Annotated in this window: 51 protein-coding genes, 5 tRNA genes and 1 pseudogene (1 of these 57 running past the window's edge); 19 read left to right on the plus strand and 38 right to left on the minus strand. The window is 41.8% G+C overall.

Annotation, left to right across the window (positions count from 1 at the left end; translation table 11 throughout):
* The 24 genes from GGQ84_RS00590 to GGQ84_RS00705 form a co-directional block, all read right to left on the minus strand.
* A protein-coding gene (locus tag GGQ84_RS00590) for a peptidoglycan DD-metalloendopeptidase family protein (RefSeq protein WP_429157808.1) crosses the window boundary here: on the minus strand, nucleotides 1–1165 show its 5' portion. It extends 209 nt beyond the left edge of the window; only the first 1165 of its 1374 coding nucleotides appear in the window; it begins with the start codon at nucleotides 1163–1165; its stop codon lies off the left edge, out of view.
* Between the two features lie 213 nt (nucleotides 1166–1378).
* Nucleotides 1379–2917 (minus strand): hypothetical protein, encoded by a 1539-nt coding sequence (locus tag GGQ84_RS00595; RefSeq protein WP_429157810.1) that lies wholly within the window; start codon nucleotides 2915–2917, stop codon nucleotides 1379–1381.
* Between the two features lie 88 nt (nucleotides 2918–3005).
* Nucleotides 3006–5021 carry a molybdopterin-containing oxidoreductase family protein gene (locus tag GGQ84_RS00600; protein WP_429157812.1) on the minus strand — a complete coding sequence of 672 codons (2016 nt, stop codon included), beginning with the start codon at nucleotides 5019–5021 and terminating at the stop codon, nucleotides 3006–3008.
* 2 nt (nucleotides 5022–5023) lie between these two features.
* A complete protein-coding gene (scfB, locus tag GGQ84_RS00605; RefSeq protein WP_429157814.1) occupies nucleotides 5024–6391 on the minus strand; it encodes a thioether cross-link-forming SCIFF peptide maturase in 1368 nt (455 codons plus the stop codon).
* A 75-nt stretch (nucleotides 6392–6466) separates the two neighbouring features.
* Nucleotides 6467–6610, minus strand: a complete 144-nt coding sequence (scfA, locus tag GGQ84_RS00610) for a six-cysteine ranthipeptide SCIFF (protein ID WP_429157816.1) — start codon at nucleotides 6608–6610, stop codon at nucleotides 6467–6469.
* A gap of 83 nt (nucleotides 6611–6693) precedes the next feature.
* Complete coding sequence (locus GGQ84_RS00615) at nucleotides 6694–7137, minus strand: universal stress protein (protein WP_429157818.1); 444 nt, start codon at nucleotides 7135–7137, stop codon at nucleotides 6694–6696.
* Nucleotides 7138–7259: 122 nt separating this feature from the next.
* Nucleotides 7260–7335: transfer RNA gene (locus GGQ84_RS00620), tRNA-Phe, on the minus strand.
* Nucleotides 7336–7346: 11 nt separating this feature from the next.
* A tRNA-Asp gene (locus tag GGQ84_RS00625) sits at nucleotides 7347–7422 on the minus strand.
* Nucleotides 7423–7437: 15 nt separating this feature from the next.
* Nucleotides 7438–7513 (minus strand) — tRNA-Val (locus tag GGQ84_RS00630).
* Nucleotide 7514: 1 nt separating this feature from the next.
* Nucleotides 7515–7590 (minus strand) — tRNA-Glu (locus tag GGQ84_RS00635).
* A 5-nt stretch (nucleotides 7591–7595) separates the two neighbouring features.
* Nucleotides 7596–7671 (minus strand) — tRNA-Lys (locus GGQ84_RS00640).
* Nucleotides 7672–7824: 153 nt separating this feature from the next.
* On the minus strand, nucleotides 7825–9108 hold the full coding sequence (locus tag GGQ84_RS00645; protein WP_429157820.1) for an adenylosuccinate synthase: 1284 nt from the start codon (nucleotides 9106–9108) through the stop codon (nucleotides 7825–7827).
* A 31-nt stretch (nucleotides 9109–9139) separates the two neighbouring features.
* Nucleotides 9140–10537 (minus strand): NAD(P)/FAD-dependent oxidoreductase, encoded by a 1398-nt coding sequence (locus GGQ84_RS00650; protein ID WP_429157822.1) that lies wholly within the window; start codon nucleotides 10535–10537, stop codon nucleotides 9140–9142.
* 143 nt (nucleotides 10538–10680) lie between these two features.
* Nucleotides 10681–12033, minus strand: coding sequence for a replicative DNA helicase (dnaB, locus tag GGQ84_RS00655; RefSeq protein WP_429157824.1), 1353 nt, complete (start codon nucleotides 12031–12033; stop codon nucleotides 10681–10683).
* Between the two features lie 8 nt (nucleotides 12034–12041).
* Entirely contained in the window at nucleotides 12042–12488 is a 447-nt protein-coding gene (gene rplI, locus GGQ84_RS00660; protein ID WP_429157826.1) for a 50S ribosomal protein L9, read from the minus strand.
* 26 nt (nucleotides 12489–12514) lie between these two features.
* Entirely contained in the window at nucleotides 12515–13504 is a 990-nt protein-coding gene (locus tag GGQ84_RS00665; RefSeq protein ID WP_429157828.1) for a YybS family protein, read from the minus strand.
* 183 nt (nucleotides 13505–13687) lie between these two features.
* Complete coding sequence (rpsR, locus tag GGQ84_RS00670) at nucleotides 13688–13921, minus strand: 30S ribosomal protein S18 (protein WP_429157830.1); 234 nt, start codon at nucleotides 13919–13921, stop codon at nucleotides 13688–13690.
* A 24-nt stretch (nucleotides 13922–13945) separates the two neighbouring features.
* A complete protein-coding gene (locus GGQ84_RS00675) occupies nucleotides 13946–14356 on the minus strand; it encodes a single-stranded DNA-binding protein (protein WP_429157831.1) in 411 nt (136 codons plus the stop codon).
* A gap of 27 nt (nucleotides 14357–14383) precedes the next feature.
* Nucleotides 14384–14671, minus strand: a complete 288-nt coding sequence (gene rpsF, locus GGQ84_RS00680) for a 30S ribosomal protein S6 (protein WP_429157833.1) — start codon at nucleotides 14669–14671, stop codon at nucleotides 14384–14386.
* Between the two features lie 119 nt (nucleotides 14672–14790).
* Nucleotides 14791–15885 (minus strand): redox-regulated ATPase YchF, encoded by a 1095-nt coding sequence (ychF, locus tag GGQ84_RS00685; RefSeq protein ID WP_429157835.1) that lies wholly within the window; start codon nucleotides 15883–15885, stop codon nucleotides 14791–14793.
* A gap of 76 nt (nucleotides 15886–15961) precedes the next feature.
* Nucleotides 15962–17197 carry an acetoin utilization protein AcuC gene (locus GGQ84_RS00690; protein WP_429157837.1) on the minus strand — a complete coding sequence of 412 codons (1236 nt, stop codon included), beginning with the start codon at nucleotides 17195–17197 and terminating at the stop codon, nucleotides 15962–15964.
* A gap of 1 nt (nucleotide 17198) precedes the next feature.
* On the minus strand, nucleotides 17199–17837 hold the full coding sequence (locus GGQ84_RS00695) for a CBS domain-containing protein (protein WP_429157839.1): 639 nt from the start codon (nucleotides 17835–17837) through the stop codon (nucleotides 17199–17201).
* Nucleotides 17838–17859: 22 nt separating this feature from the next.
* Nucleotides 17860–18045: a DUF951 domain-containing protein gene (locus GGQ84_RS00700; protein WP_429157841.1), complete on the minus strand. Its 186-nt coding sequence runs from the start codon at nucleotides 18043–18045 to the stop codon at nucleotides 17860–17862.
* A 47-nt stretch (nucleotides 18046–18092) separates the two neighbouring features.
* Nucleotides 18093–18971 carry a HEAT repeat domain-containing protein gene (locus GGQ84_RS00705; RefSeq protein ID WP_429157843.1) on the minus strand — a complete coding sequence of 293 codons (879 nt, stop codon included), beginning with the start codon at nucleotides 18969–18971 and terminating at the stop codon, nucleotides 18093–18095.
* A gap of 190 nt (nucleotides 18972–19161) precedes the next feature.
* Between GGQ84_RS00705 and GGQ84_RS00710 the strand changes: the two genes are divergently transcribed.
* The 5 genes and pseudogenes from GGQ84_RS00710 (at nucleotide 19162) to GGQ84_RS00730 (ending at nucleotide 22115) form a co-directional block, all read left to right on the plus strand.
* Nucleotides 19162–20319 (plus strand): iron-containing alcohol dehydrogenase, encoded by a 1158-nt coding sequence (locus tag GGQ84_RS00710; protein ID WP_429157844.1) that lies wholly within the window; start codon nucleotides 19162–19164, stop codon nucleotides 20317–20319.
* 219 nt (nucleotides 20320–20538) lie between these two features.
* Nucleotides 20539–20856 (plus strand): annotated as a pseudogene (locus GGQ84_RS00715) (P-loop NTPase); the annotation flags it as partial.
* 32 nt (nucleotides 20857–20888) lie between these two features.
* Entirely contained in the window at nucleotides 20889–21227 is a 339-nt protein-coding gene (locus GGQ84_RS00720; protein ID WP_429157846.1) for a NifB/NifX family molybdenum-iron cluster-binding protein, read from the plus strand.
* A gap of 17 nt (nucleotides 21228–21244) precedes the next feature.
* Complete coding sequence (locus GGQ84_RS00725; protein ID WP_429157848.1) at nucleotides 21245–21703, plus strand: Fur family transcriptional regulator; 459 nt, start codon at nucleotides 21245–21247, stop codon at nucleotides 21701–21703.
* Nucleotides 21704–21734: 31 nt separating this feature from the next.
* Nucleotides 21735–22115, plus strand: a complete 381-nt coding sequence (locus tag GGQ84_RS00730) for a DUF134 domain-containing protein (RefSeq protein WP_429157850.1) — start codon at nucleotides 21735–21737, stop codon at nucleotides 22113–22115.
* A gap of 32 nt (nucleotides 22116–22147) precedes the next feature.
* On the opposite strand, the gene GGQ84_RS00735 is transcribed toward GGQ84_RS00730, so the two are convergent.
* From GGQ84_RS00735 to panB, 3 genes are all read right to left on the minus strand, one after another.
* A complete protein-coding gene (locus GGQ84_RS00735) occupies nucleotides 22148–23548 on the minus strand; it encodes an aminopeptidase (RefSeq protein WP_429157851.1) in 1401 nt (466 codons plus the stop codon).
* Between the two features lie 25 nt (nucleotides 23549–23573).
* Entirely contained in the window at nucleotides 23574–24329 is a 756-nt protein-coding gene (locus tag GGQ84_RS00740; protein ID WP_429157853.1) for a CvpA family protein, read from the minus strand.
* Nucleotides 24330–24398: 69 nt separating this feature from the next.
* On the minus strand, nucleotides 24399–25202 hold the full coding sequence (gene panB / locus GGQ84_RS00745) for a 3-methyl-2-oxobutanoate hydroxymethyltransferase (RefSeq protein ID WP_429157854.1): 804 nt from the start codon (nucleotides 25200–25202) through the stop codon (nucleotides 24399–24401).
* A gap of 221 nt (nucleotides 25203–25423) precedes the next feature.
* Here panB and GGQ84_RS00750 point away from each other — a divergent pair, with 221 nt between their 5' ends.
* The 4 genes from GGQ84_RS00750 (at nucleotide 25424) to GGQ84_RS00765 (ending at nucleotide 29210) form a co-directional block, all read left to right on the plus strand.
* Nucleotides 25424–25588 (plus strand): hypothetical protein, encoded by a 165-nt coding sequence (locus GGQ84_RS00750; RefSeq protein ID WP_429157856.1) that lies wholly within the window; start codon nucleotides 25424–25426, stop codon nucleotides 25586–25588.
* 142 nt (nucleotides 25589–25730) lie between these two features.
* Nucleotides 25731–26426 (plus strand): response regulator, encoded by a 696-nt coding sequence (locus GGQ84_RS00755; RefSeq protein WP_429157858.1) that lies wholly within the window; start codon nucleotides 25731–25733, stop codon nucleotides 26424–26426.
* A 535-nt stretch (nucleotides 26427–26961) separates the two neighbouring features.
* Nucleotides 26962–28212, plus strand: a complete 1251-nt coding sequence (gene pnpS / locus GGQ84_RS00760; protein ID WP_488168086.1) for a two-component system histidine kinase PnpS — start codon at nucleotides 26962–26964, stop codon at nucleotides 28210–28212.
* A gap of 83 nt (nucleotides 28213–28295) precedes the next feature.
* Complete coding sequence (locus tag GGQ84_RS00765) at nucleotides 28296–29210, plus strand: ATP-dependent DNA ligase (RefSeq protein ID WP_429157860.1); 915 nt, start codon at nucleotides 28296–28298, stop codon at nucleotides 29208–29210.
* On the opposite strand, the gene GGQ84_RS00770 is transcribed toward GGQ84_RS00765, so the two are convergent.
* From GGQ84_RS00770 to modA, 3 genes are read right to left on the minus strand one after another with little or no spacing between them, the layout of a single operon-like run.
* Nucleotides 29194–30297: a sulfate/molybdate ABC transporter ATP-binding protein gene (locus tag GGQ84_RS00770; protein WP_429157862.1), complete on the minus strand. Its 1104-nt coding sequence runs from the start codon at nucleotides 30295–30297 to the stop codon at nucleotides 29194–29196. The genes GGQ84_RS00765 and GGQ84_RS00770 overlap by 17 nt on opposite strands.
* On the minus strand, nucleotides 30298–30981 hold the full coding sequence (gene modB / locus GGQ84_RS00775) for a molybdate ABC transporter permease subunit (RefSeq protein ID WP_429157864.1): 684 nt from the start codon (nucleotides 30979–30981) through the stop codon (nucleotides 30298–30300).
* 5 nt (nucleotides 30982–30986) lie between these two features.
* Nucleotides 30987–31757, minus strand: a complete 771-nt coding sequence (gene modA / locus GGQ84_RS00780) for a molybdate ABC transporter substrate-binding protein (RefSeq protein WP_429157866.1) — start codon at nucleotides 31755–31757, stop codon at nucleotides 30987–30989.
* 114 nt (nucleotides 31758–31871) lie between these two features.
* On the opposite strand from modA, the gene crcB (GGQ84_RS00785) reads away from it, so the two are divergent.
* Nucleotides 31872–32288: a fluoride efflux transporter CrcB gene (gene crcB / locus GGQ84_RS00785; protein WP_429157868.1), complete on the plus strand. Its 417-nt coding sequence runs from the start codon at nucleotides 31872–31874 to the stop codon at nucleotides 32286–32288.
* Complete coding sequence (gene crcB, locus GGQ84_RS00790) at nucleotides 32282–32659, plus strand: fluoride efflux transporter CrcB (protein ID WP_429157870.1); 378 nt, start codon at nucleotides 32282–32284, stop codon at nucleotides 32657–32659. Before crcB (GGQ84_RS00785) ends, crcB (GGQ84_RS00790) begins: the two co-directional genes overlap by 7 nt.
* A 63-nt stretch (nucleotides 32660–32722) precedes the next feature.
* Here the strand turns inward: crcB (GGQ84_RS00790) and GGQ84_RS00795 are convergent, their stop codons facing one another.
* Nucleotides 32723–34141, minus strand: coding sequence for an aspartate aminotransferase family protein (locus GGQ84_RS00795; protein WP_429157872.1), 1419 nt, complete (start codon nucleotides 34139–34141; stop codon nucleotides 32723–32725).
* A 96-nt stretch (nucleotides 34142–34237) separates the two neighbouring features.
* Here GGQ84_RS00795 and ligD point away from each other — a divergent pair, with 96 nt between their 5' ends.
* Nucleotides 34238–35122: a non-homologous end-joining DNA ligase gene (gene ligD, locus GGQ84_RS00800; RefSeq protein WP_429157901.1), complete on the plus strand. Its 885-nt coding sequence runs from the start codon at nucleotides 34238–34240 to the stop codon at nucleotides 35120–35122.
* Here ligD and ku read toward each other — a convergent pair.
* Genes ku through GGQ84_RS00825 form a run of 5 tightly spaced genes read right to left on the minus strand, consistent with a single transcriptional unit; the run spans nucleotide 35119 to nucleotide 40067 of the window.
* Nucleotides 35119–35910, minus strand: a complete 792-nt coding sequence (gene ku / locus GGQ84_RS00805) for a non-homologous end joining protein Ku (RefSeq protein WP_429157874.1) — start codon at nucleotides 35908–35910, stop codon at nucleotides 35119–35121. The two genes, ligD and ku, sit on opposite strands and share 4 nt — an antisense overlap.
* Before the next feature lie 36 nt (nucleotides 35911–35946).
* Nucleotides 35947–36186, minus strand: a complete 240-nt coding sequence (locus GGQ84_RS00810; protein ID WP_429157876.1) for a hypothetical protein — start codon at nucleotides 36184–36186, stop codon at nucleotides 35947–35949.
* An 11-nt stretch (nucleotides 36187–36197) separates the two neighbouring features.
* Complete coding sequence (locus GGQ84_RS00815; RefSeq protein WP_429157878.1) at nucleotides 36198–37379, minus strand: Ger(x)C family spore germination protein; 1182 nt, start codon at nucleotides 37377–37379, stop codon at nucleotides 36198–36200.
* Entirely contained in the window at nucleotides 37369–38460 is a 1092-nt protein-coding gene (locus GGQ84_RS00820; protein WP_429157880.1) for a GerAB/ArcD/ProY family transporter, read from the minus strand. Before GGQ84_RS00820 ends, GGQ84_RS00815 begins: the two co-directional genes overlap by 11 nt.
* Nucleotides 38457–40067: a spore germination protein gene (locus GGQ84_RS00825; RefSeq protein ID WP_429157882.1), complete on the minus strand. Its 1611-nt coding sequence runs from the start codon at nucleotides 40065–40067 to the stop codon at nucleotides 38457–38459. The genes GGQ84_RS00820 and GGQ84_RS00825 overlap by 4 nt, the downstream gene beginning before the upstream one ends.
* A gap of 258 nt (nucleotides 40068–40325) precedes the next feature.
* Here GGQ84_RS00825 and GGQ84_RS00830 point away from each other — a divergent pair, with 258 nt between their 5' ends.
* From GGQ84_RS00830 to GGQ84_RS00860, 7 genes are all read left to right on the plus strand, one after another.
* Nucleotides 40326–40658, plus strand: coding sequence for a DUF3870 domain-containing protein (locus tag GGQ84_RS00830; protein WP_429157884.1), 333 nt, complete (start codon nucleotides 40326–40328; stop codon nucleotides 40656–40658).
* Between the two features lie 284 nt (nucleotides 40659–40942).
* A complete protein-coding gene (locus GGQ84_RS00835) occupies nucleotides 40943–41563 on the plus strand; it encodes a succinate dehydrogenase/fumarate reductase transmembrane subunit (RefSeq protein WP_429157886.1) in 621 nt (206 codons plus the stop codon).
* An 11-nt stretch (nucleotides 41564–41574) separates the two neighbouring features.
* Nucleotides 41575–43350, plus strand: a complete 1776-nt coding sequence (gene sdhA / locus GGQ84_RS00840; RefSeq protein WP_429157887.1) for a succinate dehydrogenase flavoprotein subunit — start codon at nucleotides 41575–41577, stop codon at nucleotides 43348–43350.
* 4 nt (nucleotides 43351–43354) lie between these two features.
* On the plus strand, nucleotides 43355–44107 hold the full coding sequence (gene sdhB, locus GGQ84_RS00845) for a succinate dehydrogenase iron-sulfur subunit (RefSeq protein WP_429157889.1): 753 nt from the start codon (nucleotides 43355–43357) through the stop codon (nucleotides 44105–44107).
* Between the two features lie 20 nt (nucleotides 44108–44127).
* Entirely contained in the window at nucleotides 44128–45303 is a 1176-nt protein-coding gene (locus tag GGQ84_RS00850; protein ID WP_429157891.1) for an NAD(P)-dependent malic enzyme, read from the plus strand.
* A 120-nt stretch (nucleotides 45304–45423) separates the two neighbouring features.
* Nucleotides 45424–46263 (plus strand): fumarate hydratase, encoded by an 840-nt coding sequence (locus GGQ84_RS00855; protein ID WP_429157892.1) that lies wholly within the window; start codon nucleotides 45424–45426, stop codon nucleotides 46261–46263.
* A 13-nt stretch (nucleotides 46264–46276) separates the two neighbouring features.
* Nucleotides 46277–46825 (plus strand): Fe-S-containing hydro-lyase, encoded by a 549-nt coding sequence (locus tag GGQ84_RS00860; protein ID WP_429157894.1) that lies wholly within the window; start codon nucleotides 46277–46279, stop codon nucleotides 46823–46825.
* Here GGQ84_RS00860 and GGQ84_RS00865 read toward each other — a convergent pair.
* Nucleotides 46822–47517: a zinc dependent phospholipase C family protein gene (locus tag GGQ84_RS00865; protein WP_429157896.1), complete on the minus strand. Its 696-nt coding sequence runs from the start codon at nucleotides 47515–47517 to the stop codon at nucleotides 46822–46824. The two genes, GGQ84_RS00860 and GGQ84_RS00865, sit on opposite strands and share 4 nt — an antisense overlap.
* On the minus strand, nucleotides 47504–48526 hold the full coding sequence (locus GGQ84_RS00870) for an MGDG synthase family glycosyltransferase (RefSeq protein WP_429157903.1): 1023 nt from the start codon (nucleotides 48524–48526) through the stop codon (nucleotides 47504–47506). The genes GGQ84_RS00865 and GGQ84_RS00870 overlap by 14 nt, the downstream gene beginning before the upstream one ends.
* Nucleotides 48527–48627 lie beyond the last annotated feature (101 nt).

Below are 48627 nucleotides of genomic sequence, written 5' to 3' on the forward strand. Positions count from 1 at the left end.
AAGCCCCTCTCCAACCAGAAAAGGTCACTCTTCCTGCATCTGCTGCCCTAATAGATGTCCCTGTTCTAGCTCCTATATCCAAACCGTGGTGATAACCGCCACCCCGAGGCCCAAAGGGAGATGTGATGGTGCCATTTACTGGCCATCCCAATCTACCCACGTCTCCTCCGCCTCTTGATGCTACTATTGTTTTAGTTCCTCTAGCAACCACTCGGTTTTGAGGCTCTTTGACTACTGTTGAAGCTACCTCTTCTCTGGCCATTGTCCGGCCATTCTGTTGCACAACGTGATATGTAACCTCTCTCTCACCTCTTGTGCCCGCCTGAACTACTTCATTCTGGCCTCTATACATATTACTATTGTTTTGATATGTTGTCTCAAAGGCAATAGCCTCAGTTCTAAGCTGTTTAAGCTCTGCTACAACATTTACCATGGGCTCTAATTTGACTAAGCTCAATTCTTGCCCAATTGATAACAGCTCTGTTTCCAATTGCGGATTTGCCTCTTGCAAATCTGCAACTCGCATATTATTATCTCTAGCTATGGTCCAAAGAGTATCACCACTTACAACCTCATAAGTTTCTACTACTTCCACTCCATTTGCCAAGAGATTAAAGGCCATTTCTGCTTCAGTAAATTCACCTATTCCTATTTCCGCATCAGTAAACTCAATACTTTCAACTATCTCAATGTCTTTAAGTTCTAAGTCACTGTCTTCACCAGGCTTATATTCTTCTATTAATCTCTCAATCAGTTCTTCAGCTATTTCTTGGTTTTCTACTACTAATTTCTCTTCACCGTCAACTACAATAGCTACTGCTGCTGTAGTGTATGCAAGCTTATCAGCTAATATCTCCCGCAAATTTTCTAAATCAGTGGTATTTCGCTCCCGTTTTATCTCTTTCACTTCCAGGTCACTAGCAACCTTGACACTCTGTCCAATTTCTTGTGCTTTATCCTCTGCCACATCTGCCAAGGCCTGATTTAGTAATGCTTCACTGTTGACTACAGCTACTTGTTCTCCATCTACCACTACTGCATAAGAAGTGCTATTAGCTACAAAAAGTCCAATCGCCAATATACTACACAATAATATTATTGCCCCAATAACTACGGGCTTTTTCTCCTTGTCTGTCAAATAACTATTTAAGTCTAAGCTGGCCATATGTCTCCCCCTATACAAAGACCCATTTTAAAACTCTCACTCGTCCTTCAGTATATCACAGCGTCCCAAATCAGTAAACTACAAATTAATCCCGTATTTCATAACAATACGAAATTTTTAGTTCATTTATGGCTCCACCTGTATTTATTCTTGGGTCTGCCTACTTAACTTGCGCCAAGCCTTAGCATCGACACAGGCCTTAGAAGTATTATTTTATTTTACAGAAATAATTTCTAAGAAGTAATAGTAGGGAGCGCTGTTCTCTCCACGGACAAATGTGATTTTGCCATTTGCAGCACTTAAATTAGTTTTCCATCCACCTGTATTGGTTATTTGTTCTCCTTTATTTCCTTCCACAGTGGTTTGGAATATTTCCTCACCTGCTCCTTTATTCTGAAGATAGTATAGCTTATCTTGTGCAAAAAGTGTGCTTCCATCCCAGCCAGAAGCTTCTACAACCACATCTGTTTTACCTGTCTTTGGATCTAAAGCCCAAAGTTTATAGCCATTATTGGAAATTTCCCTATAAAATATCTCAGAAGATCGAGAGTCAAATCTCGCTAGCTCCACATGCTGCTCCGTCTCCAACGCAACTAACTCTTCTGCCTTGCTCTCACCCATCTGCCAAAGCCCTATTCCAGTCCATTTTATTTGAGGCTCAAAGTAAAACCCAGAAGTATCGGGAACACCAGTTAAAAACATTATTTTTTCCCCACTGGGACTCCAGCCAGGTTTACTCACCTTATCTCTCATTTCTAGAGAGGTCACATGGTCCCCATTAACATTTATAACCTTAACTCTATTGGCCAAAGGCAAGGGCCCAGCTTCACCCATAATGATATCAAAACCACCATCAATTCTATCTGAAGCTAAGAAGGCAATATGCTCTCCGTCCGGAGACCAAATAGGTTGAAAATTGTACTTGGCATTTACTGCAAGGGGCTTCTCTTCTCCGGTTTTTACATCTAGTAAATATATCCCCTGTTGATCGCTTTCATATCTCACATAGGCTAACATCCACCCATCAGGAGAGGAATGCATTTGAAAAAGACCGTCATAATCGGGCAGACCTGTTTTCACCTGTACTAGCTCATCTGTTGCAAAGTCGTATCTATAAACCTGCGTCCCTAATTGCAATACTACCCCTTGGCGGTCCCCCGTCAAATAAAACTGCTTAAGCTGTGTCTCACCATCGATCCAGCCCAATTCTTCTTTCGTACCATCCCAATGAGCTAAATATATACCCGTACCCAGCTGGCCAGATCTTTTTCCCTCAACGTGTTCGCCTGCGGTAGCACAAATTATTGTCTTCTCATCAAGCCAGCCTGCTACATCCATAGTCAGGTGAGCAGAGGAAGCATTGTGCCCAGAAACTACTACTGCATTAATCAAGTCCAGTTCAGCGTTTATTACCCAGATAGCGTGCTCATCACTCCAACCCCAAACAGCTATAGTTTCGCCATCAGGAGCTATACTGTAGTAGGGCATTCCATCCTTAAATGGGCCTAACACATTCCTGTTATTAAACTTTAAGAACTCTAATCCAGCTGCCCTTGTGCTAAAGTCTATACTTACTTGATCCTTGCTGTCAGCTTCTTCAGTCTCTTCTTCCGTTCCATTCTTTCCGTTTTCACTTTTCACAATATTGCCTAGAGTACCGTCCGAAACCTCTCCCTCCAGATCAGTACACCCTGCAACCAAGAATATTAACGCAATCATGAGAATTAATGGCCATACCTTCAACTTACCCATAAAACTCCACCTCTGATTCCTAGTCTCTCTTACTAGACTGATGGAACTGGAAAAAAGTTTCAACAATTTTTAAAATCTCACTTTTATTTTACTCAGTAACCTTGCGCAAAGTACAGCGACAGTCATAGTAAGGTGTACCCTCTCCTAAGTCGGCCACTTTATCCGGCGTTAAATAGTTTATTCCACCACCGTATTTAATCCAATGACCGTCTTCCATAACCACAGTATCAGGCCTTACCCTGCTAGTAAGTTTCGCCATACCCACAACCTGGCCTCTAGGAGATTCAACAATTACCTGATCTAGGTTTCTCACATAATGTTTTTCCGCTGTCTCCGGGTGTATTTCCACCGCTGGCCAAGTCTCCTCTGACTCTTCATGGGCAAACTGAGAGTGCATTTTTCCCTCTGGATGGGGAGTCATAAAAATATATGGGAATTCTTGACTCAAGGGATTAGCTTGTCCGATCTCTTCTGGCTCTACATAAGCACAGAGGGCATCTCCACTCTCCTTTAAATCAGTTTCAGAGTACAGTTCTATTTTTCCCGAAGGCGTATTGAAGTCTAGTTTTTCCCAAGCCACTTGAGGAGTTATGGGATTGCGACAGGGCTTATGGCTCAGAGCCTGCAAGGTAATATCCCCTCGTCTAGCTGCATCTGTATCTAAAGCAATTCCAAGCCACTCCTCTGGCTCCCTTTGAGGAACCCCTTTCAGCTCTAACTTTGCTGCTAGCTCACTAAAAATTTCCCAGTCCGGCTTTACCTTTCCTCGTCTTGGCACTATGGGCTTAGCCAGTGTTAAATAGTTGTTCCAACTGGTGCTAATCAAATCCCAGTCTTCAAATATTGTTGTACAGGGTAGTACTAAGTTAGCCATCATGGCCGTGTCGTTCAGATGATAATCTACCACTGTTACAAAGTCAACACTGTTGAAAGCAGCTTTCACTTTAGCTGTATTGGGTAATTGAGAAACCGGATTAGACCTAGTCACAAAAATGGCTTTAATCGGAGGGTCCTGTGCATTGAGAATCTCCTCCCCAGCTCTGCTCACGGGAAAGTTTCTACTGAAAACTGCCAGCTCCTCACCCTCTAAGCTATTTAAAAGCTGTCCATTGGTCCCCTGGGCATAATGAGCACCGGCACCAGGCCGACCCAAATTGCCCGTAATCGCCGCCAAAGCATCAATTGCCCTGACAGTTTTTCCCCCATTTCCGTATCGCTGCAAACCATAGCCAATCAGGATACTAACTGGCCGATGTTTGGCCACAATACGCGCCAGATTCTCAATCACTTTGGGCTCTACCCCAGTGATGGCTGCAACCTTATGGGGATTATACTCAGCCACTAGCTTGGCGTATTCCTCAAAACCTTTTACATTCTGAGATACAAATTCAAAGTCTAACCATCGATTATTCAAGATCACATGAGCCACACCAAGAGCCAAAGCCCCATCGGTACCAGGTCTTATATCTATGTGCTGGTCACAAAAAGCTGTGGATTTTACTTTTAAGGGGTTGATAGCAATTACCGAAGCGCCCTGTTCCCGGGCCTCTTTAATATAGGGTACCATGTGAATGCTAGTGACCGCAGGGTCCCTCCCCCACAAAATTATGGTTTTGGAGTTTTTCAAATCACTCCAATCACTACTTTGCACTTGACCAAAGTCTAACTCCTGTGCTCTAAAGCCACTACCCCAACAAACACTGCCAGTATACGTAGTAACCCCCCCATAGGCATTGAAGAAGCGACGATCTAATGTCCTTAATATTCCATTGGACCCGTAGTCAAAGTGATGATAAACTGCTCTAGAATCATACTCTTTCTTGATTTGCCGTAGCTTTTCAGCCAAAATGCTGTATGCCTCTTCCCAGGTAATAGGGCGCCAGTCATCTCTAAACCTGTCCTCTCGATAAAGAGGCGCAGTAACCCGATCTACACTTTCCATGCGTCGCACTTGCTTTTGCGCTTTGGAACAAGTAAACCCTCTAGTATTGGGATTATCTGTCCCGCCTCTAATACTCATGATCTTATTGTCCTTAACCGTTACTTCTAGTTGGCAGCCGTCAACACAGTTGAGCGGACAGCCGGTTTTAAAAACCTCAGACATACTTAACCCTCCAGTGCACTTTTTACTTGCAGATAAACGGCGCATTCGATTCGCATTTTTGCAAGTTCACAGCCTACCTTATAAGGCTTGTATATATCTCCAGTATCCCCAAGGGAGTTGGCATGGCATCCCCCAGAACAATAGAAACGAGCCCAACATTCTGTACACTCCTCTTTGTTATAGATGTGGGCATTTTGAAACTTCTTAACTAAATCCTTTTTTGTCACACCATCGCTTACAGTCCCCAGCTTGTACTCTTCTCTACCTACAAACTGATGACAGGGATACAGGTCTCCAGTCGGGGTCACTGCCAAATACTCGTGTCCAGCTCCACATCCGGATAGGCGCTTGGGCAAACAAGGGCCTCTATTCAGATCCAAGTTGAAGTGGAAAAAGTTAATCTCCCTTCCCTCTTCCTTCCTTTTGTAAAACTCTTGAGCAAGTTTAATATATTCTTCTCTCAATTTAGGCATGTGCTCCTGCTTTAGAGCATAATCTTCTTCCGGTGGAGCAACAACCGGTTCCACTGACAGAGAAGTAAACCCCTCATCGGCCATGTGAAGAACATCCTTACTAAAGTCCAAATTTTTACTGGTATATGTTCCCCTCAAATAGTAGTTTTCCCCATTTCTAGAGCTGCAAAAACGTCTGTAGTTTTTTAAAATTATATCATAGGAGCCCCTCCCTGATACGGTTGGTCGCATTTGATCGTTAACCTCTGGTCGCCCATCCAAACTAAGCACTACACTCATCTGATTTTCATTTAGAAACTGCTCCACTTTATCATTGAGCAAAACCCCATTAGTTGTTAGCGTGAATTTTATATTTTTATCCAGCTGCCTAGCTTGTTCCTTTCCGTAAGCAACCAACTCTTGAACCACATCAAAATTCATCAGTGGCTCGCCGCCAAAAAAGTCCACTTCACAATTTTGCCTTGGACCTGAGGTAGCCAATAGTAAGTCAATGGCCTTTTTCCCAACCTCTAAGGACATATGCTCTCGCTGGCCGCCAAAATGTCCGCTACCTGCAAAGCAATAGCTACAGCGCAGATTGCAGTCGTGAGATATGTGCAGACACAACGCCTTTACAATTGGGTCCTGAGGCACAACATATTCGCTCCCGGATTCATCTCCACTAAAAAGAGTTCCCTCCTCAATTAGCTGTCTAACTTCATCAGCCACTCCTTCCCCATCAATAGCAGAGCAGCTAGAAGCAGCTACCAATCGCTCTTGAGCTTTACCCAAGGAACCAGTCTCCTGATAATAATCAATAAAATCCCAAGTCAATTGATCTATTACATGGATAGAGCCACTATTTACATCTAACATTATCTTTAAGCCGTCTATTTCAAATTTGTGAATTTTACTCATCTTTCTTTTCCCCCTAATTTATATCCACTGCATAAGTGTAAATAAACCGCCACCATATTGGTGACGGTTTTGTTTTTATCTTTCGCAGACTTGGTTTCCTACTGTACAAGAAGTCTTACAAGCGGACTGACAGGACGTCTGACAGGTTCCACATCCACCCTTTTTTACGGTTTCCTGCAATGATGTCTTAAATACAGTCACAATGTGCTTTTTAGTCATAAATAATCCCCCTCTTCTAATACGTTTACCTATGTTCTTAACCCTATAAATTATATCTTATAATAAGCCTTTACGCAACAATTCTACTTGATTACAATTACAGGACAATCGGCTTCATTAATCAGCCTTGCTGTTATGTTTCCTTTAAATAGATAGTCACTTAGCCGACTTTCACCGTGATGACCTACAACCATCAAGTCACACTGCATTTCATCAGCCACTTCTATAATAGTGCAAACTGGTTCGCCACTTCTCACCATTACCTTATAGGGTACATTGTTCTCTTTGAAAACTTTAATGGCTTTCTTCAAAACTTGTTCTGCGTTCTTTATCGCCTCTGCATCTGGACGAAGTCCACACTTATCCAGCTCATAGTCTACTTGTGCTGGAATATGGTGGCGAGGATCTAGCACATTAAGAATAGTAACTTCTCTTTCGGGCTTTTCTTTAATTAGACCGCAGATAGTTCTAGCTATCTTTCCACAAAGTGGGGAACCGCTGGTGGGAAATAGGATTTTTTTAAACACAAGTCTCTACCTCCTAAATTGTCTTTATATTCATATATTTAGCCATCAAGTCCATAATTCCTTTTTTTCTACACAAATAAAAAAAACCACCTTGAAAGTGGTTTTTGATATCGATATTATTATGGTGCCTCGAGGCGGAATCGAACCACCGACACGAGGATTTTCAGTCCTCTGCTCTACCGACTGAGCTATCGAGGCAGATAATATAATGGCGGAGCTGACGGGAATCGAACCCGCGATCTCCGGCGTGACAGGCCGGCATGTTAACCGCTACACTACAGCTCCGCATTAAAAAAAATATGGTGGGCGATGACAGGATCGAACTGCCGACCCCCTGCTTGTAAGGCAGGTGCTCTCCCAGCTGAGCTAATCGCCCTTGGTGACCCGTACGGGATTCGAACCCGTGTTACCGCCGTGAAAGGGCGGTGTCTTAGACCCCTTGACCAACGGGCCAAAAATGGTGAGCCATGAAGGATTCGAACCTTCGACACCCTGATTAAAAGTCAGGTGCTCTGCCGACTGAGCTAATGGCTCATTTCCTTTCGACAAGTATAGATATTACAGCATATTGAACCTAAAGTCAACAGTTTTTCAAAAAAAAGTTTAATGTTTTATTCTGGTAATGCTATTTTGACCTTTTCTATGCTATAAAAGAAAGCCAAGGACTAGTCCTTGGCTATTAGAATTCTAGAAAAGACTTTCAGTAACTATGGTTTGCTCTCGCTTTGGCCCCACTGCTATAATCGCAGTTTTAACCTTAGATAGTTCCTGAATGCGCTCAATATATCTTTTAGCTTCATCAGGTAATTGCTCATAACTCCTAACTTCACTAGTGCTACTCATCCACCCTGGATGCTCCTCATAAACCGGCTCACACAGGGATAATTGCTTGAGACTGTTTGGGAAACTCTCCAACTTATCCCCTTTATACTTATATCCAGTACAGATTTTTATCTTTTCAACTCCGTCCAATACGTCTAATTTGGTTAAAGCCACGTGACTAATACCGCTCACCTGTACAGCATAGTTGAACATAACCATATCAAACCAACCGCACCTTCTAGGTCTACCTGTAGTGGTGCCAAACTCGTGTCCAGCCCTCCTGATTTCATCTCCAACTTCATCATTTAACTCTGTAGGAAATGGTCCTTCCCCCACTCGGGTAGTGTAAGCCTTTACTACCCCTAAAACTTTGTCAATCTTCGTGGGACCAAAACCCACACCCACGCAAGCACCACCTGCAATGGGATTAGATGAAGTCACAAAGGGGTACGTTCCATGATCTAGGTCCAAGAGCGTTCCTTGAGCTCCCTCAAATAAAACTCGCTCACCTCTATCGTAGATCTGATTTATTAGGTGAGAAGTATCTGCTATAAATTCTTTAATCTTTTCCCCATAGGCCAAATATTTATCCAGAACATCCTCTATATCTAAAGGCCTAGCTTCATAAACTCGTTCTAACAATAGATTCTTCTGATCTAACACAGCCGCCAGTCTCTGTTTAAGCTCATCTGGATCTAATAAATCCCCTATCCTAATGCCCGATCGAGCAGCCTTATCCATATATGCAGGGCCAATCCCCCTCTTGGTGGTACCTATCTTGTTTTCTCCTCTGCGCTCTTCTTCTAGCTCATCTAAGAGCCTGTGGTAGGGCATAATCACATGTGCATTAGTACTTATCCTCAATCCAGATACGTCAATATTTCGGGCTTTAAGGTATTCCAGCTCCTCAAGTAAAACTTGGGGGTCTACTACTACACCATTTCCGATAACACAGATTGTATCAGGGTACAATATCCCCGAAGGAATTAAGTGAAGCTTAAACTCCTCATCACCTACTACCACTGTGTGCCCAGCATTATTCCCCCCTTGATATCGCACTACTGCATCTGCTTTTTCAGCTAAAAAGTCCGTTATTTTCCCCTTACCCTCATCGCCCCATTGAGCTCCTATCAATACTACACTTGACATGCTTTCTGCACCTCCACCTTTCTAAACCGTACTAGCTACTTTTGCTGCGTTCAATTATTTCTTTTGCACAAACAACCCCCGCTACAGATGCCTGGGCTAACCCCCTGGTCACCCCTGCGCCATCTCCTGTGGCAAATAAGTTCTTTATCTTAGTTTCTAAGTTCTTATTTAATTCTAACCTAGAAGAGTAAAACTTCACCTCTACGCCGTAGAGCAGAGTATTTCTAGAGTACACACCCGGACAGATTACATCCATAGCTTTAAGCATTTCAACAATTGACATTAGGTGCCTGTATGGGAACACTAGAGATAAATCCCCCGGAGTTGCATCTTTCAGGGTAGGAGTTACTAGACCTCGTTGCAGCCGCTCAGTAGTAGTCCTTTTGCCGGCAATTAAGTCCCCTAACCTCTGAACTATAACTCCATCTCCTAAGAGGTTTGCCAATCGCGCTACATACTTTCCATAGGCAATAGGTTCTTTAAATGGCTCCGTAAAGGTCTTGCTAACCAGCAAGGCAAAATTTGTGTTATCGGTCTTTACTTCCGCATGACTGTGACCGTTTACTGTTATCAACCCGTCGTTGTTTTCAGTCACAACCTCCCCGTAGGGATTCATGCAAAAAGTCCTCACTTTATCGTCAAAGGTCTTGGAGTGATAAATCAGCTTTGACTCGTAGACTATCTTAGTCAAATCGTCCATCACAGGCGCCGGCAATTCTACCCTAACACCAATATCCACTGGGTTAATGGCAGTGTCTATCCCCAAGCGCTTAGACTCATTGGCAAGCCATTCAGAACCCTCCCTGCCAGGGCATACAATCACATAATCACTGGTAATCTCTTGCCCATTTTCTAGCTTTACACCTTTAGCAACTTCATTAGCTGTTACTAATTCCTTAACACCTGTCTTAAACCTTATATCCACACCCTTACTAGCTAAGAAATCTTTCATCTTACCTAGTATTTGACCAGTTCTGCCCGTTCCCAAATGCCTTATGGGAACCGGTAGTAACTTCAGCTCCGCCATAACCGCTTTCCGCTTAATATCTTCAATTTTATCCTGTTGGTCTAATCCGTATACTTTTTCTGGAGCTCCATACTGCTTGTATATATTATCTACATAATCAATTTGCTTTATTAGTTCTTCTTCTCCAATATACTGATCTAACATTCCTCCTACATCTGGCGAAAGAGTTAACTTTCCATCGCTAAAAGCTCCAGCGCCACCCCAGCCACAGACAATGCCACAAGGACGACAGTATACACACTTCTCTCCCTTTAGTTTAGCCGGACAATTGCGCTTATTGATATCAACGCCCTTTTCCACTATCAATATCTTCACATTTTGATCCTGTTCAATCAGTTCCAGTGCTGCAAAAATACCAGCAGGACCTGCACCTACTATGATTACATCATAATCCTTACTCATGGTGCCACACCCCTTCTACTATATGCTTTTATAGTAACCTCACTAGCAACATGTTAATTCTAACAGAGGGGTTTGCAGGTGTCAATGAAAAATACGAATGTTAAATCGACACAATGCGATAACATTCGTATTTTAATCCTCTATTATCCACGGCCCTTTTCCAAATTAACAAACTTAGTAAATTCCTTTAAAAATCCTAGCTCTACCGTACCTACAGGTCCATGCCTGTGCTTAGAAACAATGATTTCCGCTATCCCCTGCTTTTCAGATTCAGGGTCGTAATATTCGTCTCTGTAGATGAACAAAACAACGTCTGCATCGGCCTCAATAGAGCCACTCTCTAACAGATCCGACATCACCGGACGCTTATCCTGCCTTTGTTCTACCCCCCGGTTTAGCTGAGAGAGACACATAACAGGTACATTCAGTTCCCGCGCAAGCCCTTTGAGAGCCCTAGATATCTGAGCTATTTCCTGTTGTCTGCTGTCCACCCTGCGATGACTGGACATTAACTGCAAATAATCGATAACTATTAGACCTAACCCATGCTCTGCCATTAGCCTTCTGGCTTTAGCCCTCATCTCCATAACCGAAATAGCCGGCGTATCATCAATAAATACAGGGGCTTCTGAAAGGGGACCTACAGCTTGCACTAACCTACTCCAATCGCCTTCCTGAAGGTTACCTGTCCTCATCTTTTGCTGATCAATTAAAGCGTCAGAGCATAGCATCCGCTGCACTAACTGATCTTTTGACATCTCCAGACTAAAGACTGCCACCGGAGTATTATGCTTTACAGCTGCTGATTGAGCTATATTTAGACAAAAACTAGTTTTCCCCATAGCAGGTCTAGCGGCACAGATAATCAAGTCTGATTTTTGCAAACCAGACAGCATTCTATCTAAATCTGCAAAGGTGGGAACTCCTGATACCTGTCCCCTATTCTGGTATAGAGCCTCAATTTTATCCACCGTCTCTAAAAGCAGCTCTTTAATGGGAGTAAACCCTTCTTTTGTCCTTTTTTGGCCTATAGAGAAAATGAGCTGTTCTGCCTCATCCACCAATTCTTCAATTTCATCAGGGGAATCATAGCCTCGCTGAGCTATTTTAGTGGATGCTTGAATCAACATTCGCAGCAGCGCTTTTTCCCATACTATCTTAGCGTAGTATTCAACGTTGGCTGCCGTAGGAATCCCTTCAGCTAGAGATGCTATATAAGTAGCTCCTCCCACTTGCTCTAACTTATTTGTAGCACTGAGTTCCTCTGTAACTGTAATAAGGTCTACAGGTTCGCTCTTTTCGTTTAAATTCATAATAGCTTCATAAAGAATATTGTGGGCATCTCTATAGAAATCTCCCACCGAAAGTATCTCCATTACGGAATAGACAGCTTCCTTGTCTATCATCATGGCTCCCAGAACTGATTGTTCTGCTTCTAAATTGTGAGGTGGCACTTTACTCAATCTACTGCCTTCTCCTGCACTCACTTCTTCCATCTCCCCACTTATTCTTCTATTACGTGTACCGTCATGGTTCCAGAAGCCTCAGGGTGAAGCTTAACTGGCAACTTGTGTACCCCAAGAGTTTTAATCGGGTCTTTTAGATCAATTTTGCGCTTATCTATTTTAATTTTGTGTTGTTTCTCCAACACTTTGGTGATCTCTTTACTGGTAACTGAACCAAATAGGCGACCTCCCTCACCTGCTTTGGTTTTCACTTCTACTTTGATCTTTTCCAGCTTCTCCACTAAATTCTTTGCCTCTTTAAGCTCTTGTTCTTTCTTTTTCGCTTCTTGATTTTTTTGCTGCTTTAGCTTTTTTACATTGGCGTCATTTGCTTCAACAGCTAAATTCCTGGGAAGCAGATAGTTTCTGGCATAACCTTCTGCCACATTTACCACTTCACCCTTCTTCCCTTTTCCCTTTACATCCTGTTGTAGGATAACTTTCACAGCAATCACCTCTCCTATCTTTTTTGTTACTTATCTACTTTCTCCTCATCCTTATTCTTTACCAACTTGCGATAACTAAATAAAGGATCAAATAAACCCAAAATAACTGCTAGCATTAGAGCAAAGGGTAGATTCAACAATATTACCACAAGAATAATCAGCTTAATCCACTTAGATGCTTTCCAGCGATGATTAAAGAAGGCAATAACTGATATTCCGCTAATGAGCAATATGGGTGCGTAAATATAAAAGATATTATAACTCACATTTATCAGTGTCTGGTTTTCATAATAGTCCCCAATGAGCAGTAGGGCCAAAGCTAAAATAAAGCCCCAGACAAAATACCAGGGAAGCTGCCACTCCCTAAAAGGCGGAAGGTCTTCAATCTGATAGTTTAGCCTCTTTAGCGTCATTCGCGCTAAAAGAAAACCAATGCATCCTGTAAAGAGTGCTCCCGTTATGAACACACTAGGTAATAGCACTACTGCAACCTGAGTCAGGGTTGCTATCAAGTCTCTTATCTCTTCTTCTGTCAATGCCCCATTATCCAGGAGACCCATTTGCCGATAAAGCTCCACTGTAGCATCTGCTTGTCCCAACATTTCTTGTCGCATCTGCGTCAAGTCAAAGCCCATGATAAACGCACTCAAGACCAATCCCAAAAGAGCAGATATCCCAACAACTACTCCACCACTGAGCAGTACTTTACCCGAAGGCCATCTTTGCTTAAATCCATATCCAAACACCAAACTGGCTGGCCCCATTCCCAACAGCAGAAAAACTGCCCTAACTGGATTAACCAACATCCCCAACAGCAATGCCGTCACTATAAGTGCCATGACACCAGTGCGCAGATCTTGGCGCATTATTACCACAATAATTGGTATAAACCAGATGAATGTAGTCACTACCTGTAAAACAGGAATAAAGTAGCCTATAGCCGCAAGCATTGTAGCTAAAGATGCAGCCATAGCCCCTTCTACCAGGGCCTTAGTTTCAAAGCTCTTTGATGCCATTTATGCCACCCCGCTTCTAGCTTAATTAATTCAATAGTTTAGCCTAATTGTCCTGCATTATATGAAGAAAACTTGGATTTTGCCAAGCCTTAGTTGCACTCATGCCATGGAAAGTTATACTTTCCTAATATATAAAAATAGAGGAAGCGCTGCGCTCCCTCCACAAATTCCATCTATTTTCTTTTATTCCCCTATTGTGAAGGGTAGTAAGGCAATATTTCTCGCCCTTTTTATAGACAACGTCAATTGACGTTGGTGTTTAGCACAAGTACCAGAAATTCTGCGAGGTAAAATTTTACCCCTCTCCGTCACGTACTTCTTTAACTTGTTTGGTTCTTTATAGTCTATAAACTCTACCTTGTCCACGCAAAAATTACATACGCGCTTTCTAGGTCTTCTTCCCTTTGGTCGTGCCATCATTATCCCTCCTAACTTGATTTTTTAGAATGGCAAGTCATCTTCCGGGATATCAACTTCTCTGCCGTAAGAACTTCCACCTTGCTGGTCATTGCCCTGTTTAGGGCTGCCATCTTTAGGCCAGTCCAAAAACTTCACAGTATCGGCTACAACCTCCGTCTTGCGCCGTTTCTGACCATCTTGACCTTCAAAGGCACTTACCTGCAATCTTCCATCCACGGCCACTAATCTCCCTTTGCCAATATGATTGGCACAGAGTTCTGCCAACTTACGCCAAGTGACAATGTCAATAAAGTCAACTTCTCGCTGTCCTTGTTGGTTAGAATAAGGCCTCTCAACAGCTAAGCCAAAAGAAGCTACAGGAACTCCACTGGGAGTATACCTAAGCTCTGGATCCCTGGTCAACCTACCTATTAAAACAACCTTGTTTAACATTGTACCCACCACCTACGGTTATTAGAATTATTCTCCCTGGCGAGTAATTAGGTGCTTAATTACCCCATCGGTAATTCTAAGTACTCGGTCAACTTCAGCAATAGCTTCCGCCGGCGCTTGGTATTCAACAAGTACATATACACCTTCATTAAACTTCATGATAGGGTATGCCAGCTTTCTCTTGCCCCACTGATCTACCTTTACAAGCTCACCGCCATTTCTGACAACAAGATCGTTCACCTTTTCCACCAATGCTTGACGCTTCTCTTCATCAAATTCTGGATTAATGATGTACACTAATTCGTACTGTCGCACGATCTTCACCTCCTCCCTCTGGACTAGCGGCTTCAGGTCTTTACCTGAAGCAGGGATGCAAACCTTTATTTGCATACTTTGTTACTATACCACAATATGATTATCGTGGCAAGAATCTATTACACATTAAAGCGGAAATGGGTTACATCTCCATCATTCATCACATAATCTTTACCTTCAAGTCTTACTAAGCCCTTTTCCCTGGCTTGAGCATAGCTGCCTGATTTTACTAAGTCTTCATAAGATACTACTTCTGCTCGAATAAAACCCTTTTCGAAATCAGTGTGAATTTTGCCCGCTGCTTGAGGCGCTTTAGTGCCCTGAACAATCGTCCAGGCACGTACTTCCTGCTCGCCAGCAGTAAAATAGGTGATTAAGCCCAATAGGCTATAACCTCCTCTAATAAGTTTATCCAATCCAGCTTCAGATAAACCCAGATCTTGTAAGAATTCTTCTTTATCTTCTTTGTCTAGCTCTGCAATCTCCGCTTCTATCTTAGCGCAGACCATAACTACTTCTGAGCCCTCAGCTTCGGCATATTCCTTAACCTCTTGCACCAACTTGTTTTCTCCACCTGAAGTCAAATCCTCTTCGCTTACATTTGCCACATAGAGAATTGGCTTAGTGCTTAGCAGTGGAAAAGCCTTAAGAATTCTCTCTTCTTCAGGTGTGAAATCTAAAGCTCTAGCTGATTTGCCTTCACTTAAAACTTGGTAGAGCTTCTCTAGCAGTGCATATTCATCTTTGTATTCCCGCTCTCCGGTTTTTAGCATCTTCTTGGTCTTCTCCATGCGTCTCTCAACTTGCTCTAAATCTGATAAAACCAGCTCTAAGTTGATTGTTTCAATATCTCGCACCGGCCCGATTGAACCGTCCACATGGGTAATATCTCCCGATTCAAAACACCTAACCACATGGGCTATAGCATCCACCTCTCGGATATTGGACAAAAATTTGTTGCCCAATCCCTCACCTTTGCTAGCCCCTTTCACTAGTCCAGCAATGTCCACAAACTCTATAGCTGTGGGCACCGTCTTTTTTGGTTTAACTAACTCGGTAAGCTTGTCCAAGCGCTCATCTGGCACTTCGACCACTCCCACATTAGGATCAATGGTACAAAAAGGATAGTTCGCTGCTTCTGCACCTGCTTGAGTTATAGCATTAAATAGAGTGGATTTCCCCACATTTGGTAGACCCACAATTCCGATTTGCATTTTTTCTTCAGCTCCTTATATAAACATCACTCCTCATTATATCCAATTAAACCTCTCTTGACAACGTAATTGAATATTAATAGCCTATATTCATAATTATATCCGTAGTTTTGCGCTTTCGCTTAAGCCAGCAGATTTCTGACAAAAGCTGCTCCACTATTATTTCATTTTTCTCTTCTATGACTTGTCTTCGGGGTATTTTTGGCAAGTCATCTATTTTATCGCTCATTAATCGGGGAAGTGGGTATGGACTATCACCCTGGAATTTCTCAATCCAATTTTCTGCAACCTGCTCTTCATAACTTCTGCCTGCAATCTCTGCCCAAACCAAAGTCCACGCTCTGGGTACTACTCGCCAAATATCATAGCCCCCTCCACCTAAAACCAAAAGCTTTCCTCCGGCAACTTGGTGTGCCAGCTTATGCATTACTCTACTGGCATGGCTATAAATTTGAGTTGTACAAGATAAATGGGTTAATGGGTCTAAATAATGGGCGTCACAACCTGCTTGGAATACTATTAAATCCGGTCTAAACTGCTGAATACACGGGATTACAACCCTATCAAAGGAAGTCATCCATGAATCGTCCTCGGTAAAAGCCTCCAGGGGAACATTTACACTGTACCCATAGCCCATACCTTCACCCAATTCCTTTATTTTCCCTGTTCCCGGGAATAAATAGCGACCTGTTTCATGAATGGAAATAGTCAGTACCTGGGGGTCACTGTAAAAGAGCTGTTGAACGCCATCACCATGATGAGCATCTATATCTACATAGGCAATTTTCATATCTGGGTAGTTTTTTCGCAGATATGATATAGCTACTGCAGCATCATTAAATACGCAAAACCCTGCTGCCTTTGCATGTTGAGCATGATGAAGCCCACCGGCAAAATTTACAGCATGGCTAACAATGCCCGTTACAATAAGTTGAGCGGCCTTCAGAGTGCCTCCTACTACCATCCTAGCAGCTTCATACATCCTGGGGAAAACAGGTGTATCCTCACTCCCCAACCCAAACTTTTGAGGAGAAATGGCTTCGCCAGCTCCCATCCCGCTACGATCGTAAATCATCTCCTCTTCTGGCTGACTCAAGCGTCTCACCACATCTATAAAATCTACATGGTGAGTTAATAAAAGTTCTTCCCTGAGAGCTGGAACAGGATCAGTTAAGTCCTCCAGTAAAAGCAGATTCATCTCATTTATCAATTCCATGGTTAAGTCTAAGCGCTTAGGCTGAAATGGATGATCTGGAGAAAATGTGTACTGGCTGTATGCGGGACTGTACATAGCCACTGCTTTACCCCCCATATCATACCATCCCTTTCTGAGGCCAAAGTATCTTATATCCCGCCTCTTCTAAGCCCTTAAGAGTTCCCCGTATATCCATACTTTGCAGTCGCAGGGTCATTATATGTCCCTGCTGTTCCGTAGGAGGGGTCATAAGAATACTTGTAATATTCATTCCTTCCTCATAAATAATGCTTCCAATCTTAGCAATGTGCCCCGCTTCATCGGGAATCTCTATCTTGACTAGAGAGCCCTGGTTTAATACCCCTAAAATCTTAGCCAAAGCCCTCCACATATCTGTCTCTGTTACCAAGCCAAGTAACTTCTTCCCGCTAACTACAGGAACACACCCAATCTTATTATTGGAAAATATATCAACCACATCGTCAATGTGATCCAACGGGTGAACCGTAATCACATTGGTTACCATTAAATCCTTTACCTTAGTAGTGAAGAGCACGTGTGCTTGATCACAGTCGTCCATAGGAGGTTTGGCTTCCACTAAGTCCGTGGTAGATATGATACCCACCAGTTCATTATCTTCTATCACCACAGGCAGATGTCTGATATTATTATCTTCAGTTGCAGTCAAGGCATCATAAAGAGTGCCTTGGGGACTTATGGTCACAACATTGGTTTGCATAACTTCCTCAACTAACATAAAATTCCCCCATTATATCATTCTACTTTTTTTCTACAATGGACTTTACAGCCCGTTCAAACTTCTTGCGAGGGAGTAATACCTGTCTCTCACAGCCATTACATTTAATTCGAAAGTCCATTCCAGTTCTCACAATCTCCCAGGTATCACTGCCACAGGGATGCGTTTTCTTCATCTTTACTATATCTCCTAGCTTATAATCTGCCATATTCGCGAGACTACTGTCCCTTTCACCTCCTGTTTACACACAAGTTACTAATTCCATATTTGTCTAGCAACAGCTCTAACTTTAGGGTTCTCATCACCCTTAAGTGCTTCAATTTTAGCATTGCTTAACACATCTTCTTCACCCCGGTGCTTTTTAATCCACTGAAGTGCAAACAATCGCACTTTCCAATGTTGGTCACCTACTACATCTAGCACCGATGCTAATACCACACTATTAGATTTTTCAATCCCCGAATCAGTTAATCCCATCAAGGCTTTAACTCTCACTTCAGGGCAACTGTCACTTAAGCAGTACTTTAATGCTTCATAAGCTTCAGGTGTCTTAAAATGCTTTAGCAATTCCACTGCATCTAATAACCCATCTTCTTTATTATATACTATTTCCTCAAGGCGTTTAAATACCAGCTCTGGATGTTTTAACAGTATTTTTCCAGTATGGGCAACAGGCCAGGTGCCTTTCCCTAAGTCTTCGAGAATTCTAGGTATTAACAGCCTTGAGTTTAGCTGCCATAGTGCTCCTGCTGCTGCTAATTGCACCAACTCATCCTTTTCTGTCAACACATTTAACAGTAGATCTGCTGCTTTATCTATGCTCAACAAACCCAAAGTCTCTATAGCTGCAAATCGACTTGCTCCACTTTTCTTAGTTCCAGCTAACTCCATTAACTCATCTATTATTCCCGCTGCATCCAGAATCCGTTTCAAAGACTGCCTGGTGACTACAGACATATTATGACAGCTGTTAATAATCATTGCAATTTCCGGAACTTCTAAACTTAAAATTCTCTCCTGAAGTTCAAGCGATAATTTGCCTCCAGTATCATTGAGATCGCACTTGATTTGCTCCAACAAATCTTCTTTAGTTCCAAGTCCTATTCGGATTTTATTAAAAGCTTTGGTTAGCAAACTACCACCCCCGGAGAGTATTGCATGAAAACTTGTAATTTATATTACTTTCTCCATATATTGTATATATCCTGCAGAGTTTAATATTGTAATGAAAATGAATAATCTAGGTTTACAATACTTAAATTAAGAATGTATCCATGCGCCTGCTTAAATGGCAAATCATTTCTATAAAAAGGAGATCTCATACATGAACTTAAAATGGTTTAGAGTTCCAAAGGACATTGTTTTTGGGGAGAATGCATTAGAGTATTTATCAACATTAAAAGGCAAGCGAGCGACCTTAGTTACAGGGGGTAGCTCAATGAAGCGTTTAGGATTTTTAGATGAAGCTCAAAAGCAACTTGAAAAGGCTGGTATGGAAGTTTCAATTGTTGATGACGTAGAACCCAATCCATCCATCGAAACAGTTATTCGCGGAGGAAAGGAAATGGCTGAATTCGGCCCAGATTGGATTATTGCCATTGGTGGTGGTTCGGCACTGGATGCTGCGAAGATCATGTGGGTTTATTATGAATATCCAGATACAAAATTCGAAGACCTTGTTCAAATGAAATTCCCTATCCTTCGTACAAAGGCAAAATTTGTAGCTATCCCGTCAACAAGTGGAACTGCATCTGAGATTACAGCTTTCTCGGTGATCACAGATACAAAGAATCATATTAAGTACCCTTTGGTTTCTTATGAAATGACCCCTGATATAGCGTTGTTAGATGTAAATCTCCCCACTAAAATGCCTCCCCACATTACAGCTAATACAGGAATGGATGTTATGGCACATGCCGTAGAAGCTTATGTATCTTCAAATGCAACTAGCTATACAGATCCATTTGCGTTTGAAGCTATTCGCCTGGTGTTTGAACAATTACCGGTTGCATATGAAGACGGACAGAATATCAAAGCAAGAGAAGATATGCATAATGCTTCTGCGCTAGCTGGTATGGCGTTTACAAACTCATCATTAGGTCTAGTACACAGTCTTGCACATAAAGTTGGTGGTGAGTTCGGTATTACTCATGGATTGGCAAATGCCATATTAATGCCTTATATCGTTGATTATAACCGAAAAGGAACAGATAAAATTTCAAAATTAGAAGATCTGTTGCGCATCGACAATCTAACAGAGGCATTACAAACATTAAACAAAAAAGTAGGCATTCCGTTAACATTACAAGGTGTGACGGAAGTGGATATTACAGAAGAAAAATTCTTGGCAGTACTTGACCGCATGAGTAAAAACGCCTTTGAGGACCCATGTACATTAACAAATCCTAGACAATCCTCAGCAGAAGACGTTGGTAAGATCTATGAATGTGCATTCTATGGAAAATCTGCATTAAAAATATAATTTTATTTTCCATTAATTAATAGCCAACCTAAGTGATTTCGACAATATCACTTAGGTTGGCTATTTTCTTAACCCATTATTGACATATGCCAATAATGGGTTATAATTGAATTATAAATGACATATGTTTTTAATCTAAAATACTATCTCACCAAAAGGAGGGATTTATATGCCTAAAAAGATCGCGCAGGAAACAGGAAGGGGCTTAGGAAACTGTAGAACAGCATTGTAATTGTAACCTCTCCACAAGATTTAGTTTCTATGATTGTAGAAAAAGCAGTAAATATGGCTAACATGATTAATATTCCCATTCTTGGACTAGTAGAAAACATGTCTTATTTCAAGTGTCCTGACAACGATAAGATATATCATATTTTTGGTGAAAGTCATTTGGAAGATGTGGCAACAAAATATGGGGTCAAGGTTTTAGGAGCAATACCCATTGATCCTCGTATTGCAGCTGCTTGTGATAATGGAAAAATTGAGGATCTTGAAGGGGACTGGTTTGATACTATAGGACCTATTTTAGAGGGCTAATACTCGTATTAACTCTATAAGGAGGAATTCCGATGAAAATTGTAGTAGCAACAGAAAATACGCAAATTACTGACCACTTTGGTCACTGCCAAGGTTTTAATATTTTTAACGTCCAAAACAATGAAGTTGTTGATTCTGAGTTTATAGAGAACCCTGGACACCGACCAGGATTTTTACCAAAATTTCTAAGCGACCTTGGAGCAAAAATTATTATATCCGGTGGTATGGGTGGCGCTGCTATTGATATTTTCAATAAAAAAGGAATTCAAGTTATTGTTGGTGTAAAAGGGGAGGCACAAGATGCTGTAGAAAGTTATCTGAAAGGCGAGTTAGTTTCCACAGGGTCTGCTTGTCATGAACACACATCATGATCAATGAAGGTGATTCTATGAAGCAAACTGAAAAAATTAAGGATATTAAAAAACTTATAAAATCTAAGGGCTATAAGTGCACAGATGCAAGGGAATCCATAATAGAAATATTTGTTTTAAGCAATGAACACCTTAAACCAAAAGATGTATATTACAAAACAAAAGAAAAAGAAATTAGCCTTCCTACAGTTTATCGTAATATTGATCTTCTTTGCAAGTTAGGGATTATTAAGGAAATTACAATTAATAACCATCGGTATTACGAACTCTATATTTATAGTAGTAAGAAGCTTCATATACATTTTCGTTGTAAAAAATGTGGTCAAATCAAGGAAAGTAGGGATCCCTTTGTAATTGAAAAAATGTATGAACAAATAAGTTATTTAGAAAATAAGTATGCTCACATTGTCGAAGACATCACCATAATTATAGAAGGAACTTGCAAAGATTGTAGGGAAAGAGAAATGCTTGATTAGAGTTGACGACCATTTAAAATGAGGTGATAACATGCCAAGGCCTAGAAAAGGAAGAAGGGTCTGCGAGCTACCAAAGATTGATCACTTTGGACCCATGTGTAATAGGGCAAGAGGTGAAGAACCGGTTACCATGTCTATTGAGGAATACGAAACCATTAGATTAATAGACTTAGAAGGGTACACCCAAGAGGAATGTAGTATTAATATGGGCGTGGCAAGAACTACCGTACAGGGTATCTATAATAAAGCGAGAAAAAAGCTAGCTGAAATCCTAATTAATGGCAAAGTGTTAAAAGTAGAGGGGGGAGATTATAAGATTTGTAACGGAAGACATCAATTCTGCCTTAAAAGACAAGTGCCAGGTAAAGGGCATGGATGCAGAAAGGGCATTGAAGAAGTTGAAAAGTCTTAATAAATCGCATCCATTAATGGATGCGATTTATGCTAGTAGTTTAATTCATAAAATGCTTTGTATGTTAAATATGTTGCATATATATCAGCCTTACTTGCTACTTCAAAGGGTGAATGCATTCCTAGAAGTGCAGGCCCACAATCTACAATTTCCATGCCATACTCACCTAAAAATCTGGCAATGGTGCCTCCACCTCCTTGGTCAACTTTCCCCAGTTCTGCCACCTGCCATGCTATCCCCTTTTCCTTGAGCATCCTGCGCACCAAGTTCATATACTCTGCATTGGCATCGCTAGCTCCGCTCTTGCCACCAACTCCTGTGTATTTGGTAAGTACCACACCATTACCCAAAAGTGCCCCATTCTTCTTATCCAATACTCCTTGGTAATTAGGGTCATCTGCTACACTTACATCAGCAGAAAGGGCCATTGAATTTATTAAACTGCGGCGAACAATTAGATCGGTGATCTCTTTTTCTTGTATAGACGCTACCAGTTGGGCTAGAAAGTAGGGGAAGTACTCTGACTGCATTCCTGTACTCCCTGTACTACCAATCTCTTCTTTATCAGCAAAGAGGGCAACAGCCGTCTTTTTAGGCCTTTCAGTCTGCAATATCGCCTCTAGAGAGGTGTATACACAAACTCTATCGTCTTGGCCATATCCACCTACCATGCTGCGATCAAAACCCACATCCCTAGCTGCACCTGCTGGAACTAACTCTAGCTCGGCACTGATAAAGTCCTCTTCTACCATACCGTAATGCCTGTTTAGCTCTGCCAAAATTCCTTCTACTATTTTCTCCTTAAATTTTCCTTCTAGTAAAGGCTTGCTCCCAACTAACACATTTAAGCCCTCACCAGCTATTCCCTTGGCTAAAGTCTTTTCCATTTGCTCTTTTGCCAGGTGAGGTAATAAATCAGTTATAGTAAAAACCGGATCATCATGTCGTTCCCCTAAAGATATTTCAAGCTTCCTGCCATCTTCAGTAAATACTACTCCGTGAAGGGCTAAAGGCATACCAACCCACTGGTATTTTTTAATCCCACCATAATAATGGGTCTTTAAAAGCCCAACTCCCTTTTCTTGATACAGGGGATTTGGCTTTAAGTCCAACCTCGGGGCATCAACATGACTGCCAATTATATTTAGTCCACTTTCCAAGGGGTCTACTCCCAGCACTGCTAAAATCACAGACTTATTCTGATGAACCCAGTAAATTCTTGTTCCTGGCTCAAAAACCTCTATCTGGTTAGCATGCCGAAAACCATTGTTCTCAGCCAGCTCAACTATTTTACTTACAGTCTGCCTTTCAGTCTTTGCTTCACTTAAAAAATACTTATAATCCTCGGCAAAGGCATACACTTGCTCCTCTTTGTCCTTTTGAATTTCCCAAGCTGTTTTCGGTTCATATCTTAATTTACTTTTTTCAGACATTGACAATACACCTTCCTTTTAGTATTTAAAAGACTCTACCAACTTCACCGGTAAATGGCAAAACCCCTCCCAAGCTTCCTTGGATAGCAATAAACGTCTCTAATAAGTAGGGGGTTAGTACTGATTGCTCTACTTCAGCACTAACTAGCATAAAGGATTGAAAGTGAGCCAACCCTCCCACTGTCAGTAGGGGTAATAACAAACCAAAGGCTAGGGTTAAACCCAACGCTCCTACTACTAATCCCAAAGCAGATCCTGCCATCCGATTAATAGGGTTAAATCCAGTTCTATCTACCCTCCTAGTTATGAATTTACCTAATCGCTTCACCACTGTAAAAGCTGCCATAAATAAAAAAGTAAAGGCCATTACTTCTGCAATAGTATTGGCAACTACATTAGTTACCAATTCACCTACAGAAGCTTGTCCCGCACCCACTAACTGGTTGTGCTCTAAATTAACCAACAGTAAATTCTTATATGTTTCTGGCAAGGACAGTTGATTAGCAACAGCTAGAAGATCTTCTCCTGCCACCCCATCTAAGGATGCATTGAAAACCGGCTGAGGAATGGGAAGTAAGGGCTCCACCCCATTGGCTATTCTATCAACCACTTGATAGGATTGATTTAGCCAATCCTTAAAGGCCCCATAGTATATTACCGCAACAACTATACCTACTCCATAAGCTGCAATGGAAGCCACAGAGGAGAGCAGCCCTGAAAAATAACCTCTAGCTAATGCAAACAACAGCACTGCCACTATTAGCAAATCTATATAATTCATAAGTTATCACTCCTTCCTCCCTCTATTATAACCAAAGAAGATAGGGTTTACAGCATAGAAAAAGCACTCTTAAAATGAGTGCTCTTCGCCAGGAAATTGACCCTCCTTAACTTCCCGTTTATATTCACTTAAGGCTTTAACTATTTCTTCAGATAAATCAGCATAAACCTTTACAAACTTGGGTGAAATCTTTTTATAAATTCCCAACATATCGTGATATACCAGAACCTGTCCGTCGCATCCTACACCTGCCCCAATTCCAATGGTGGGAACTGATACTATCTCTGTTACCTTTTTTGCCAATTCTGCTGGAACACACTCCAGCACTAAGGCTATTATTCCCGCTTCAGTTAACTTCTCCGCATCTTGCAAGATGGCCTCTGCCTCTTCCTGGCCTCTACCCTGAACCTTATAACCTCCTAGCTGGGTAGCAGTCTGGGGAGTAAGACCTAAATGCCCCACTACGGGAATTCCCGCTTGGGTCATAGCTTTAACCGCCTCTACCCTTTGAGAGCCTCCCTCTAGCTTTACTGCATCGGCTCCCCCTTCTTTAATTAAGCGCCCGCCATTTCTCATGGCATCAATTGGACTAATTTCATAGGACATATAGGGCAAGTCCGCTACTACAAATGTATTTTCAGCTCCCCGAACTGTGGCTTTTGTATGGTGCACCATATCCTCCATGGTTACAGGGACTGTGCTATCATAACCCAACATAGTCATTCCCAGGGAATCCCCTACTAAAATCATTTCTATTCCCGCCTGCTCCGCTAAGATACCACTGGTATAATCATAGGCTGTTACCATTGTAATTTTTTCTCCATCTGTTTTCATTCTCTTAAAATCTAATACAGACAATTTTTTCTTTGCCATAGCAGAAACACCTCGTTTAGATTATTATAAATTTTAATTTTTGATTGCTTAATTGCACAAACTAAATGTGCAACTAATAAAGGAGAGATTGTATGCTAAAAAATAAAACCTCCCTATATATATTTATATTTATTGTTGTAATTACAGCTTTATTGTTCCTACACAATACTGATATAACTCGCATTTGGTTATAACTTATTTAACTGAAAGGAGTTGATTTTTTGACTGTTTTAATCCTTCTAGGTTTTGCTGCCTTAGTAATAGCAATAGCTAATGCTTATACTCTGTGGTTCGGTACCGCAGCTCAAAAACCCTATTATGCCCAATTAAAGGATAAATTGAAGGAAGAGACCGAACAGGAAGATCCCGAGGACTCTAAAAATTAATAATACTGCTTAAAGCTATTATAGCACAAGATGCCCATTATTTTACTTTTGTTAAGCCAATATTAATATTGTGTTAACTTTTATTTCAGCCAGTATTATTATGCTATAATTTAGTCAAAAGCAACAGGGGGAGGGGATAATATTGAAAGCAACTATTCTTGTAGTTGATGATGAACCTAGTATTTTAGAACTGGTGTCTTTTAACCTTGAACAAGCAGGCTACTCTGTAATCACTGCCACCGATGGGCATACCGGCTTATCCCAAGCCCAATCACTAAAGCCAGATCTAATCATCTTAGACCTGATGTTGCCGGGAATAGATGGTTTTGAAGTGTGCCAAGAAATCAGAAAAAGTCTGAAACTTCCCATACTCATGCTTACAGCTAAAACCGACGAAGTAGACAAGGTTCTAGGGCTAGAATTGGGAGCTGATGACTATCTAACAAAACCCTTTAGCCCTAGGGAAATGTTAGCACGGGTTAAGGCCCTGCTACGACGTAGCACTAACTTCAATGAAACCACTACCAGCGAAGACTTGGTTCGGGGTCACTTATTTATTTCTACAAATAAGCATCAGGTAACAGCTAAAGGAGAGCTGATCCAACTAACACTTACTGAATTTGAAATTCTACACTTGCTGGCTACCAATCCTGGAAAGGTATTTAGCCGGGATTTTCTTTTAAATCGTATTTGGGGAGAAGATTTTTTTGGCGACATCCGCACTATAGATGTACACGTAAGACACTTGCGAGAAAAAACAGAAGATGATCCCAGTAAGCCTCAGTACATTCTCACTGTTCGCGGTGTAGGCTATAAATTTAACGAGCAGGTGCAATAGGATGTTTAAAAGTATTCGCTGGAAGGTTACGCTTACCTATTTTGTTCTAGTACTGATTACACTCTTGATGTTGTCAGGTATTCTTTCTAAGGCTCTAGAGGGTTATTTTCTTCGTGACTTACAAGAACGTCTAACTGCTGAGACTGTTATGGCTCAACAGTTTTTAACTCCATATCTGGAACATGAAAATTATGATACTATCCACACCCTAACACTTTCTTTAGGAGAGCAAACCACTACTCGGGTTACAGTTATAGACAGCCAGGGTGCAGTATTAGGAGAAACCGACAAGGATATTTCATCAATGGAAAATCACAAAGACCGCCCTGAATTTATAAAAGCATTAAACGGAGATACGGGGGTTTCTAAACGCTTTAGCGAATCAATAAATAGTTACTTTCTCTATATAGCACTCCCCCTGTACGTGGACTCAGAAATCAAGGGAGCTACCCGCTTGGCAGTTCCCTTAACAGAAATTGAACAAACTATAACAAAAATTAACGAAACTATTTTTGCAACATTCGGCATAGCGCTGATGATCTTCGTATTACTAAGTTATCGCATTTCAGCTATCATCACCAAACCCTTAGAGGATTTAACATTTTCAGCAAAACGCATCGCATTGGGAAATTTAAACCATAGAGCTCACTCCTATTCTGGAGGTGAAATTGGTGATTTGAGTAATGCCCTTAATTTTATGGCTGAAAGTCTTCAGGAGAAAATTAAGGAAAGTGATACTCAAAAGCATAAATTAGAAGCAGTGATAGCTCATATGACCAGTGGTTTAATCGTGGTTGACAAGTGGGGAACCATTACCTTAGTCAACGAAGCTGCAGAGAATCTACTTCAAGTTAAACAAGAGCGCATCATAGGAAAGTCGAGTTTAGCCCTGATGCGCGACTTCTCAATCCAACAGAAACTAGAAAAGTGCATTAAACAGGGAAACGTAGTGAACGATGAGATCACCTTAACTGATCCAGAGCTATATTTGCAAGTTTTTATTGCCCCAATATACAAGGGTAAAGAAGTTAGTGAAGCTGTACTGGTCTTTACTGATATTACTTCTGTCCGCCAGCTGGAGAATATGCGCTCACAGTTTGTGGCAAATGTTTCTCACGAATTGCGAACTCCTTTAACTGGAATTAAGGGGTTTGTGGAAACGTTACAGTCTGGAGCCGCTGAAAACCCCCAAACCCGTGATCGCTTTCTTTCCATAATCGCTACAGAAACAGAGCGATTGAATCGATTAATTAATGATATCTTAGAACTATCAAGAATTGAAGCTACTAAGACCCAAGTTACTTTAACACCAGTAAAAATTCATTCCGTAGCTCAAGAAGTAGTGCACCAATTGGAGGGAGAAGCAAAAAAACGCCAAGTAGACATCCGCAATATTATCTCCCCAGAAATGCTATGCCTGGGGGACAGAGATGGCTTAAAACAAATATTTATAAATCTTTTAAGTAATGGTATTAAGTACTCCTCTCCTCAGAGCGACGTTTTAATACAGGCTCTTGAGCGCCCAAATGATATATTAGTTTCTATAGAAGATACAGGCATCGGTATCCCCAAGGATGACTTGCCCAGAATTTTTGAGCGATTTTATCGCGTGGATAAAGCTCGTTCTCGCCAACGAGGTGGAACAGGGTTAGGGCTTTCCATAGTAAAGCATCTAGTTGAGAGCTATGGAGGGAAAATATGGGCAGAAAGTTGCGAAGGCAAGGGAAGCACCTTTCACTTCACCTTGCCTAAAAATTCCCGCACGGGAATAAAACAACTTCTATAGTATAAAATAAGTCTGACCATGTCAGGCTTATTTTAATTTGAAAGGAGCACTCTTTAATGCCACTCCCTTTTCCCTTTAAACCCATGGAACCAAAACTTCTAGATAAACCATTTGATTCGCAGGACTATCTATTCCAGCTAAAGTGGGATGGGGTTAGATGCTTAGCTAAGTCAAAACTTGACTCACAAGAGCTTTACAGCCGTCGAGGTAACCGTCGCACTTCCCGATACCCAGAACTTTCCGAAGCGCTTAAGAAGCTAACTCCCAAGGGAGTTATTCTCGATGGAGAAATTGTATCCTTAAACCAGAATGGGAAACCCGACTTCAAGCAAGTATTGCGCCGGGACTTAGCTGTCAATAAATCAACAGTCAATGCCCTTATGAGAGAAATTTCGGTAACTTACATAGTCTTTGATATCCTAGAACTGGAGGGGAAGGTATTAACAGAGGCCACCCTCAATGAGCGCTTAGAGCTACTCCATTCTGTTATCCCCGCAAATTCCAGACTGATATCACCTATTCAGAGTATTGCCACAGAAGGTATCTCTATGTATCAAGCTGTAAGCGCTGAAGGTTTGGAGGGTATTGTAGCTAAAAAAAAGGATAGCCCCTATCTGCTTGGCAAAAAAAGTGACTATTGGTATAAAATAAAGGTTTGGCAGGAAATAGACGCTACTGCAGGGGGCTTTATAATGTCAGAGGGGCAGGTGCGTTCCCTACTCCTAGGTCATATAGATGAAGCAAATGCTAGGTTAATTTACATTGGCAATGCCAGTTCAGGATTAGACCAAGAGAAGCGCCAACAAATTGTTGCATATAGCTCTTTGCATAAAAGTGAGTTCTCCCCCTTTTATAACCAGCCCTCAGTTAAGCTTAAGCCTGGCCACAGCATTCATTGGCTCCAATCCCCTCTACCGGTAACAGTGCGCTTTTTAGAGTGGACTAGTGATAATAAACTGCGCCATCCAAGCATTAAACAGATTAAGATAACAGACTAATGGACTCCTGATTTAAGCAAAGAGTATACTTTTCCCCTTCCTTTAAACTTAATTTATTATACATATGCCGAGAAACCTCTATCTGTAGCTGATAATCCTTAGACCCAGTAGGGTATCCTTCTAGTTTTGCAAAAACCGTGTAACTATCTGTATTTGCTATAATATGGCTAATATATCCGTCCAACTCGTTGGGCTCCACCCAGCGATCTTTCTTGTTTACATCTACAAAGGAGATGTTGCGAGGTCTAATACAGAATGTGACTTGATCCCCTAAAGTAAAACTTCTATCATGATTTTTTATTCTCACAAGCATCTTGTCAGTTTTCACTTCTGCTTCATGAGCCGAATACACATTAGTGACAACTCCATCAAAAATGTTCTTGGTTCCGGTAAACCTAGCTACTGTCCGAGTTGTAGGCTTGTAAAGCACATCCTCCTTCTCCCCATATTGCAACAAAACCCCATCAGCAATTACGGCAATTTTTTTAGATAATCTGTATGCTTCTTCTATATTGTGGGTTACCATCAATACAGGCAACTCTACCTCTTCTAATACTTGTAATAACTCCTGCTCCATTTTGCTTCGAACTGGGCCGTCTAAAGCAGAAAAGGGCTCATCTAAAAGCAATAATTCCGGCTCCGCCATAAGCGCCCTAGCTAGAGCCACCCGCTGTTGTTGCCCCCCTGAAAGTTCCCGCGGCCGCTTCTGTTCTAGCCCTTGCAAACGCATTCCCTTTATTAGCTTTTTCAGCTGCTTCTGGGCATCCAACTGATCTCTACCCTTTTTAATCCCAAAGGAAATATTCTGCTCTACATCCAAGTGGGGAAAAAGGGCATAACTCTGAAACACATAACCTATCCGCCTTTGCTGAGGAGGAACCCAAATCCCCTTACTGCTATCATAGAGTATCCGTTCGTTTAAAACAATTTGGCCTTGATCGGGCTGAACCAATCCAGCTAAACATCGCAATGTCATACTTTTACCACAGCCTGAAGGCCCCATTATGGCAACCAACTCTTCCCTAGAGCTAAAGCCCACCTCTAGAGAAAAGTCCTCATAGTTCTTGTAAAGTTGAAATTCTAGCATTTAATATGGTCCCCTCCCCAGCCGTTCCAACTTATTTAAGGCTAATAAAATAGCTAAGGCAACAGCGGTCATTAAAATCACTAAGAAGTTGACCGTTTGGCTGTCTCCTGCCAATAGGGCATCGTAAATTGCTATAGGCATAGTCTGGGTCCTATTCGGGATGTTTCCAGCTACAATCAAGGTAGTACCAAAATCTCCAAGGGCCCTGGCAAAGCTTAAAACAATTCCTGCCAGCATCCCAGGCCAAGCCAAGGGCACTGTTACTCTCCAAAATATCTCTAGCTCGCCCTTCCCTAAAGTTCTAGCAGCGTCCTCTACATCTGGGTCAACAGCCAAAAATGCTGCCTTACAGGATTTAATTAAAAGTGGTATAGAGACTAAAGAAGCGGCCAAAACTGCTGCCTGCCAGGTAAATACTAGGCTGAATCCAGTTATTCGCTCAAAGGCCTGTCCAAACCAGCTATTCCTCCCAATCACCACCAGTAAGTAATATCCCAGTACAGTGGGCGGTAGCACTACAGGAAGAGTTACTAGGGTATCTAGTAAGCTTTTACCATAAAAATCTTTCCTGGCTAAAATCCAAGCCGCTGGGATACCAATGATCAGGGAAAGACATGTAGCCAAAATTGATACTTTTAATGATAGATACAGAGGAAATAAATTAACTTCACTCACTAGATTCATCTCCTTTATAGCTCAGGAAGCTCAAACCCGTAATCAGCTAGTATTTCTCTGCCTATAGGTCCAGTTACGAGTTCTACAAACTGCCTACCCTCTTCTCTAGCTGGACTAAACTCCACTACTGTTATTTCTTGCTCTAGAGGTTGGTGTAACTCTTCAGATAACAAATAATATGTTTGTTCTCTATCGATAACTATTGACAGTGCTACTATTCCAACTTCCGCATTACCAGAGGTAACTAAGTGAAGGGCATCGGTCACACTGCTACCATAGACTAGTTTGTCCTCCAAGCCCTCCCACATTTCAACAGACTGCAAAAACTCTTGAGCGGCTTTCCCATATGGAGCATGAGCTGGGTTGGCTATGGCTATATTTCTTATACTCTCGTGAAGTAGTAGTTCCCAATTGCCATTTGACAAATCCACCCAATCTAACTCCAGCTCCTGACCCCTTACCAGCACAATTCTACCCTTTGCATAAATCGCCCTAGTATCCTCTACCACTAAGTCCTCCGCTGCCAGCCTCTCCACATAGGCTCTATTGGCAGCTGCAAAAACATCTACAGGCGCACCATTTTCTATTTGCTGAGCCAATAGACCTGTACTGCCAAAGTTAAACTTTACTTCTATCCCCGTCTCTTCTTCAAACAGCGGGCCCAACTCTCTGAAGGCATGTTGTAGGTCTGATGCTGCAGCCACTGTAAGAACCTCTTCATCCTGAGTGCAGCCCCCTAGCAACGTAATTATTCCTATAAGTACACTGGCTATTACAATTTTCATTTCACTATAGCTCCTTTTAATAAGACAAGTTAAATTATATTTCTATACTCAAAGGAATAACTCCTATTATCTTGAAAAAAATAAAGATAATAAAAAAGTACTGGAGGGTATTTCATGGATGCACGTATAATCTTATCCCTAGCCCTAGGCGGATTTATGGGCGCTATTAGTCGCTCTTTTTTAGCTCAAATAATAGTCAATCACACAGATACTATTATTCCCCTTGGGACTTTGACAGTAAACCTGTTGGGGAGCCTGGGCTTGGCCTTTGTCTTGACCTGGAGTCACAAGAGAATTGCCCTCCCCAATTATATGAAGATAGGCTTTGCAACTGGATTCTTTGGCTCGTTCACCACCTTCTCCACTATCAGTTTAGAAACTATTAACCTACTGGAGCAGTGGGGAATTAATTGGTGGTTTTTTTATGAAGCGCTGAATATAGCTGGAGGAATTAGCATGGCAGCGCTGGGCTTTTATCTTGCTCACTACCTCCAAAGTAAAATTACTCCAAGGAGCGATGGGCAATGTTAACTTATTTAGCTATTGGCCTAGGTGGTAGCGCTGGGGCAATTACTCGTCACTTACTAAGTAGTTTAATAAAAAAACACTTTTCTCACCCATTTCCCTGGGCTACTTGGACCATCAATATATCTGGCTCTTTCCTGTTGGGATTATTTGTAGCCTTTAACAGTCACTATTTAATTAGTGCTAAGGTTGAAGCCTTACTTGTACTGGGTTTTCTAAGTTCTTATACTACTTTTTCTACCTTCTCTGTTGAGCTTCTCCAAGCCATCCAAAAAGGCTTCTATAGGATAGCCTTACTCTATGCCATCACAAGCCTTACTTTAGGTATGCTAGCCGCTTATCTAGGCTTGCTATTAGGTTCCTTTCGCTTGGCTTAACTGCATAAAAAGAAAAGGAGCTACTGCACAACTAACCATAAGTCCGTTGCACAGTACCCCTCACTACTTTTTAAAGAAGGAACCCAACACAGTTTTCCCACTGGATAAGGCCATACTTGTAAAGCTTTGCTTCTTAGAGAAAATATCTTCTAATGCATCTATTACTTGGTCTATATGAGCTTCTCCTACAGTTAGGGGCGGCTCTAATCTGATAACGTTGGGATTGTTCAGGGTATAGGCAGTAATAATGCCGTACTTGTTTTGCAACTCACCTGCTACAAGGGCTCCCAGATACTCTTGAGAAAGCTTTGTCATCATCCCTCCTGTGAGCTTATTCATCAAGCCCCCTTCGAGCTTTTTAAATTCCAAGCCCACCAGCAAGCCTTTGCCTCTTACGTCAGCAATAATAGGGTACTTGTCCTTTAGCAAATTCAACCTAGTCAACAGGTAATGTCCTCTTTCCCGAGCTCTTTCCACAAGATCCTCTTCCATAATTACCTGGATAGTCTCAATGCCAGCTGCACAGGCAAGGGTGTTACCACCAAAAGTAGATGTGTGCATTGTGGCCTTTTCCATTCCCCCATAGGCTTTTTCCCATATTTCCGTCTTGGTTACATAGGCACCCATGGGCATTACGCCCCCACCTAATGACTTGGCCAAACAGATAATGTCGGGTACCACTTTTTCACCTTCACAGGCAAACATATGGCCTGTCCGCCCGAATCCAGTCTGAATTTCATCGGCTATCATCAGGGCCCCATATTTATCACACAGCTCTCTTACCCCTTGGATATAGCCAGTGGGCGGCAATATAACTCCACCCTCCCCTTGGATTGGCTCAAAGATAAAGGCAGCCACATCACCCCGCTGCATTTCCTTTTCCAAAAGGGCCAAATCCCCAAAGGGAACATAATCACAGCCTGGCAATAGGGGTGCAAAGGCTGTCTGATACTTAGAGCGCCCAGTCACTGAAAGGGCTCCCATACTCTTACCGTGAAAGCTATGGGCACAATAGATAATCTTATCCTTATCACTGGCAGCTCTGGCTAGCTTCAGGGCACCCTCTACCGCTTCAGCACCGCTATTACAGAAAAAGGTCTTTTCCAAATCTCCTGGCAAAATCTGAGCTAGGTTGTGAGCTAAAGCCGCTGCCAAAGTCCCCATTGATGCCTGCAACAGATTTGGCTTTTCCATAGAACTCTTAACTGCCTCCAACACTCGCGGGTGATTGTGTCCCACGTTCAGAGAACCGTATCCTCCCAAAAAATCTATATACTCGTTCCCTTCACTATCCCAAACAGATATATCCTGAGCTTTAACATACTGCTTGTCAAAATCGAGCATAGACAACATCTGAACTATGCCTGGATTTACATACTGCTTGTAATTTCCGCGAACCTCATCTCTAGTAAGGTTCTGAGCTTGCTCCAATGTATATGTATTACGTGTATTTTCAGTCACCAATGTATCCTCCTTAGTCATTTTAGCGCCTTAACTAATTCCATATTTAAAAGCGCAATTCCTGCTCATTTAGTAATTTTGCCATTTACGGCTAATACTAAAACCGAGGTGAATTATATGAGCGTCTTACAAGTTGAAGGCAAGAATGTTTCCGTCTCAAACTTGGATAAGTTATTTTGGAGTGAGCTAAATTTGACTAAAGGAGATATGATCGATTACTATATTCGCATTTCTCCCTATCTTTTGCCTTACATCAAAGGCCGACCCTTTTCCATGAAGCCCTATCCCCAGGGAATTAGTGGAGAGAGCTTTTATCAAAAGGAGTGCCCCAGGGAAGCTCCCCCGTGGCTTTCCCGCACCCCAATCCCTTCAAAGAGAAAGGGTGTTGTTAACTGGTGTGTAATTAATGATTTACCCAGCCTTATCTGGATTGCCAACAGAGCTTGTATTGAAATGCACACTTGGTTTTCCCGATTGCCCCATTTGGATAAGCCCCCTGTGGCCGTGATAGATTTGGACCCTTCGGGAAATACAGGATTTAGGCAGGCCGCCGAGACCGCCCTTTTGTACAAGCCCATATTAGACCAATTGGGATTACAATCCTTTCCAAAAACATCAGGAGCAACAGGGATTCACATCTACATCCCTATTGCTCCCAAATATTCCTTTGATCAGGTGCGCCAATTTTTAGCTCAACTAAATCCATTAGTGGTGGAGGCTCGGCCCGATTTAACAACCACAGAGCGACGGGTAAACCAGCGGGGCGATCGGATTTATTTGGACACAGCCCAAAACGGGAGCAATAAAACTATTCCCGCTCCCTACAGCTTGCGCCCTACAGCCCAGGCTACTGTCTCTACACCTCTTACTTGGAGTGAAGTGGCGAACCCTCAGTTAATGCCTGAAGATTTTACATTCCAGAACATCTTTCAGCGATTAGATGAACTGGGCGACTTATTCCGACCAGTTTTAGAATTGGAGCAAAAGCTACCTGTTCTCTAGTCCCCTGCCACTTTTTTAGTTGCTTCCACACTGGCCTTGAGCCTTTCCATTAAATCTACCACCTGGGGCCTTTCTTTCTCAGGCTCGACCACTGTTACATCTTGCCCTTGGGCTTTTTTGCGAATTATCTTTAATAATTCCTCTCGATACTCGTCCTTGTATTTTTCTGGATTAAACTCTTCCGTCAGGTTTTCCACCAATTCAATGGCCATATCCAGCTCAGCCCTTTTTATTTTAACCCGTTCCTCTAGCTCAGGTAACCCTAACTCCTCTTGCCCCCTAACCTCGGCTGGAAAGAACATGGTCTCCAGTAATAGGGCTTTCCCCGACACTCGCACCAGTGCCAAATGCTCCTTTTGCCTAATGGTTACTTTGGCCACTGCAACCCGTCCAGTTTTTGTCATGGCATCCCTTAAAATTAGGTAGGGCTTTTCCCCACCTTCATTGGGACGCAAGTAATAACTCTTGTCGTAATAGATAGGGTCTACTTCCTCTAGCTTGATAAAATCCACAATTTCCACTGTTTTAGTGCTCTCAACTGGGATATTCTCTAAATCCTCATCGTCAATAATCACAAATTTGTTTTCTTCATATTCATATCCTTTTACAGTGTCGTGAAACTCCACCTCTTGGTTGCATTTGGCACAAAAGCGTTTTTGCTTCAGGGGAGTGTGACACTTGCTGTGGAGAGTGCGAAAGCGCAAACTTTCCCTGGCAGTGGCAGTGCTCATCTTCACTGGAACATTTAATAGACCAAAACTAATAGAACCCTTCCATACAGTTTGCATAAGATCACATCCCTTCTAAGAATATTGTTGCGTTCTTTATTCTAAAAATATATCTAATATTGGCTCTGTAAAAGTTGGAAAATGCTTTATCAATGCATCCATTAGGTTAGGTGTTTCATAACCTATTGCTTGATAGAGCGCAAGCGCCGTCCCCATAAACCATATGCTAAAGACCACCACTAAATTGAAGTATTTTCTTTTCTTAAAAATAGCTGGGAACTCGACTAAGGCTATTAATAATGCCACTGCCATCACTCCTAAGGCTAGTACATACATTCATATCACCATCACTCACTAAAGTTTATAGATCTAGTAATTAAACCTGCCCTGCGAATTTTAAACTTTACTTCGTAATTTACTTCTACATCCCTAAACACTCCACTCCAGTCATCCTTCACCTGCTTCCAATGTTCAGGGTAGTTTCTGTGGAGAATCGTACCGAAGTGCAGATAATCGGCTTCAAATTCTTGCGCCCGTTCCACCGCCCGCCTCATCTTATCCTCCACAGTACCTGCAGCCCGCTTTTCCAAGGCCGCAAAATTTTTAGGTTCCTGTAATCTATGGGGACTGGTATGACTGGCAAGCCGACCCTCACCGGTTACTTTTATGGTGTACACAGGGGTTCCTTCAATTATTTCTAAATCTATATCTGTTCTGGCTCTTGTAACTTCAACATTCACTAAATACCGGTCCTCCACTGGATCTCTAAACACAATTACTCCATTTATAATCCTTCCTCGGATCCAGATCAGACCCCTAGTTTCCATTTCATCTAACCAACCCACTAACTTATCCCCTTTAAATACAGCTGTATCCTCCAGTTTACGCATTGCAAACTCTTCGTCATCAGGCGTTTCCCGGGCCCTGGAAAATCCAGGTGCCACCGCTGCTCGATCTAAGGCGTCTATGTCCGCAATAAAATTCCCCAGAATTTCAGTATAATTCACAGAATGAAACTCAGCTATATTGATTAGCTTCATTAAGTCAATTGCATCTGGTTCTGCTTCGGTATGTCCTAGGATCGTCTTAGCCTCTCCCCGAGCTACAGCTAATAGAACAGTTCTCCGCAAGTCAGTCTCTCGCTGAACAAAGTCCATGGCTGGACCTACGCCCTCTTCCGCCAAATCCTCTCCTATTACTATAATCTGAGTATGGCCAAAAAACAGCTCCCAGGGAGCATAGGCTCGCACCTTTCGCACCGCATCGAAGATTGAATCCGCCTCTTGTGTCGTGACCCAAACATCTTGTAACCCACCATTCCCCTCTTCCTGTTCTCCCATAAGATCCGGTCTAGCTACTTGAAAGGTCACCCGATAATCACTCTCTTCCCCTCGATCTAACCCCATCCCAACCACTATGGCCAAATCCTCAATATTCCTATTATCCCAACAGCCCATCGGAAAAGTACATAGCTGAAAGAAAATAGTAATTATGATTATTTTTCTTACTAAAGTTAATCTAGGGTTCATCAGTATTACCCCTCACTTTTAGTAGAATAAACAAAAAACCTGGTAGAGTTAAGCCAATAAATAGAAAGAAAATATTATCTAGTATTTGTAGTTCCCTTATTAAAGCTTGTAGGCTATCCGGAGTCATAGATACTGCTATAGATAATAGAGCCACCACCATAACTAGTTCTCTAAAATCATCTATACCAAATACTTGGGCCATTGCGGAAAGCGCTACGTACATATAGATCGTTATAGCTAAAAGGGAGGCTATAGTCCAGCCACCAACCAACAGTACTTCTACACCCTTAATAAATTCACCCAGCTCTACCACCTTTGCCAGCTGTATAATTGGATATAAAAACCTGTTCACTTCATTTACTTCAAAAACTCCTACTACACTTACTATTACAGCTAAGTGGGTTATTACACCCACCACTACTCCCGCTAAAACATAGATGCCAGCCTTTTCTTGCATCCTGAATTGTGGCAAAATAAAACCCAGAATGAGCACATATTCCATGGCCACGGCAAACGTCAATAATCCACCCACCGCAATTCCTCCTAACCCCTCTCCCATAAATGGTAACATATGGTCTAAATTTATATCTCCTAACACCAATACCACCATTCCCAGCAAAGTTACAAGCAAAAGAGATATTAAAATTTCATTAACCCTCGCCAACACCTCTAAGCCTTGTCTCAATATAAAAACAACTAGAATTAAAATAGTACTACCGAAAACTATAATCGGAGTCCTTGGCATTACTACTACTGAGTAGAGTTCACCTAATTGCCTTATTAACATAGAACTTAAATAAAAGAAAACCAACATTATATATACATTAATAAGACGACCCAATATTCTCCCCACTAAAATTTCTATTATCTGTGCTAAATTTTTCCCAGGATATTTATTGCAAACCTTATATATGAAATAAGCTGGAATGGCAGACGCACTATAGCCCAACAGTGCTCCCATCCACCCAGCACTGCCGGCGCTAGCAGTAACTACTCCAGGCAGGGGTAGGAACACAGTACCAAGCACTGTAGCCATAACTAACAATAACCCTTGTCTATTTGATATTTGGTAATTATTCATTGACCACCTCTCCCCCTTCTGGGATGGGGCATTTGCCTTTTACCCCGCTTTTGGTTCTTAGTTCCAATTAAATGAGGCCTGCTTACCATCAACCACCAGGGAACTCTAAAAAACGTGTCTTTAAGTCCACCAGTACTAACAGGTGCCAGAGGAGACATGTATGGGACCCCAAAAGAACGAAGGCTTACTAAGTGAATTAAAACTGCCACCAATCCCCAAATTAGCCCATAGTACCCCATGAAAGCAGAAAGCAACATTAAAGCTAACCTTATTATAGTGCTGGAAATAATCAAACTGTAATTGGGCAGAGCAAAGGAGGCAATGGCCGTAAGTGCTGCCACTATAACCATGATAGGACTGACCAAACCAGCAGTCACTGCCGCTTCGCCTAACACTAGCCCTCCCACTATGCCTACTGCCTGTCCCACAGGTTTTGGTAGCCTTACTCCCGCTTCCCGTAAGATTTCAAATATAAGTCCCATCAAAAAAGCCTCTAAAAACGGAGGGAAGGGTACTCCCGCCCTGCCCTCTGCTATGCTCAACGCTAAATCAAAGGGTATCAATTGCTGATGAAAGTTAATTGTAGCAACATAAAAAGCGGGTAAGGCTAAACTGATTATGTAGGCCAATACCCTCACTCCCCTGAGCACATTACTGGACATAGAGCGTTCATAGTAGTCCTCAGATGCTTGGAAAAATTGAATAAACACTGTTGGCACCAACATTACAAAGGGAGTATGATCTACTATAATAGCAACTCTACCCTCCAGGATATTGGCCGCTACTTTGTCGGGCCGCTCTGTAGTTTGGATTTGGGGAAAAGGTGAGAGGGGACTATCTTCTATTAATTCCTCTAAATAACCACTCTCTAGCACACTGTCAATATCAATTCGATTGAGCCTCTTCTTAACCTCTTCTGCTACCTTGGGATTAACTACTCCCTCCAAGTAGGCAATAGCAATATCTGTCTTAGTCTTGGTTCCTAAGTTTAGAGCCTCTATTTTCAGGTCGCTGCTCCTGATTTTTCTCCTAATCAGAGAAGTATTAATGCGTAGTGTTTCAGTAAAGCTCTCCCGAGGTCCGCGAATAACACTTTCTGAGGAAGCGTCCTCTATTCCTCGCATTTCCCAACCACGAGTGTCTATTAAGGCAGCTTGGTTTTCACCTTCTAATATTACAGCTGCTTCACCACTGAGCACCTGGTCTACAATTTCTTGAATATTACCTGTTAAAGCTACCTCACCTTCACTGATTAAAAGCATCTCAAGGTCTTTTGCATTAATATGTTCTTTTTTCTTCTCTTGTAAATTAATTACCTTAGGAAGTTCTAACATCAGATTCCGCAAAATAGAATCAGTAATAGCCTCGTCCTTTACTAAGCCATCTACAAATACCAGTAAGCACTCCTGCTCTACTGTTGGCAGCTGAAAGCGACGAAAATTTATATCATTGTTGTTACCAATAAATTTTTGCAACAATCTTTCATTCCAGTTTAGATCAACTGTTAAATAAAGTTCTGATGTATCACTATCTGTCATCTTCTTATCTTCAATTTTTTTCTGTCGGCGCTTTGACCTATACTCGCTTGGCTTAAGCGGCTTTTTCAATGGGATCACCTGCAATAACTTCAAATAGTTAGTCAAGTTAGTATTTGAACCCGATGCCAAAAGTATACAAATGCTAATATCAACTTAGCATTTGTCGGTTTTTGTTGAAATTTAAAAATATTTTATTTTTTTTTAATATTCAGGCAGGAATTTTAAAATTTTTGTATAATTAGAATATAATCATACTTAAGAAAACTTTGCTCATACCAGGTTTTGTTATAAAAGTTGTATTTTACTATAAGGAGGTTTTTCTAAAAATTGAATTTGCCCGATAAAGTTTTCATAACTGGCTATGCTAAACTGCCTACTAACATCACTGCAGCTCAACTATACAAGGTTATCGGTGTTGGGCTACTTGTTGGAAGAGAAACAGGTACTATTTTAGATGCTGATATTTCCATTACCACAAAAACAGGAAAGGACTTTTGTCGCGAGATCTTAGTCGGCCAGAACATTAATGATATTGATAATATCACTAGAATTCTTAATCACAGCTACCTTGGTCACGCAAAAAAGTCTATTATATCGGCAATGAAATCTGCTCATAAGAAGTATCTAGAATATAAGGAAAATGAATATATAGACGAGTAAATTACAGCGTGTAAACAGAAAGCACCCCTTTTTGTTAAACACGCGCTGAATTTTCAGATTCTTCTGATTTGTGAGTAGCTTTGAAAACTAACATACTACCCCTTGCCTAGTAAAGTGCGGCACCAGTGAACCCGCATTTTAATTTATAGGTAAAACCCGGTAGATAAGTCCTCTTACATTCAAGAGGTTTATCTTGCGGGTTTTTTTGTTAAATTTAAATAAGAAAGGAGGGCCAGTGGTCTCTCATAATCATCTTAGACTTTATAAAGGAGGGAATATATAAAATGAGTTTCTTTGAAAAAAACTACTTTCTATTGCGAAAACTACAAGTACTAACAGGGCTACTGCCTGTAGGAATTTTTTTGCTAGTGCATTTATCCATTAACTCTTATGCACTTAAAGGACCAGAAAGCTTTAATGCTGCTGCCGGTTTCATGGAACAGCTACCATTTGTAGGTTTTATGGAGATATTTATAATCGCAGTGCCTATTCTATTCCACGGTTTATATGGATTATGGATAGTTTACATTGCTAGAAACAATACCTCTAAATACGGTCATTACCGTAACTGGGCTTTCTACCTGCAGCGGATTTCTGCACTGATAACTTTTGTGTTTTTAGTTTATCATGTGTATACAACTAGAATGGCGAAGCTCTTATATGGAACTGAGATTAACTTCAACCTAATGGCTAGCGAACTAGCAAACCCTGCTATATTAGGCTTTTATATAGTAGGAGTAATAGCCAGCATGTACCACTTTGCAAATGGGCTTTGGGGTCTGTTAATTGACATGGGCATTACAATTGGTCCTAGATCTCAAAAGGTTGTTACTTACGTTACTTCTGCTCTGTTTATAGTGCTAAGCGTCTTGTCAATTCAAATACTACTTGCTTTTAGAGCGTAAGGAGGATTAATATGGCTAAAAAGAAAGGTAAGATTATTGTAGTAGGAGGCGGTCTAGCAGGCCTTATGGCCACAATTAAAGCTGCTGAACAGGGCATCTCAGTAGATATCCTGTCCCTTGTGCCTGTAAAGCGATCTCACTCTGTTTGTGCTCAAGGTGGTGTTAACGCCGCCCTAGACACTAAAGGTGAAAACGATACAACTTGGGAACACTTTTATGACACAATTTACGGGGGAGACTTTTTGGCAAATCAACCTCCAGTAAAAGATATGTGTGATGCTGCTCCTGGTATCATTAACTACATGGCTCGGGCTGGTGTTATGTTCAGCCGTACTCCTGAAGGAAAAATGGATTTAAGACTATTTGGTGGTGTTAAAAAACGAAGAACAGCCTTTGCTGGCGCCACTTCTGGCCAACAGCTTTTATACGGCTGTGATGAGCAAGTTCGTAAATACGAAGCTCACGGTTTAGTTAAAAAGTACGAGGGTTGGGAGTTTCTATCCGCAGTAATAGATGAGGACCGAGTATGTAGAGGAGTTGTAGCCCAAAATTTAGCAACCATGGAAATTCATGAATTCAAAGCAGACGCTGTACTTATTGCCACAGGTGGACCCGGGGTAACCTATGGTAAATCTACTAACTCCACTATTAACACTGGTAGCGCTGCTATGTCTATATATAAGCAAGGTGTATCCTTTGCCAATGGAGAATTCGTTCAAATTCACCCTACTGGCATGGTGGGAGATGATAAATGCCGCTTGATGTCCGAAGCAGCTCGTGGCGAAGGTGGGCGTATTTGGACCTACAAAGACGGAAAACCATGGTATTTCTTAGAAGAATGGTATCCAGCTTACGGTAATGTAGTACCTAGAGACGTAGCCGCTAGAGCTATCTACAAGGTCTGCGTAGAAATGGGCTTAGGAGTAGACGGAAAGAACCAAGTTTACTTAGATTTAAGTCATTTAGATGAGAAATTCTTAAATAACCGCCTAGGTGGTATTTTGGACATTTACCAGAGCTTCCAAGGAGATGACCCAAGAAAAATACCAATGAAAATTTATCCCGCTATCCACTACTTTATGGGTGGTATCCACGTTGATTGGGATCACATGACCAACGTTCAAGGACTATATGCTGCCGGCGAATGTGATTACATGTATCACGGCGCCAATCGCTTAGGGGCAAACTCCCTATTGTCAGCCCTATACAGTGGCTATCGAGTAGGCCCAAGAATTGCCAATTACGTGAATAATGTCGATAAATCCTATGAAGATGTGAAGAGCAGCGTTTTCGACTCTCAGCTCAAATACGAGAAAGAGCAGTTAGAAGAACTTTACAAGATGAACGGTAAGGAAAACCCATACCAGCTTCATGAGGAAATGGGAGATATGCTTCGGGACAACGTCTCAATCGTTCGAGTTAACAAAGAACTGAAGGCAACTGACGAAAAGCTTCAGGAAATGATGGAGCGTTATAAAAATATCGGCTTAACTGATACCTCTCGTTGGAGTAACCAGGACGTAATGTTTGTGCGTCAACTGAAAAATATGATGGAACTGGCTAGGGTAGTAACCCTAGGGGCATTGAACAGAGACGAGAGTCGTGGTGCTCACTATAAACCAGAATTCCCAAAACGGGATGATGCAAACTGGCTAAAAACTACTAAAGCCTTTTGGACTAAGGATGGTCCGAAATTTGAATACGAAGATGTGGATATTTCACTAGTAGAACCTGTAGAGCGAAAATACAACGTGGACGGCCGAGCCACTGCTAAAAAGGAGGCTTGAGAAGATGAAAAGGGACTTTATCCACTTCAAAGTTAAACGCCAAAACAGCAGAGAAAGTACTCCCTATTGGGAAGAATTTAAACTTCCTTATAGACCAAATCAAAACGTTGTCAGTATGCTAATGGAACTAAGAAAAAAACCTGTGAATACAAAAGGGAAAACTGTAGCTCCGGTAGTATGGGAATGCAATTGTTTAGAAGAAGTCTGCGGTGGCTGCACTATGCTGATAAATGGTGAGGCAAGACAATCCTGTGCTGCCCTAATTGATAAACTGCCACCTGGTCCCATTACACTAGAACCACTTAGCAAGTTCCAAGTTATCAGGGATTTAATGATTGACCGACAGGTAATGTTTGAGAATCTAAAGAATGTAAAAGCTTGGGTAGAAACTGATGGTTCTCACGATGCAGGGCCTCCTCCTATTATGAAGGATCTAGAACGTCAGGAAGCCTATGAATACTCAAAATGTATGACCTGTGGCTGTTGCCTAGAGGCCTGCCCCAACTTTAACGAAAAGTCCCCCTTTATGGGAGCCCAGGCTTTAAGTCAGGTTACCCTATTCAATAGCCATCCAAATGGCAAAATGAATATGGAGGAGCGTTTAGAAACAGCTATGGGTAAAGGTGGTATAGTAGATTGCGGTAATGCACAAAATTGTGTGCAAGCTTGCCCTAAGCATATACCTTTAGATAAATCTTTGGGGACACTAAATAGACAAACAACTTTTTATGGTATCAAGAATTGGTTTAAAAAATAACAATCTAAGAGGTGAATGAAATGAGCAAAGAAAATTTGAAAAGCGAAGCACTAAAGTTGCACTTAGAAAACCAAGGAAAATTAAAGATCGAAAGTAAAGTAGCTGTTAAGAACGAGTGGGATTTAAGTTTGGCATATTCCCCTGGAGTAGCTGAGCCTTGCCGCAAGATAGCAGAAAACGAAGATGATGTATTTAAGTATACAGGTGTAGGAAACATGGTGGCTGTGGTCAGTGATGGTTCTGCTGTACTGGGCCTAGGCAACATCGGTCCCAAAGCGGCAATGCCGGTTATGGAAGGGAAAGCTGTTTTATTTAAGGCTTTTGCAGACGTAGAAGCTTTTCCCCTATGCTTAGCTACTCAAGATGCTGACAAAATAGTTGAAACTGTTAAACTATTAGAGCCTTCCTTCGGAGGGGTTAACCTAGAAGACATTACAGCTCCTAAGTGCTTTGAAGTAGAGGAGCGCTTGAAAGCTGAAACTAATATCCCCATCTTCCACGACGATCAACACGGTACCGCTATTGTTGCAGTAGCTGGATTGATTAACGCTCTAAAGCTTGTTGACAAAAAAATGGAAGAGTTAAAGGTAGTAATTAATGGTGCTGGTGCAGCTGGAATTGCCATTGCTAAGCTATTGAAGCAATTAGGAGTAACTAACATCCTCCTATTAGACAGCAAAGGTATCATCTACAAAGGCAGAACCGCAGGTATGAATAAATATAAAGAAGAGTTTGCCGTAGATAGCGAAGGCGGCGACCTAGCTAAGGCTATGGAAGGAGCCGATGTCTTCATGGGAGTTTCCGTGGCTAACGCGGTTAGCAAGGAAATGGTCAAAAGCATGAACAGAGACTCTATCATTTTCGCTATGGCCAACCCAGATCCTGAAATTATTCCCGATGACGCTAAAGAAGCAGGTGCTCGAGTTGTAGGTACTGGTAGATCAGACTTCCCTAATCAAGTAAACAACGTGCTTGCATTCCCTGGTATCTTCCGAGGTGTTCTAGACGTACGGGCAGCGGAAATAACTGCAGATATGAATGCAGCAGCAGCATATGCCATTGCTGGAATAATTGAAGAAAGCGAACTGCGCGATGATTATGTAATACCAAAACCATTTGACCCTAGAGTAAGTAAAGTAGTCGCCGAAGCTGTTGCCAATGCTGCTAAGGAAGCTGGCATTGCCCGAAAGCAGTAACAATATTGTAAGTGCGCCTCAGCTTAATCCCTGAGGCGCACCATTAATTTTCTGGATCGATCGAAGGTTTAGCGCGCTCGTGCTAAGGCTAAGTATAAATGCAAAAGGCGGTGAGTTACTTTGAAAACTATTGCTTACGATACAATTGTTGATACCGTTGCCCAACTCTGTATAAAGGCAAATACGGACCTGGATCAAAGTGTAGTAGATGCCTTTCAAAGCTCATTAGAAAATGAGGAATCTTCAGTGGGTAAAGAAATATTGGCAAAACTCATTCAAAATGCCAAGATAGCCGAAACAGAAAAGGTTGCAATGTGTCAAGATACTGGAGCAGCAGTTGTCTTTATTGATATGGGCCAGGATGTAAAAATTGAAGGCGGTGCCTTAAAAGATGCAATTACTGAAGGTGTTCGTCAAGGTTACGACAAAGGATATCTGCGCAAATCCATGTGTCATCCCTTTACCCGAAAAAATACAGGTGATAACACACCAGCAATTGTTCACACCAATATAGTGCCAGGAGATAATTTGAAAATTAGTGTGGCGCCTAAAGGCGGTGGTAGCGAAAATATGAGCACACTAAAGATGTTAACTCCTGCGCAGGGTAAACAGGGAGTAATAGATTTTGTAGTGGAATCAGTTGATAAGGCAGGTCCCAACCCCTGCCCTCCCCTAGTTGTAGGCGTTGGAATAGGTGGCAATTTCGAGCGATGTGCTTATTTAGCTAAAAAAGCATTGTTAAAGCCTCTAGATAGTGAAAATGGGGATGCTGAATTAAAGGAAATGGAAGCTGAAATTCAAGAACGCATTAACAAACTGGGCATTGGCCCCCAGGGCTTTGGTGGTAGAACTACTGCTCTCAGAGTTCTAATAGAAATGGAGCCCTGCCACATTGCCAGCTTCCCAGTAGCTGTAAACATCAACTGCCACGCGGCTAGACACGCAGAAGCAGTGCTATAAGGGGGATTTGATTATGGCTGAACACAAACTAACCACTCCTCTAACTCAAGAGGATATTTCAAAGCTCAAGAGCGGAGATCAGGTCTACATCTCTGGTGTTATCTACACAGCTAGGGATGCTGCTCATAAGCGTCTAGTAGAACTAATAGACAACGGGGAAGATCTGCCGGTAGAGTTAGAAGGTCAAATAATTTATTATGTTGGACCAACACCAGCAAAGCCCCATCAAGTTATTGGCTCGGCTGGTCCTACTACTAGCTATCGCATGGATTCCCTCACGGAACCATTACTTAAAAAAGGCTTGAAGGGAATGATTGGCAAGGGTAAGCGCTCCCAGGAAGTTAAAGACAGCCTCCAAGAGTACGGAGCAGTTTACTTTGGGGCAATCGGGGGAGCTGCCGCCTTACTGGCCAAGTGTATTGTGAAGGCTGAGGTAATTGCTTACGAAGACTTGGGACCTGAGGCAATTCGCCGTCTAGAGGTTAAGGACTTTCCTGCAGTAGTAGTCAATGACAGCTTCGGCTGCGATTTATATGAGGAAGCGCGAAAAAGTAGAGCCTAGTGCTCTACTTTTTGCATGAAGCTAGCCACGAATCCGGCAATAGTTCTTTGGGATAGGGGCAAGAGAATTTTACATGCCTTTTTAAAATTAGCTTCTGGAGGTATGCCTTTTATCAGAGGATAGAGTTGTACGCTAATAAGAGCATTGTGCTCAATCCAATTACTTGGAGAATCTCCAACCCCATAAATCCCCATGCGCTCTACAGAAAATTGGCGACAGTGAGCTTCGGCCCAGTTTTCAAATTCCTGATGCCCATCAAACAGCTTGCCTGCCGAGTGATGGGGAACGCATAAGTCTTGAATTAAGTGAATGCATGCACCTAAGTAAAAAAAAGCTTTCTGATAATCATTATTTGACCAGCTTTGTAGGGCTAATTTCCAATAGTATTCTCCTTCATCTATGGCACTATTGTAGCCAACAAGACCTTTTTTGGTAACTGGATTATAAAAGTGGCTAGAATTTTTTAAAGCTTTGTCTGCCCATAATATTCCCTGGCAAATGTCTTGATAGAAAGTAGTCGCTTTTTCAGAAGCGGCGAATAGAGCATCTGCTTTGAGAATTTTAATAGACTGATCTAAGCAGAAGGTATGTGTATAGCCAGTTTTAGGGAGAAGTGAGTGTAAGGGTGTTAGTTCAGAAAGCATTGTTCCCGCGGTTTTTGTAATATAGTCCATGACTTTATGATAACCCATAATATGCACCTCCAAAGCCGGTTGCTGAGAGGTTCATTCTGGTATTCAACAAACGGGCTATATCTTCAGGTGAGTGGCTGGATAACAGAAGACTGGCATTCTTGCTAATATCTTCTAGTTGCTTTGTATCTGCTATAACAGTGTCTAGAAAAGTAGCCATGCTACCGTGCTTCTCCTGCTCGTAGTATAGAGCTGCCCTGTTTTTTAACAGAAAATCTAAGTTTTCCTCCTCCTGCCCAGGCAAAGCCTCCATAAGAATTATTGGTGTCTCGGTGGCCATAGCTTCTGTTATTGTCACCCCACCTGGCTTTGTGAGAAGAAAATCTGCTGCTTGCATGTATTGGTGGATATTATCGACCCAGCCCTGGATGTGAATACTTTTTTGGTCTTTATATTTTAAGGTTAGCTTTGAGTATAGCTGCTTATTGTTTCCAGTTATTAGTACAATCTGTTTAGGTGTAGTGCTGTTTCGTATGGACTGTAGCTGATCTGGGCCCATTGTCAGCCCTAGGCCGCCACCCATGATTAAAACTACTGGTAATTTTTCCTCTAATCCCAGTTGTTTTTTTATCTTGGGTTTATCCTTGGGAGCAGCGGGCTTGAATTCAGATGCTATGGGAACGCCAGAGATGTAAATTCTTTCTCTGGAAATACCCTTTATCATGGCAAAACTTTGTTGCTCTTTTGTTGTTACTAGGAGCATGTTTATACCTTGAACATACCAGGCTTCGTTGTAGCCGTAATCTGTGATGGCAACTGCCAGGGGGATATTTAAGCCTAGCTGTTTCATCCTGGAAATTACAATTGCGGGAAAGGGATGAGTGCATACTATTATGTTAGGTTTGTAGTCTGCTATGAAACTTCGCAACTTAGCAAAATAAGTGAGGTGCAAACAAGTACTTAAAATGCTCCAAAAGCAGGTACTCTGCTTTTTATTGTAAAAATGCCGGTAGATTGAGGGCTGAGATTGTATAGTTTTTAAATAGTAGTTATTCAATGCTGAGAACATTCCTGGTAAAAAAAGTGGCTTCGCCACATTAATGGTCAGTCACCCTAGTGGCTGACTTTTTTCTTGGTGTTGCGTTTTTTCTTGAGTAATTTATCTCTATT

Source organism: Desulfitispora alkaliphila (assembly GCF_050433185.1).
Lineage (GTDB): Bacteria > Bacillota > Desulfitisporia > Desulfitisporales > Desulfitisporaceae > Desulfitispora > Desulfitispora alkaliphila.

Excerpts from the sequence above, each read along its gene's own strand:
- GGQ84_RS00595 (WP_429157810.1), bottom strand. The coding sequence starts at position 2,917 with ATGGGTAAGTTGAAGGTATGGCCATTAATTCTCATGATTGCGTTAATA.
- GGQ84_RS00600 (WP_429157812.1), bottom strand. The coding sequence starts at position 5,021 with ATGTCTGAGGTTTTTAAAACCGGCTGTCCGCTCAACTGTGTTGACGGC.
- scfB (WP_429157814.1), bottom strand. The coding sequence starts at position 6,391 with ATGAGTAAAATTCACAAATTTGAAATAGACGGCTTAAAGATAATGTTA.
- scfA (WP_429157816.1), bottom strand. The coding sequence starts at position 6,610 with ATGACTAAAAAGCACATTGTGACTGTATTTAAGACATCATTGCAGGAA.
- GGQ84_RS00645 (WP_429157820.1), bottom strand. The coding sequence starts at position 9,108 with ATGTCAAGTGTAGTATTGATAGGAGCTCAATGGGGCGATGAGGGTAAG.
- GGQ84_RS00650 (WP_429157822.1), bottom strand. The coding sequence starts at position 10,537 with ATGAGTAAGGATTATGATGTAATCATAGTAGGTGCAGGTCCTGCTGGT.
- dnaB (WP_429157824.1), bottom strand. The coding sequence starts at position 12,033 with ATGGAAGAAGTGAGTGCAGGAGAAGGCAGTAGATTGAGTAAAGTGCCA.
- GGQ84_RS00665 (WP_429157828.1), bottom strand. The coding sequence starts at position 13,504 with ATGGCATCAAAGAGCTTTGAAACTAAGGCCCTGGTAGAAGGGGCTATG.
- rpsR (WP_429157830.1), bottom strand. The coding sequence starts at position 13,921 with ATGGCACGACCAAAGGGAAGAAGACCTAGAAAGCGCGTATGTAATTTT.
- GGQ84_RS00675 (WP_429157831.1), bottom strand. The coding sequence starts at position 14,356 with ATGTTAAACAAGGTTGTTTTAATAGGTAGGTTGACCAGGGATCCAGAG.
- ychF (WP_429157835.1), bottom strand. The coding sequence starts at position 15,885 with ATGCAAATCGGAATTGTGGGTCTACCAAATGTGGGGAAATCCACTCTA.
- GGQ84_RS00690 (WP_429157837.1), bottom strand. The coding sequence starts at position 17,197 with ATGGGGGGTAAAGCAGTGGCTATGTACAGTCCCGCATACAGCCAGTAC.
- GGQ84_RS00695 (WP_429157839.1), bottom strand. The coding sequence starts at position 17,837 with ATGTTAGTTGAGGAAGTTATGCAAACCAATGTTGTGACCATAAGTCCC.
- GGQ84_RS00700 (WP_429157841.1), bottom strand. The coding sequence starts at position 18,045 with ATGGCAGATTATAAGCTAGGAGATATAGTAAAGATGAAGAAAACGCAT.
- GGQ84_RS00710 (WP_429157844.1), top strand. The coding sequence starts at position 19,162 with ATGAACTTAAAATGGTTTAGAGTTCCAAAGGACATTGTTTTTGGGGAG.
- GGQ84_RS00720 (WP_429157846.1), top strand. The coding sequence starts at position 20,889 with ATGAAAATTGTAGTAGCAACAGAAAATACGCAAATTACTGACCACTTT.
- GGQ84_RS00725 (WP_429157848.1), top strand. The coding sequence starts at position 21,245 with ATGAAGCAAACTGAAAAAATTAAGGATATTAAAAAACTTATAAAATCT.
- GGQ84_RS00730 (WP_429157850.1), top strand. The coding sequence starts at position 21,735 with ATGCCAAGGCCTAGAAAAGGAAGAAGGGTCTGCGAGCTACCAAAGATT.
- GGQ84_RS00735 (WP_429157851.1), bottom strand. The coding sequence starts at position 23,548 with ATGTCTGAAAAAAGTAAATTAAGATATGAACCGAAAACAGCTTGGGAA.
- GGQ84_RS00740 (WP_429157853.1), bottom strand. The coding sequence starts at position 24,329 with ATGAATTATATAGATTTGCTAATAGTGGCAGTGCTGTTGTTTGCATTA.
- panB (WP_429157854.1), bottom strand. The coding sequence starts at position 25,202 with ATGGCAAAGAAAAAATTGTCTGTATTAGATTTTAAGAGAATGAAAACA.
- pnpS (WP_488168086.1), top strand. The coding sequence starts at position 26,962 with ATGATCTTCGTATTACTAAGTTATCGCATTTCAGCTATCATCACCAAA.
- GGQ84_RS00765 (WP_429157860.1), top strand. The coding sequence starts at position 28,296 with ATGGAACCAAAACTTCTAGATAAACCATTTGATTCGCAGGACTATCTA.
- GGQ84_RS00770 (WP_429157862.1), bottom strand. The coding sequence starts at position 30,297 with ATGCTAGAATTTCAACTTTACAAGAACTATGAGGACTTTTCTCTAGAG.
- modB (WP_429157864.1), bottom strand. The coding sequence starts at position 30,981 with ATGAATCTAGTGAGTGAAGTTAATTTATTTCCTCTGTATCTATCATTA.
- modA (WP_429157866.1), bottom strand. The coding sequence starts at position 31,757 with ATGAAAATTGTAATAGCCAGTGTACTTATAGGAATAATTACGTTGCTA.
- crcB (WP_429157868.1), top strand. The coding sequence starts at position 31,872 with ATGGATGCACGTATAATCTTATCCCTAGCCCTAGGCGGATTTATGGGC.
- crcB (WP_429157870.1), top strand. The coding sequence starts at position 32,282 with ATGTTAACTTATTTAGCTATTGGCCTAGGTGGTAGCGCTGGGGCAATT.
- GGQ84_RS00795 (WP_429157872.1), bottom strand. The coding sequence starts at position 34,141 with ATGACTAAGGAGGATACATTGGTGACTGAAAATACACGTAATACATAT.
- ligD (WP_429157901.1), top strand. The coding sequence starts at position 34,238 with ATGAGCGTCTTACAAGTTGAAGGCAAGAATGTTTCCGTCTCAAACTTG.
- ku (WP_429157874.1), bottom strand. The coding sequence starts at position 35,910 with ATGCAAACTGTATGGAAGGGTTCTATTAGTTTTGGTCTATTAAATGTT.
- GGQ84_RS00810 (WP_429157876.1), bottom strand. The coding sequence starts at position 36,186 with ATGTATGTACTAGCCTTAGGAGTGATGGCAGTGGCATTATTAATAGCC.
- GGQ84_RS00815 (WP_429157878.1), bottom strand. The coding sequence starts at position 37,379 with ATGAACCCTAGATTAACTTTAGTAAGAAAAATAATCATAATTACTATT.
- GGQ84_RS00820 (WP_429157880.1), bottom strand. The coding sequence starts at position 38,460 with ATGAATAATTACCAAATATCAAATAGACAAGGGTTATTGTTAGTTATG.
- GGQ84_RS00835 (WP_429157886.1), top strand. The coding sequence starts at position 40,943 with ATGAGTTTCTTTGAAAAAAACTACTTTCTATTGCGAAAACTACAAGTA.
- sdhA (WP_429157887.1), top strand. The coding sequence starts at position 41,575 with ATGGCTAAAAAGAAAGGTAAGATTATTGTAGTAGGAGGCGGTCTAGCA.
- sdhB (WP_429157889.1), top strand. The coding sequence starts at position 43,355 with ATGAAAAGGGACTTTATCCACTTCAAAGTTAAACGCCAAAACAGCAGA.
- GGQ84_RS00850 (WP_429157891.1), top strand. The coding sequence starts at position 44,128 with ATGAGCAAAGAAAATTTGAAAAGCGAAGCACTAAAGTTGCACTTAGAA.
- GGQ84_RS00860 (WP_429157894.1), top strand. The coding sequence starts at position 46,277 with ATGGCTGAACACAAACTAACCACTCCTCTAACTCAAGAGGATATTTCA.
- GGQ84_RS00865 (WP_429157896.1), bottom strand. The coding sequence starts at position 47,517 with ATGGGTTATCATAAAGTCATGGACTATATTACAAAAACCGCGGGAACA.
- GGQ84_RS00870 (WP_429157903.1), bottom strand. The coding sequence starts at position 48,526 with ATGTTCTCAGCATTGAATAACTACTATTTAAAAACTATACAATCTCAG.